Below are 57,671 nucleotides of genomic sequence, written 5' to 3'. Positions count from 1 at the left end.
CTTGCCGGTACCCGTGGCCATCACCAGCAGCGCCTTACGACGCGCCTTGGCAAACTGCTCGAAGATGCTGGCGATGGCGCGTTTCTGATAATAGCGCCCGGCGATCTCATCCTTTACCGCAAGAGCGCCCGGGGTGGCGCGCTGATCACGCCGCCGAATCAGGCTCGCCAATTCACTCTGCTTGTAAAAACCCGCAACGCTGCGCGGGGTATAGAAATCGTCATCCCAGAGCCAAGTCTGGTAGCCGTTGGTATAGAAAATCAGCGGGCGCTGGCCGTGCAGGTTCTCCAGACAGTCGGCGTAGAGCTTGGCCTGCTGACGGCCGTTTTTCGGGTCGGCCGTGGTTTTCTTCGCCTCCACGACGGCTAGCGGCTTGCCGTCGCTTCCCCACAGCACATAGTCGATGTAGCCAACGCCCTGGTTGTTGGGCATCCCGCTGACCTTGTACTCCCGGTCTTCGGGGTTCTCCAGCGGCCAGCCGGCACGGCGCAGCTCGACATCGATCAGATAATCCCGCGTCTCGGCTTCGGAGTAGTCATGCGTATCCGGCTGCTGCTCAGCCGCCTCTCGCGCCTCGGCGATCTGTTCGCGCAGCTGCTGAACTTCAACGTCCAGCGCGTCTCGCGCCTGCTGCTGCTTGAGCGCGGCCTTGTTCTGATCGGCCAGCTGTTTTTCCAGCGCCTCCAACTCCTGACGCGGGACAACGTCCTCAGAACTAACAGGCTGCGGGATTCGCGAATCCTGCCACGCGGCACCTTCGCGAGACGCCTCTGGCACGTAGGTACGCGTCAACCAGTAGCAGAGGTGATGCAGCTCTTTGACGACCTGCCGCGCGTCGCTCTCCTTCACCGGACGTGTCTCGTGAACGGCCTGGTTGCCCATCTTCTGAATCACTCGCGCCTTCTGAAACACTGGCTGCGGCAGCAGATTCTGAAAGCTCGGCTCGTGGAGAAGTGCGCCCAGATTGCGGTCATAAGGCATATGCAGCGCAGCGTCGTGCCGGTAGAGCCAGTGCACGGCCGCCTCCAGCGCGAAGCGGGCGTGAAAGCAGGATGCCCGCGGATCACCCACGATATGGCCCTCCGCCCGAATAGCGGACTCGGCGACGGTACTGAATTCGCGTGGCAGGAAGGCAAAGTTGGTCATGGGTTACAGCTCCCCGTTAAAGGCGCGGTGTTGGAGTGAGGCGAATAGCGCATCCAGCTCGGCAAGGTGGGCACGCATTTTGGTTTTTTGCTGCTCGACCGATTCGACGATGGTGGCGAAGCGGTGCTGAAGATCGAGTGGAGGAACACCAATTTCTATCGATGAAATTTTAGCTGGCGATGTGTGCTTAACTTTCGTACCAGTAGAGTCTTTCTGGATGCGATTTCGAACTGACACTGTATTCATCAACTCAATGATAAAATGCGAGTGAATGTCAGTTTTTTTAACCACTTTCCCTAGACGCTGGTTATGCAGAAATTTCCGAGACTCTGGTACGAGTATCGGGCTTCCAAGCAGTCCTGGTGCTTGTTCAGTCATCGCTATCAATATATCCCCTCTATCCAGTACATAATCTTGAGGTACGGGAGCGTTGTGGTACCTCTGCTTATGCCCTCGATCCCTAAAGCCACCCTGTTCGAAGAAGTTGCCTGGCGTAAGGAGTATATAATCTCCTTCGGGCACAAAATTTTCGCTTTTAAACGCAAAGCCATGTTTTAGATTAAAGGCTTCTCCGAGAGAAGCAACTTTCCACCCCATCGGATTTGTAACAGGGTCACCAAACATATCGATAAAGGTTGAATGTAGGAGAGCGTCCAGTTGGACAATCGCCTCACGGCGCTTGGCGCGCAACTCATCGGCCGCATCGAGAATGGCCGCGATGCGTTTTTGTTCAGCGAGGAGTGGAAGGGGGATTTGGAAATTCGCCAGTTCTTTAGGGCTTAACCTCGGAAGGTTGGCCCCCGATGAGCGAGAGGTAGCAAATTTCACCATCGAGTCTTGGCGTAAGAGATGGAGCAGATATCTACGGTCAACCTTGGATCCTGGCAGAATTGGAATAATATCTGTGCTACAAATTCCATAAAAATCTGGGGCGGTAATCTTAGCCAGATAAGGGCGCAACTTTCCATAGAGAATGTGCTCGGGAGTGAAGCGAAATTTAGAACTCTTTAGCTCTCCATTCTCGACGACTTGGACTTTGACAATATTGCCGCCTGACTCGATATTTTCGAGGCCGAGGTACAAAGTTCCAGCTTGTATCTTTTCGGAGCTGAGAGAGGCTCTATCAATGCGAGCCACATCGCTTAACTTGGAAGTATGCATGATCAGTTCAGCATCCCTTCCAGTGCCTTCCGCCCTTCGGTAATCTCATCCTCCAACGCCGCCAGGCGCTTTAGAATCTCTTGCGGCGCTTCATGCTCAACCGCTTCGTATTCGACTTCCTTGTAGCGATTGATGGAGAGGTCGTAGTCGTGGCTGGCGATCTCCTCCTTGGGCACGAGAAAGCTCTTTTCGGTGCGCTTGCGGCCCATCTCCTGCGCGGGGTTTTGCCAGCGGGCGATGATGTCGGGCAGGTCGCTCTTGTCAGGCTGAGGGGTGCGCCTGTCGTCCAGCGAGAAGCCATCGGCCTGCATGTCGTAAAACCAGACCCGGTCCGTGCCGCCGGAGTTGGTCTTGGTGAAGAGCAGAATCGCAGTGGAGACCCCGGCGTACGGTTTGAACACGCCGGAGGGCATCGAGATGATGGCATCGAGCTTCTGATCTTCGACCAAAATCTTACGCAGCGATTTGTGCGCCTTGCTGGAGCCGAACAGTACGCCATCCGGCACGATCACCGCGGCGCGGCCGCCGGTCTTCAGCAGACGCAGAAACAGCGTCAGAAACAGCAGTTCGGTCTTCTTGGTCTTGACGATCTGCAGTAGATCCTTCGCCGTCGATTCGTAATCCAGGCTGCCGGCGAAGGGCGGGTTGGCGAGTATCAGGGAGTATTTTTCGGCATCGCTCTCGTCCGCCTGAGCCAGCGAATCCTTGTAGCGAATATCCGGGTTCTCCACGCCGTGCAGCAGCATGTTCATACTGCCAATGCGCAGCATGGTGGAATCGAAGTCGTAGCCGTGGAAGGTCTCGTCGTTGAAGCGCCGACGGGCGGTATCGTCGCGGTAGATTTCTCCGCTGTGGTGCTCACGTAGATACTCGGAAGCGGCGTTCAAGAATCCCGCCGTGCCGCAGGCCGGGTCGCAGATCACATCGCTCGGCGTCGGCGCGGTCATCTCCACCATCAGCTTGATGATGTGCCGCGGCGTGCGGAACTGACCGTTCTGCCCGGCGCTGGCGATCTTGCCAAGCATGTATTCGTAGAGATCGCCCTTGGTATCGGCATCGTCCATATCGATGGCGTCGAGTTGGTCCACCACGTTGGCCAGCACCCTCGGATTCGGCATTAAAAAGAGCGCATCCCGCATATGGTGGGTGTAGGTCGAACCGCCCTCGCCATCCTCTTCGCCTTTCCGGCCGAGCGTCTTGATGAAGGGGAACACCTCATCGCGTACGGTCGCGAACATCGGCTCTGGCGCGCGCTCTCTGAAATGCGACCAGCGCAAGTGTTCCTCCCCCGCTTCGAAAATGGGTTCTTCGATCTCCGTCTTCGAACGCGATGCTTTGCGCTCCTTGAGCGTGTGCAGCTCATCCAACCGCTTGATAAAGAGCAGGTAGGTTAGCTGCTCGATAACAGTCAGTGGGTTGGATACACCGCCCGACCACATCGTGTCCCAAATGCGGTCGACCTTGGATTTCAGTTCACCGGTAATCATGATTTGCCTTACTGTTCTGTATTCGTAGTGTGCCTAAGAGGCTGATGCGCTGTCAGGTGGCCGGGGGTACTGAGCCCCACCGCAACCTCTAACCTTCATCCCGCAATAGGGCCATAAGCGCTGCATTGATAAAAAGCCGTTCTTTACCCGCCTGCCTCGCCTCCAGCACGCCGATTTCCACCAACTGCTTGAGATAAACAGACGCGGTCTGGCGCTTGGCGATGTCGCGCTCGACGAGGTTGCCGATGCGGCAATACGGCTGTTCGAAAATCAGCTGTACCAGCTCGTGGCTGTAGAGCTTGGGCAGCGCCTGCTGAATATGATCTCGCGTCTCGCCCATCAGGCGCCGAATCGCCGCGATTTTTGCCGTCGTCCAGCGTGCCGTCTGCTCGACTGCCTTCAACATGAACAGAATCCACGGTTCCCAATCGTCGCCGGCGGATACGGCCAGCAACAGGCGGTAGTAGTCGCTCTTGTGACGCACAATGTAGCGGCTCAGGTAGAGGCTGGGCAGCGTCAGCAGATTGCGTTCGATGAGAAATAGAATATTGAGGATACGCCCGGTGCGGCCGTTGCCATCCAGAAACGGGTGGATGGCCTCGAACTGATAGTGAGCAATAGCCATCCTGATCAACGGATCGAGATCGTCTTCGGCATGCAGAAACTGCTCCCAGTTCCCCAGCAGCTCACGAAGCAACGGCTCGCCGACGGGAGGCGTATAGATGACTTCGCCCGTGCGCTGATTGCTGAACGTCGTACCCGGCACCTTGCGGACACTCATCTCGATGCCCTTGAGCATTGTGCAAATGATTTCTGCCGTGCCGACGGTCAGTGGGCGGGATTGAATCTGGCGGACGCCATCATGGAGCGCCGTCCGATAGCGTAACGCTTCCCTGGTCGCAGGGTCGGCGAGTGTATCTTCTTCGGCAAACTGGAACAGCTTGTCGGTGGTGGTGACGATGTTCTCGATTTCGGAGCTGTCCTGCGCCTCGAGCATCGGCAGCAGATTGATCAAAAGCCCCTGATCCGGCAATAGCTCGCCAGCCTGTTTCAGTTCGGCTAGCGCCGCGCGCGCTTCGATACAGGCTTTGAGGGTAGCCCTAGTCTCGATATCGCCGGCTTCTGGCGGTAAGCGTGGAATGTCGTTGAACGGCGTGTCGGGCTGCCAGGGCATGGGGAAATCTCGAAATAGTTTCAAGTCCACTTGGGCCGATGCTATCGACTCACTCGACAGGTCATGTTCACGGTATTCAAAAAAATCGACATGACACATCGGTCATGTCGATGCTATCGACACGTCTGCGCGTCGTATAGAGAAAAAGCCGAAATTTCGACATGGATGTCGTCACAGATATAGAAAAGTCGATTTTCTATATCTATTGCCCGGCCCTAAGCACCTGATTCACGCCTTTCAATACGGCGTTCAGCTAGTCGTCGAGCAATTTATCCAACCAATGGGCGCCACCGATAAACGCCAGGGCGTCGTTGCTCGCCTGCCCGGGGAAGCAGCGTGGCCCTGCTTTACTGGACTTCTTTCTGCAAACTATCTGCATTTCTCTACTGTAGAGAGAATTAAAGCGCTGATTATAAATAACTTTATGAAGTCTCTTTCTGCATCGCTCTATTTTTCTCTTTGAAAGCTCTCTGCAAAACGCGACAAGCCGAGATTGAGCGCGCTCGTAGCAGGAGAGTTCCTGCGCATCACTCAAGGGGATGTCGGAAAAGCTCCCTACTCCCCGCACCACTCTCCCCACGATCTCCAACGCCCTGGGCCGATGCGAGACCAGCAGCGTGGTCTTGCCTTGCATCAGTTTCGCGAGTGCCTCAAGCACCCGCGCTTCATTATCGGCATCGAGGCCTTCGGAGGGTTCGTCGAGCAGGAGGACGCGGGCATCTCTAAGGAAGGCACGGGCGATAGCGACGCGTCGCGCCTGGCCGCCGGAGAGTCGGGTGCCGGCTTCAATACTCTTAAGCTCGCCATTGCCGGCCACAGGTTTCCCCAAGCAACAGAACTTCACGACGCCCAAACCTCGTTACTGAAGTCAAAACCACTACCTACCCCCGACCATTGGCGTAGAACCATCCCCGTTGTCGCCGTGATCGGCTACCCTTGCGTCCTTGGCTTTGCCGCCGATATAGCACCTTTCGATCTCCAAGGATGGCTCTCTTGTCGACTTCCGCGATGCCCCGCCGGGGCGTTCTCACCCTCGTCGCGCTGCTGCTGGTCGCGCTGAATCTTCGCCCGGCGCTGACCAGCGTATCGCCCGTGCTCGGCAGCATCAGCGAGGCATTGGCGCTGTCGCCCAGTCTGCAGGGCATTCTGACCACGCTGCCGGTGCTGTTTCTGGGCCTGGCCGCGCCGCTGGCTCCCAGGCTGGTACGGCGTATCGGGCCGGAACGCAGCGTGTTCGCCGCCCTGCTGGTGCTGGCGTTGGCGCTGCTCGCGCGCCCCTATGTCGTGACAACGGTCGGCACGGCGGGGCTGTTTGTGGGCACGGCGATTGCCGGTGGCTGTATCGGGGTCATCGGAGTGCTGCTGCCGGGCATCGTCAAACGGGACTTCCCGCGTCGGGTCAGCATCATGACCGGCCTTTATACCGTCGCGCTCAATCTCGGTGCCTCCACTGCCGCAGGCACCACCGAGCCGTTGCGTCAGCTCTTCGGCGGTGCCTGGCAAAACCCCTGGCAGGGCGCGCTGGCGTTCTGGCTGCTGCCGGCGGTGCTCGCCGCGCTGTTCTGGCTGCCGCAGCTCAAGGGCACCCAGCCCGCCCGTGTTGCTGCGCGTCGCGGTGCGCGCCTGCGTCATGATCGGCTGGCGTGGCAGGTGTCGCTGTTCATGGGGCTGCAGTCGTCGCTGGCTTACATCGTGTTCGGCTGGCTGCCGACGATCCTGCAGGATCGCGGCTTGGCGGCGGTCACCGCGGGGCTGGCGCTGTCGGTGTCGATCCTGATTCAGGTGATCACGGCGATTCTGGCGCCGTGGCTCGGCAGTCGCATGCGCGATCAGCGGGCGGTGCTGGTTGGTGTGATGGCACTCACGCTGATCGGCCTGCTGGGCTGTCTATATGCTCCGATCGGCAGTCTCTGGCTGTGGATCGTGATCCTGGGTCTGGGCCAGGGCGGCACCTTCAGCATGGCGTTGACGCTGCTGGCGCTGCGCGCGCCGGACGCCACGACCGCCGCCAGCCTTTCGGCGATGGCCCAGGGCATCGGCTATACCCTGGCGGCGATGGGGCCGCTGCTCGTCGGCGTGCTCCACGACTGGAGCGGCGGCTGGAACGTGGTGGGCATTCTGGTGACGGCGATCGCCCTCGGCGCGCTGATCATGGCATTGGGCGCCGGTCGCGATCGGCAGGTGGCTTCCGCTCAACGTGATATTTGAGCCAGCAACCCACGCAGAGAAAACCTGAAAGGCTAGCAAACGGGCAGGCACTGATACGAACGAAACGATCTGCAGCCGAAACGATCTACAAACGAGGCACCTGATGACCGATCCAGAGGGCATCTTCGCGGCCAGATCAGTCGTCCGGCATTTCCTCTGTTCGGCCGTTTCACGGCGCCTGACCGCGCAGCGACAAAACAGGCGCCGCCTCTGTGTTTCAAGCCAGCTGGCGTGTGCGCTCGGCGAAGTCGATTTCCTGATGAGTCCGGGCACTCTCGTAGACAGCAGCGATCAACAGGTTCAGTCGTTGTGCCTCCTTCACCGATACCGGCGGCTTATCTCCGTTGATCAATGCATCGATAAAGAGCTGGTTGTGGCGCACATAGCCGCCCTTCTCTTCCTGCGGCAGCAGGCGATACTCCTCACTCTGGATCTTCTCACCCAGGCCCGGTGAAAAACGTATGCTCTCGATCTCGCGGGTTTCCAGCGTCGCGTATCGTCCGAAGATTTCCACGCGCTCGAAAGGAAAGCTCCAGCCGGAGTGCGCGCTCGACATCATGGTGCAGACCATGCCGGACTCGAACACGAGCAGGATCGCGAAGTTGTCGATTTCGCTGGTGGAAATCGCCTGCCGCCCCTCGCAGCGCAGCGTACTGATCGGACCAAACAGGTATTCGAGAAGGTCCAACTGGTGGATGGTGGTTTCGTAGAGAAAGCCACCTGTCTTGTCGGGATCCGCCGTCCACGGTGGGTTGAGCAATTCGCCGCGATTGAGTCGAACGTGGGCGGAAAAAGGCTCCAGCTGTCCTTCGTCGATCAGCTTCTTGATGTACTGATGCGCGGGCGCGTACCGCCGACTCATGCCGAGATTGTAGACGGCACTCGAGGCCTGAGCGGCCTTCAGGATTTTCTCGCCATCCTCGACCGAGATAGCCATCGGCTTTTCGCAGAAGACGTCGATACCGTTTTTCAGGCAAGTCAGTACGGGCTGCAGGTGAGTATTGTTGGGTGTCGTCACATAGACGACGTCCACTCCCGCCTCGATCAGCGCCTCGACGCTGTCGACACAGGTGACGCCATCGCCGATCGAGGCGGCGAGTTTCGCGGCCGCAGCCTCGATCATGTCCGCCACGGCCACGATCTCGACCCGCTCGTCTCGTTGCAGGATCGCTGCGTGTACTGCGGCGATGGCTCCCGCGCCCAGAATGCCAACCTTTCTCTTGCTCATATCCACTCCTTTTGACCGCCAGGGGAAACCGCGAAAAACCGATGCTTGCTTTTCGCGTTGCTTGCGACATGCCTTGCACAACCGAACTACCTGGCGTCGAGCATCCACTCATGGTCGGGATCGTTGTGGAATTTCCAGACCCTTTTGGGGCCCGCCATCACATTGAGATAGTAGAGTTCGTAGCCGTGCGGCGCACCAACGGGGTGATAGCCCCTGGGCACCAGGACACAGTTGCCATGCTCGACAGCCATGGTCTCGTCCAGCGAACGATCATCGGTATACACCCGATGCAGCGCAAAGCCCTGGGCAGGATTGAGAAGGTGGTAATAGGTTTCCTCGAGCTGCGACTCGTGGGGAAGATTATCCTCGTCATGCTTGTGCGGCGGATAGCTCGACCAATTGCCCGCCGGCGTATAGACCTCGACGACCAGCAGACCATCGGCATCTTCTGTCTCCGGCAGAATATCGTGCACATGGCGTACATTGCTGCCCTCGCCGCGCGTCGTGCTGGCGATCTGATCGGGGCCGATCAAACGCGCTTTGTAGCTGCCCTTGCCAGGCGCACTGCACACGGCGACTTCGAGATCGGTCAACGCCTCGACACCGCAGGAGACGTCATTGGGCAGATAGACAGCATAAGGACGCTTTTTCTCGAAAACATCCATCCGGTCACCGATGTTCTCCCACTGCTCTTTCCCGCTGGCAATCGTGGCTCGCCCGGTCAACAGTACCACGCACTCTTCCCGGTCCCCTGTCTGCCAGGAGATCTTCTCTCCCTTCGCCAGCTTGTGGACACGAAAACCGACGTGTCCCCAGCCGGCCGACTCCGGCGTAACCTCGAGAATCCTGCCCTGGCTATCGGGCTCTTGAGGGCGAACAAGAAGTGAACTCATCGTGAAGCCTCCATGGATGCAGTCGTCGATGACGATATAAGCAGGGCGCTCAGCTAGCGCCCTGTCGGGGGTTTTCCTGCTGCGCACTGTCGCGCCGTTTGTCCTGACGCACGCCCAGTGCAATGGCTAGTGTCTGACTCAGGCACAACGAAGCCGTGAGGCCTCGAAAACTTCTGACTTCGGCTTCATGCACGATCAATGCGACATCAGCCGTGGGGGCCAACGGGCTCAGGCTCGAATCGGTGATAACGATATGTGGAATGCCGCGTTCGCAGGCTTCCGCCACCGCATCGCGCGTTTCCCGGGCATAGGGCGAAAAGCTGATGATCAGCATGGCGTCCTTTGGCCCCACGGCCTTCGTCTGCTCTTCATGCATGCCACCCAAACCATCCATCAAAAACGCCCGCTTGCCGATGTGGTGCAGTGCATAGGTGAAATAGCTGGCAACCACGAAGCTACGTCTGGCACCCAGGACGTGTACGACTTCGGCCCCGTCGAGCACATCCAGGGCGCGCTCGAGCTGGGCGGGATCGATGCGCCCAGGCAGCGCTTCGAGTACCTCGCGATTGGCTTCGGCAAACTCCCAGAGCAGTTGCGTGCTGTCAGGCGTCTCACCCGTTGCGGTGCGGCTCGCATGAATTCGCTCGGCATAGTTGGGCAGCTCGTCGACCAGACGTGAGCGGAAGAGCTTCTGCATTTCGGAAAAGCCCTTGAACCCGAAGCTGTTGGCAAACCGGATCAAGGTAGAGGGGGTAACTCCAGCCCGCTGTGCCAGTTGGGCGATAGTGGCAAAGGCCACTTCCTGGGGATGATCGAGCAGAAAGCGGGCGGTCTGCTGCAAACGCCGGCTCAGGCTTGCGTGCTGGGCAGTAATCCGCTCTTCAAGCTCGGCAAAACTCTGCGGTAACTGGCTCATGGTCCTCTCTCTCTTGTTTTGCATTGCCCGAATGCTCGCTGACAACGGATCCGCATGACGCGCAGCGTAGGGCATGCGAAATAAAAATTCCATTAACAATGCATATAGAACACGGAACTTTGATCGACTCCCGAAACGGGCACGCGGGCCTGCAGTCTTCTTGCGCTCCAAAAGCGGTTCAGGCGCTGGGGCACTACACCTTTGGTCTCATGTAATGGCTTGAAGTGGTGAAAAGCCCGTCGCTAAAACGCCAAATTTTACCCGTAAGCCAATGAAATTATTGTATTTACAAGACATGGTCGCGAATTGGAATGAAACAATAGATTACATTTTCTAGTTGTTGAACATATGGAATATAAATTCTAACCTCGATCCATTCTTCGATCATCCGGAAACAAGGCGGGTGATATCGCGTTCAACAGCCAAGGAAATCCGACATGTCCGGCCAGACACCACGTTTCGCCCTGAATCACATGATCTGCCCGTCTCTGAGCGTACGCGAACTGCTTGACGGGGCTGTCGATCTCGGCCTGGATGCCGTGGAGCTTCGCAACGATGTACAGGAAAACAGCCTACTGACACTGGAGCAGGCCCGCGAGGCCGGAGAACTGGCCCGAGAGCGCGGCATTCGCATCCTGACCATCAACGCACTCTATCCCTTCAACATCTGGAATGACGAGCGCGCCGAACAAGCAGAAAGTCTGGCCCGGTTGGCCCAGGCCTGTGGGGCCGAGGCGCTAGTGCTCTGTCCGCTGGTCGATGCCGACCATGGCCTGAACGCTCGTGACAGTCAGACCCACGTCATCAAGTCCCTCGAGGGTCTTGATCCGATTTTCGAGCGCCACGGCATTCGTGGATTCATCGAGCCGCTGGGCTTCCCGATCTCGAGCCTGCGCACCAAGCAGGCCGCCATCGAGGCGATCAAGAAAACGGGGCTCCAGCACCGCTTCAGCGTAGTTCACGACACCTTCCACCATCGCGGCGCGGACGAGCAGACCTACTTTCCCGAAGCGACCGGCCTCGTGCACATTTCCGGCGTTGAGGACAAGACGATCTCCTTTACCGACATGCTGGATGACCATCGCATTCTGATCGGTCCGAACGATCATCTGGGCAACGTCGAACAGATTCGTGACCTGCTCAATGAAGGGTACACCGGCTATTTCTCCGTCGAGCCGTTTTCCAGCCCGGTCTGGGATCTGGAAGATCCGCTCAAGGCAACCGGCGAGAGCATTGATTATATCCGTCAGGAACTGAAGCGCTGAAAACACCGCTGACCGTTACAGCCCTTATTCAAAAGAGTCCCTTGCCATGAAAATCGCACTCGATCCTTACATGCATCGCCATGTCCCCCTTGATGACCTGCCACGTCTGGCTGCAGACCTCGGTTACGAACACATCGAGCTGTCGCCACGTGCCGATTTCCTAGACTGGTTCGTTCATCCGCGCGTCTACCCGGAGCGTCTGGCGTCCTTCAAGAAGTCGCTCAAGGATCACGGCGTTCAACTGGCCTCGCTGCTGCCCATGTACCGCTGGGCCAGCCCGCATGAAGAAGAGCGACAGGCCGCAGTCAAGTACTGGAAGAAGGCCATCGAAGTCGCGATCGAGCTAGGCGTTGACACCATGAATTCCGAGTTCGGCCGTGGCCCGCATCCCGAGCGTGGAAGCTGTTCGAGCTGCTGCCAGGGTGGCATTACCACGGAATCCAGCGAAGCGGCCTGGTGGCGCTCCATGGAAGAACTGGTCCCGATCTTTGAGCGTGAAGGCATTCAGCTCAATGTCGAGCCTCACCCGGACGACTTTGTCGAAACACTGCATCCGGCCGTCGACATGATTCGCACCGTCAACTCCGACAACGTCAAGTTCCTCTACTGCGCACCGCATACCTTCCATTTCGGTGACGACATGGAACAGATGATTCGTGACTGCGCGCCGGTACTGGCTCACGTGCATATAGCCGACACCTTCAATCACAAGGCCTCTTCCGGCCTGCGTTACATCATCAATCCGCCGGGGTCCACCGCGCGCGTCCATCAGCATCTGAACATTGGTGAAGGGGAAGTTAACTGGGACCTGTTCTTCAAGACACTGGCGGATGTGGGCTTTGACGGCATCATGACGGCGTGCGTCTTTGCCTGGGAAGAAAAGGCCGAGGAATCCTCCCGCTTCATGCGTAACGAGATCCAGAGCTACGTCGACAAGCACTGGAAATAAACTGAACACGTTTTGGAGAGCAAGCACATGACATTACGTATTGGTGTGATCGGTACCGGCATGATCGGCGAAGAGCACTCTCATCGCATCACCAACACACTGACCGGCGCCGACATCGTGGCGGTTAGTGACGTCAACCTCGATCAGGCGCGAGCCATGGTCGATCGCCTTGGCCTCGAGGCAGAGGTCTACGAAACCGGCCAGAAGCTGATCGATGCCGACAACGTGGATGCCGTGCTGGTTACCTCCTGGGGCCAGACACACGAAGAGTACGTACTGGCCGCGATCAACGCCGGCAAGTACGTGTTCTGCGAGAAACCGCTGGCCACCACGGCCGAGGGCTGCCAGCGCATCATGGAAGCCGAGATCGCCGCCGGGCGACGACTCGTACAGGTCGGCTTCATGCGGCGCTATGACCGGGGCTACAACCTGCTCAAGGACACCATCGACGACGACCGTCTCGGGCAGGCACTGATGATTCACGCTGCGCACCGCAATCCCTCCGTGCCCGAACGCTACATCACCCCGATGGCCATTCACGACACGCTGATCCATGAGCTCGATACATTTCGCTGGCTGCTCGATGACGAATACGCCAGCGCTCAGGTGGTCTTCTCGAAAAAGACCCGCCATGCACACAGCGAAGTCAGCGATCCCCAGCTGGTGTTGCTGGAAATGGCGCGCGGTACGCGTATCGATGTCGAAGTCTTCGTCAACTGCCAATACGGCTATGAAATCCAGTGCACCGTGGTGGGCGAAGAAGGCGTCGCCCATCTTCCCGAACCGCAGAGCTTGACGCTTCGACAGGATGGCAAGCGTCACAATGAAATCCTCATGGACTGGAAAAAGCGTTTCAACGACGCTTTCGATACCGAGTTGCAGAGTTTCATACACGACGCCCAGGCCGGCACGCTCCAGGGGCCCTCATCCTGGGACGGTTTTGCGGCAGCGGTCGCTGGCGATGCCTGCGTCAAGGCGCAGGAAAGCGGCCAGATCGAACCGGTCGACATGCCAAAGCGCCCCGATTTCTACCGCTAAGCGCGGTTTTCAGGACCCTTGCCAGGCCCCGCTGTTCTTGCTCACCGCAGGGCGTGGGGCTTTTTCATGAGCCGATGCCATGAACCGATGCCATGAACCGACGCACCAGCCATCTGCTCGTGGTGGCGGTGGCTCCATAAGATGAAAAAAGGAATTTATTTTTCAACTATTGTTCAATAGGAACGTATATTCCAAAGGCTTTATGATCGGAACCCATGAATCGATGTCGCCCAACCCCCGTCTGGGCCGGATATCCCCTTCAGCGGCTGTCCGGTACTCAGTCACATGCAGGAAAACATCATGAATGACACCAAATCGCTGGATCTGATCTGTCTCGGAAGGGTCGCGGTGGATCTCTATGCCGAACAGGTCGGCAGCCGCCTGGAAGATGTTGCCAGCTTTGCCAAGTATCTGGGCGGCAGCTCCGGCAACATGGCCTATGGCACCGCTCGTCTCGGGCTTCGCTCGGCCATGCTCTCACGGGTCGGCAACGAGCAGTTCGGCAATTTCGTACGCGAAGAGCTGGCTGGTGCCGGCGTCGATGTCAGCGCCCTGCAGACCGACCCGGAACGCTACACAGGCCTGGCCATTCTCGCACTCAAGAATCGCGACAGTTTCCCCTTGCTGTTCTACCGCCGCGACTGCGCCGATATGGCGGTCGACGCCGACGCTATCGACCCGGATTTCATCGCCCGCGCCGGCGCACTGGTAATCACCGGCACGCATCTTTCGACCGATACCACTCAGCGTGCCTGCCGCAAGGCGCTGGACGCCGCCGCCAGCCATGGCATCAAGCGAGCGCTGGATATCGATTATCGTCCGGTGCTCTGGGGCCTGACAGAGCCGGGTGACGGTGAAACTCGTTTCGTGGCCGATGAAAAGGTCACTCGCCACCTGCAGCCATGGTTGAGCGATTTCGACCTGATCGTGGGTACCGAGGAAGAGTTCCATATTGCCGGCGGCGATACCGACACACTCGCGGCGCTTCGTGCCGTACGCGAGAAGACGGACGCCACCCTGGTCTGCAAGCTCGGGGCTCTGGGCTGTGTCGTGTTCGAACACGAGATTCCTGCACGTATCGAAGACGGCATTCTGGTCGAAGGCGTCAAGGTAGAGGTGCTTAACGTGCTGGGGGCCGGTGATGCTTTCATGAGCGGGCTGCTGCGCGGCTGGCTCAGGGAGGAAGACTGGGCCACCAGCGCCACCTACGCCAATGCCTGCGGCGCCCTGGTCGTCTCCCGTCACGGCTGTGCGCCGGCCATGCCGACCGAAGAAGAACTTTTCGATTATCTGAGCCGCCGAGAGACAGTCAAGCGACCCGATCGCGACAACCGGCTCAATCACCTGCACCGGGCCACCACCCGGGTACCCAAATCCTGGCCTGAAGTGTGTGGTCTGGCCTTCGATCATCGCCGCCAGCTGACCGACATGGCCCGCGACGTCGGTGCCGATCAGTCCCGCCTGCCGCATCTCAAGCAGCTGCTGGTCAAGGCCGCTGAACAGGGATCACAGCAGGTCGGACTTTCCCACCCCGCCATTCTGGTGGATGACGTCCTCGGTCAGGACGCGCTCAACGACGCCACCGGCCGGCACTGGTGGATCGGGCGCCCGGTCGAGCTACCCGGCTCACGTCCATTGCGCTTCCAGCATGGCGACGATCTGGGCTCTCGCCTGCGCCAGTGGCCGCGCGAGCACGTCATCAAGTGCCTGGTGTTCTATCACCCTGACGACGAGATGTCCCTGCGCCTGGATCAGGAAGCGCACTTGCTGCAGCTGTATCAGGCCGCCTGCCGCATGGAGCTTGAACTGCTGATTGAAATCATCCCGCCCGCGCGGGATGGCGACGACGATCGGGTGCTCGCACGCTCGCTGAAGCGTCTTTACAACCTGGGCATTCGTCCGGACTGGTGGAAGCTGCCGTCGATGAATGATGCCGCCTGGCAAGGCGTGAGCGATGTGATAGACGCACAGGACAGCCATTGCCGCGGCGTTGTGCTACTGGGCCTTGATGCCCCCATGGCTGACATGAAAAAGGGCTTCGCCGCGGCGGCCCGTCACAGCCAATGCAAGGGCTTCACCGTTGGCCGCACCCTGTTTGCCGCACCTAGTCGCGACTGGCTGGCAGGTGAAATCAGTGATCAGACGCTGATTGACCGGGTGGCCGGCAATTACGCCGAACTGATCGAAGAGTGGCAACGCCTTCGCGAAAGCCAGCCCCTTGCAGAGGAAATGCCGTCATGAAAACCGTTCGCCTGACCATGGCACAGGCCGTCATCCGCTATCTGACTGCTCAGAAGGTCGAGATCGACGGCGAACTCGAGCCCATGTTCGCTGGCTGCTGGGCCATCTTCGGTCATGGCAACGTGGCCGGCCTGGGCGAAGCGCTCTATCAGGTCAGAGATCAGCTGCCGACCTGGCGTGCACACAATGAGCAGGCCATGAGCCACGCCGCCATCGCCTACACCAAGACGTTGGATCGCCGTCGGATGATGGCCTGCACGGCCTCCGCCGGCCCCGGCTCCACCAACATGGTCACGGCCGCCGCGGTCGCTCACGTCAATCGTCTGCCGGTACTGTTTCTGCCCGGCGATACCTTTGCCACGCGCATGCCGGACCCGGTACTGCAACAGGTCGAGAACTTTCACGACCATACGCTGACCAGCAATGACTGCTTCCGGCCCGTCAGCCGCTTCTTCGATCGCATCACGCGTCCGGAGCAGTTGCTGACCTCTCTGCCGCAGGCGATGCGCGTGCTGACCGACCCGGTCGAGTGTGGGCCGGTCACTCTGGCCCTGCCGCAGGACGTGCAGACCATGGCCTTCGACTATCCCGAACACTTCTTTGACGAGCGGATTCATCATCCGCGTCGCCAGGCCGCAGACCGGGATGAACTGTCCCGGGCCATCGAGCTGATCAGCACCGCCAGAAAACCGCTGGTCGTGGCGGGTGGCGGCGTTCACTACGCTCAGGCCCGTGAGGCCCTGGACGCCCTGGTTTCACGCTACCAGCTCCCGGTGGGGGAAACCCAGGCCGGCAAGGGTGCCTTGCCCTGGGATCACGCACAGAACATGGGCTCCATCGGAGTCACCGGCGCGGAATCGACCAACACGTTGGCCGCCGAAGCCGACCTGATCATTGCCGTGGGTACACGTCTGGGAGATTTCGCCTCCGGCTCGCGTGCCATGATCAACCCGGAGGCTCGCATCCTGAGTATCAACGTGGCGTCCTTCGACGCCATCAAGCACAAGAGCCAGCCGCTGGTGGGGGATGCCCTGCTGACACTGCCGGAACTCGAGCGCTGTTTGAGCGACTGGCGTCCCGACAGCGCCTGGATTGATCGGGCCGACGAACTGCGTCGTCAGTGGCATCGCAGCGTCGATGTCGCGACCACCGATCGCGGCACCAATCTGCCGACCGATGCCGAGGTTGTCGGCGCGGTCAATCGAGCGGCCGGCGAGCAGGACATCGTGGTCTGCGCCGCCGGTGGCCTGCCCGGCGAGCTGCAAAAGCTCTGGCGCACCCGTTATGCCAAGGGCTACCACATGGAGTACGGCTACTCCTGCATGGGCTATGAGCTGGCTGGCGGCGTAGGCACCAAGATGGCCAAACCCGACTCCGAAGTGTTTGTCATGGTCGGTGATGGCTCCTATCTGATGCTCAACTCCGAGATCGCCACCTCGGTCATGCTGGGCCACAAGATCATCGCCGTGGTGCTGGATAACCGGGGCTACGGCTGCATCCATCGCCTGCAGCAGATGTGTGGCGAGCCGGGCTTCAACAATATGCTCGATGACTGTCTGACCGTCGAAGGCGGTGCACCCAAGACTGACTTTGCCGCCCATGCCGCCGCGCTAGGCGCCCGCTCGGAGAAGGTCGGGAACATCCAGGAACTCGAAGCCGCGCTGGAACGCGCCAAGGCATCGTCCATCAGCTATGTCGTCACACTGGACACGGATGGACTGGTGGATACGGAGGAAGGAGGTTCCTGGTGGGATGTGGCAGTGCCTGAAGTCTCGGTGCGCTCCGAAGTGGAGGAAGCCCGCAGACGTTACGACGAGCACAAGGCACGCCAGGGTAAGAATCTCTGACCCTTAACCCGTTCCGAGGCGACAGCGTCCTGCCGCCCTCGGGGTATCGATATTTCAGGAGCATTCCCATGTCAGTACGCCTTGGCATCAACCCGTTGACCTGGACCAACGACGATCTGCCCAGTCTGGGCGGTGACACACCGCTCGAGACCTGCCTGACCGAGGGCCGTGAAGCCGGCTTCAGCGGTTTCGAGTTGGGTCACAAGTTTCCGCGCACCGCCGACGCGCTTAACAGGGTTCTGAAGGATCACGACCTGTCCCTGGTTTCTGGCTGGTACTCCTCACAGCTGTTGGAACGCAGCGTCGAGGAGGAACTGGAAGCGGTCGAGTCCCACCTGCAGCTTCTGAAGCAGTGTGGTTCGAAGGTCATGGTGTTCTGTGAAGTCAGTCACTGTGTGCATGGCGACCAGGTACGCCCAGTCTCTCAGCGTCCGCATCTTCAGGAGGTTGACTGGCCGCGCCTGACAGAGGGCCTTGATCGTGTCGGCGCCTATTTGCGCGAGCACGGCGTACAACTGGTCTATCACCACCACCTGGGCACCGTGGTCGAGAGCCAGGCCGATGTCGAGCGGCTGATGGACAACACCAGCGATGCCGTGGGTCTGCTGCTCGACTTCGGCCACCTGGTCGTGGCCGAGGGGGACCCATTGGCTATCGCCCAGCGCTACAGCTCACGCATTCATCACATCCATTGCAAGGACGTGCGCTTTGACGTTCTCAGGGAGACCCGCAACCGGGACAAGAGCTTCCTCGATGGTGTGCTCGATGGACTGTTTGCCGTCACCGGCGATGGCGACATCGACTTCGTTCCAGCCCTGAGCCACTTGAGCGATCAGGGTTATGAAGGCTGGCTGGTGGTCGAAGCCGAGCAGGATCCTAGCGTGGCGCATCCGCTGACGCAGGCACGTCTGGGCTACCGAGGACTGAGAGCCATCGCCGAACAGGCCGGATTTCAGATCACCGAGTAACGCCCTCGGGCCGCCACGCATCTCTCGCCCGAACCGACATGACACTCATTTCGCGATAGACAGGTAAGCACATGAACACGATCCCGCATTACATCAACGCCACCCTGACAGAGGGCCGGAGCGGCCATTTTGCCGCCGTCTACAACCCGGCCACCGGCGAGCAGTCCGCCCAGGTCGCACTCGCCTCTGCCGAAGAGACCCGCCAGGCGATCGAAATTGCCGATGACGCCTTTCAACGCTGGTCGAAGGTCACACCGCTCAAGCGCTCGCGCATCCTGTTCAAATTCAAGGCGCTGGTCGAGGAGCATGCCGATGAACTGGCACGCCTGATTTCCAGCGAGCATGGCAAGGTGTTCTCCGACGCCAAGGGTGAGCTGACCCGAGGCCTGGAGGTGGTCGAATTCGCCTGCGGCATTCCGCACCTGCAGAAGGGCGAGCATTCATTGAATGTCGGCACCGGTGTCGACAGCTACTCCATGATGCAGCCGCTGGGCGTCTGCGCCGGTATTTCACCGTTCAACTTCCCAGCCATGGTACCGATGTGGATGTTTCCGATCGCCCTGGCCTGCGGTAACACCTTCATCATGAAACCCTCCGAGAAAGATCCATCCACTCCGATGCGTCTGGCGGAACTGCTGACCGAAGCCGGCCTTCCGGACGGCGTATTCAACGTGGTCAACGGTGACAAGGAATCCGTGGACGTGCTGCTCAGCGATGAGCGCATCCAAGCGGTCAGCTTTGTCGGCTCCACACCGATCGCCGAATACATCTACGCCACCGCCTCCAAACACGGCAAGCGCGTTCAAGCCCTGGGCGGCGCCAAGAACCACATGGTCATCATGCCAGATGCCGACCTGGATCAAGCCGTGGACGCCCTGATGGGCGCAGCCTACGGCAGCGCCGGGGAGCGCTGCATGGCCATCTCGGTAGCGGTGCCGATCGGCGAAGAGACGGCCGATCGTTTACGCGAGAAGCTGATCGAGAAGCTGAGCAGCCTGCGCGTCGGTCCAGGCCTGGTCGATGGTCCCGACAACGACATGGGCCCGTTGATCACGGCCGACCATCTCGCCAAGGTGCGGGACTACATCGGCATTGGGGAGCAGGAAGGAGCCGAGCTGGTCGTGGACGGCCGCAATATCAGTATCGATGGCGCAGCCGACGGCTACTTCATCGGCGGCACCCTGTTCGATCACGTCAAACCCGGCATGCGCATCCACGTCGAGGAAATTTTCGGCCCGGTGCTGGCGATCAGCCGTGCGGAAAGCTTCGACGACGCCGTGGCCATGATCAACGGTCACGAGTTCGGCAACGGCACGGCCATCTTCACCCGCGATGGTGATGCCGCGCGCCAGTACTGCGAACAGATCCAGGTCGGCATGGTGGGCGTCAACGTGCCGATTCCGGTACCGATGGCCTTCCACAGCTTCGGTGGCTGGAAACGTTCGCTGTTCGGACCGCTGCACATGCACGGCAACGATGGCGTTCGCTTCTACACCCGCATGAAGACGATAACCCAGCGCTGGCCGAGCGGTATTCGTGAAGAGACCAACAGTTTCACCATGCCGACGCACTAAGCTCCTGACGCCGGTGCCGCAAGCACCGGCATTTTTTCGACAAGGACAGGACCATGCCTCTGGTTACCATCACGGCTGCCGACCACCACTCTCGAGAGTGGTATCGTCAGGTGGCCGACATCGTCAATAAAGTGGTCATCGAGACACTCGACTTCCCTGAAGATGATCGCTATCAGATCCTCCAGGCCCTGCCGGCAGAACGCATCGAGCTTCAGGCGCGCAGCGGCGACGTACTCATCCTGCAGCTAACCATGCGCTCGGGCCGCCTCGATACAGCCAAACAGCATTTCTACCGAAGAGTGGCCGACACCCTGGAGCAGGAGGTCGGCCTCGATCCCTCCAATCTCATGATCGTAATCACCGAGAACCGGGATGCCGACTGGTCCTTCGGTGATGGCAAGGCGCAGTTTCTCGTCGCTCGACAGAAATTCGACTGACCCCCTCTTTTTCTCACCCCGAAACCGCAAGGAGCCAACTGCCGCGGCGAGACGGTCACCTCTTTTTTTGGAATAAAAATTCCAATAATACCAAAGTATTGAATTAAAAGTTTGAAAGTGTCTATTTCGGTATATAGATTCAAAAAACGCCTTCAAAACATCATCGCCCACCGGGTCTGACGGCAATGGCCCGGAGAGGAAAACACAATGAAATCGACTTCAAGCAAAAGGAAAGCCAGCGAACTCGGTAACGGTGAGTTCGAACGCCAGCGCATTCCCGCCGACAAGCAACTCAGCGGCACCTACTTTCTCGGCTCCTATGCCGGCGAGCACGTTGCTGGCACCGAGTTCGTCATCGGCGCCTCGCTGGTCGCCCTGGGCGTCAGCACCAGCGATCTGATCTGGGGCCTGCTGATCGGCAACCTGTTAGCAGTCCTGTCCTGGGCTTGGCTGTGCAGCCCGATCGCGACCCGCTCGCGCATGACCATCTACTGGTATCTGGAGCGGCTGGCCGGCAAGCATTTCTCGATCGCCTACAACCTGCTCAACGGCCTGATCTTCGCAGTGGTTTCCGGCGCCATGGTGACAGTATCGGCCTCCGCCTTCCGCGTGATGACCGATATTCCACCGCAGACCGCCTGGTATCCCCAAAGCATCAGCTTCATCGCACTGGCGATATTCGTCGGAGCCATCACCGTCTGGATGACGGTCAAGGGCTTCAAGCTAATCGCCAACTTCTCGTCGGTGTGCTCGCCCTGGATGGCTACGATGTTCCTGGCCAGCGGCATCGTCACCGTGCCCATACTGATGCACACTGGCCAGCTCGGTGGCATCACCTCGCTCAATGGCGTGCTGGATACTTTCGTCTGGACCGGCTCTACCCCCGACGGTGCCGCCGGAATCTCCGTATGGGTCATCGCCGCCTGGGCATGGGGCGCGAACCTGCCCATGCACCTCGGGATGAGCGACATGAGCATCCTGCGCTTCGCGCGCAAGTCCAGCTATGGCTACTTCTCCGCGGCTGGCATGTATATCGGCCATTTCATGGCCTGGATCTGCGCCGGCTTGATGGGCGCCACCGCTGCCCTGCTGGCGAAATCCTCGCTCATCGAAATGGACCCGGGCGGCGTCGCATTTCGTATCCTCGGCGCCATGGGGCTGATTGCCGTCGTGGTCGCGGGCTGGACCACTTCAATTCCCAGCCTCTATCGCGCAGGCCTCGCCTTTCAGGCGGTGTTTGACCGCTTCTCGCGCACGCAAGTCACCGTGGCCACCGGTGCGGTCACGACAGTGATCGCCTGTTTCCCGTTCGTCTTCACCCAGTGGCTGAACGTGCTGTCCTATTTCATCATGCTCATCGCCCCGGTCGGTGCGATCATCGCCGCAGAGCATTTTCTACTGCCCCGGCTGGGCATCCGCCCTTTCTGGCGCGAGCAGCAAGGATATGCCACCAACCTGCCCGCCTTTGGCGCCTGGGGGCTCGGTATCGCGTTGGGAATCGTGCTGTTGTCGCTCGATGCCATCCATCTGTTCGCCCTGTTCATTCCCGTCTGGTTCGTCAGCTTCCTTGGCTATCCGCTGATGTGTCGTCTTGCCGGTGCGGCCAGGCGCAACGACACCAGTGACCCCTATGAAGCTGCCTACGGCCCGGTACTCGAATACGGCTCCACGGAAACCGCCCACGCCGGATACCAACCCGTCAACCGTCGCAATCCCTGGTACGCTATCGCCGTGGTCTGCCTGGTCGCGATTCTTGGCCTGGCAGTCTGGGGTGGCATTAACAACGAGGGCGCGGCCCGCCTGGATACCTTCCAGGCACTGATCATCCTGCCCACACTGCTCTATTTCGTTGCGGCTACGGTCTGGATGAAAAGCCGCCGAAAACCTCGCTCTCCGACAGCGCACACCACCTCCCGCCGGGCCAGCGTAGCCAAATGAGGCCACGACATCGCCAGCCTATGTAGGCTGGCGATGTCGCCTTTCTGCATTGACACTTTCCTTGAGCGATGGTCTCGACCAGCTTCCGCGGGTCGAGACAGACCGATTGAAGCTGAAACGATATTGCCAGGGTGCGAAGTCGCTTCCAGGCAATTTTTCGACGGCCACCCCTCCCACGTTATTGAACGATGAGCGCCACTCAACCGTGCTCGAACCGCCAGAGGACAGAATCGGATACTCTAGGATGGAAACCCAACGAATCAGGAGCCCCGCATGCCTGCAAGAGCCATCACTCTCGAGCAACAGCAACGCTTGATCGAGATCGTGCGCGATGCCGCGAAGACCGAGATCCTGCCGCGCTTTCGTAATCTCTCCGAAGACGCGATCCGCTCGAAGAGCGCGCCGGACGATCTGGTGACCGACGCCGATCAGGGCGCGGAACGGATGATGACGGCGGCGATCCGCGAGTTAATGCCAGACGCGACGGTGATCGGCGAGGAAGCGGTCGCCGATGGCAGCGCCAACCTCGACGATATCGCCAGCGCCGAGCTGGCACTGATCATCGATCCGGTCGACGGTACCTGGAACTTCGCCCGCGGGCTCAATCAGTTCGGGGTGATTCTGGCGGCGACCAGTTTCGGCGAGACGATCTTCGGCCTGCTCTACGATCCGCTGTCGGATGATTGGATCGTTGCCCGTCACGGCGAAGGCGCCTGGTTCGGCCGCCCCGACGGCACCCAGCGCCAGCTGCAGGTGTCGGATACCGACAAGTTCAACGAGATGGTCGGCTCGACCTCGATCCGGCTGTTTGCCAAGCCGCAGCAGTATCAGCTGGCGGCGACCTTCCCCGACTTCCAGCGCATGATGGCCTTCGGCTGCGCCTGCCACGAATATCGCACCATGGCGTTCGGCTTCGTCGACTTCATGCTCACCGGCAAGCTGATGCCGTGGGATCACGCCGCGGGGCTGATGATCCATCAGGAAGCCGGTGGCTATTCGGCGCTGCTCGACGGCACGCCCTACCAGCCGACGATCCATCAGGGCACGGTGCTGGCCGCCAGCTCGCGGGCGCATTGGGAGCAGCTGCGCGAGAAGTTCAGCTTTCTGGGCTAAAAAGTGCCTGCGCTCGCCCATGCGGCGTTAAAAATTGGTTCAAAATGCTCATTTACACCCCGTAAACTCCGCGTTTTCGCCAATTTTTGCCTTGCCTGGCCTTCGCTCGTCGACTTTTTACGCAGGGCACTGGCCATCATCATTGACCACCAAGACGACGAAAACCGGCGCCGAGAAGGCGCCGGTTTTCTTTTCTGTAGCCGATCGGGACGAACCGCTCAGACAGACCGAATCAGGGAATGATCTTCTCGGCGCGCAGGCGATCGAACAGATCGAAGAACGCCGCTCGCGTTTCGCGGAAGTGATCGAAGCCGAAGTCGCGAGACTTGGTGGTGTCGTTGACGCACTCCTGATCGCGGCCGAGATCCGCATCGGTGTGCCACCAGGAGGCCAGCTTGGCGACATCCGGCTCGACCAGATCGTGCTTTTCGGCAATCTCGCGCCAGGTCGATTCGGCACCGGCCATCTGCGTTTCCAACGGCTGCATCGACTCCGGGTCGTCCGAGGCTTCGGGCCCCTGACTTTCTAGACCAAAGTACTCACCGATCTCGCGCCACATCCGGCGCCAGCGGAAGACATCGCCATTGACGGTGTTGAAGGCCTGATTGGCGGCGCCCGGCGTGGTGGCGGCCCACTCCATCTGGCGCGCCAGCACTAGCGCATCGGTCATGTCGGTGAGCGCATTCCACTGCGTCTGCGAACCCGGGAACACGAACGGCTGGCCGGTCGCCTGGCAGATCGAGGCGTAGACGGCGATCGTCGTGCCCATGTTCATGGCGTTGCCGCGGGCGTAGCCGATCACGGTGTGCGGGCGGTGCACGTTCCAGGCGAAACCGTGACGCTCGGCGGCTTCGAACAGCACGTCTTCCAGCGCGTAGTAGAAGTTGTCGCCCGGCACGCGCGGCTCGGATTCGCGGAACGGCGTCTCGATGCGCCCGCTGCCATAAGCCTCGAACGAGCCCAGATATTGCTTGGTGCCGGTGACCAGTGAAGCGTGATCGAACTTGTCGCTGTCGAGCGCTTCGAACAGATTGCGCATCATCTGGCTGTTGGCCTCGACGTTGGCCTTCTCGTTGTCGCGACGAATCCAGGTGCAGTAGAAGACGTGAGTGATCGGCAAGTCGGCGAGCGCCTGCTCGGTCGCCGGCTTGTCCAGCAGGTCGGCGGCGACGGGAATCACGCCGCTCTGTTCGGTGGCACGACGAGAAAGGCCGTAGACGGTCCAGCCGCTGGACACCAGATAAGACGCCAGATTGCCGCCGGTAATGCCGGTCGCGCCAACCACGAGTGCAGTCCCTTTACGCATGATCGATATCCTCCTTCCGAGTTCAGGAAGATCCGGTATCTCGCCGGATCGATGAACGCAGTCTGGTAGGCTCCGATCGTTGCTACAATCGAAAGCGTCGCAAATCTTTATTGCGCCAGACGCAACCTCAGACATTTCAAAGCCATGGGTTTCAACGTCGTGAATCTCAATTCGCTGGATCTCAACGCCCTGCGCGTGTTCGAACGGGTCGCGGCGACCGGCAGTTTCACCGCGGCCGCACATCACTTCCACCGTGCGGTCTCCTCGGTATCCCGCCAAATTCGCGGGCTGGAAGAGGCGGTCGGGCAACCGCTGCTGTATCGACATACCCGTGCGGTCACCCTGACCGAGGCGGGAGAGCGCTACTACGAGGAAGTGCGCGAGATTCTGGAGCGGCTCGATCTTGCCACCGAAGCGCTGACCTATCCCTACCCCGAGCCGAGCGGCGTGCTACGGATCAATGCGCCGGTCGCCTTCGGCCAGCGCCAGATCGTGCCGCTGCTGCATGCTTTCCAGCGCCAACATTCAGGTATCACCGCCGAACTGCAGCTGAGCGATCACGTCGTCGATCCGGTGCGCGAGGGTCACGACGTCGGCGATCTGGCCGACTCTTCGTTGGTCGCAAGGCGCCTGGCACCGATGAATTACGTGGTGGCCGCGGCACCGAGCTACCTGACCGCGAACGGCGAGCCGCGGACGCCCGAGGCGCTGAGCGATCACAACTGCCTGCTCTATCAGGGTGAGATGGGCCGCCAGCGCTGGTATTTCCAGGCGCCGGACCAGAGCGGTTCGATCCCGTTCGAGGTCGCCGGCAACCTCTACAGCAACGATGCCGAGAGCCTGCTACGCGCCGCGCTGCTGGGCCAGGGTCTGGTGCTGTTTCCAACTTGGCTGATCGGCGATGCGCTTTCGCGGGGCGATTTGGTCCCGCTGCTCGAAGCGTGGCGCGGCGAGGTCATGCCCGGCCGCCGCGACATTCACGTATTGACCACCGAACGCCGCCTGCGAACGCGCAAGGTGCGGGCGTTTCTAGACTATCTGCGGGAATCGCTGGAGCCACAGCCGGCCTGGGATCGGTGGCGATGACAGCGCCATTTTGAGCAATTTATTTCTCACTAATGACGAGAAAAGCATTTTATGAGCAAAAAATAGCTCACCCACAGTCGGACATGATAAATTTGAGCAATAATTTACCCAGTACAATCGATATGTCACTGACGATACAGCTGTTCCATCATGGCCAATGGCACGATGCCGCAGAACTTCAGATCGACGATCCGAAGGCGGGTCGACGCGGCACGATTGCGCTGGGCTACTCGACCGATTACGCCATCGACTGGATGGGCCGGGACGACGAGCACGCCTGCAGTCTGAACTTGCCGGTCGAGCTGATGCTCCTGTATCGCCGGACGAACTGGTTCGCCATGCTCGACGACATCATGCCGTCGGGGGCCAGCCGTCGTTACTGGGTCAATCGACTGGGGCTTCAGTCGCTGCCCCCGCACGAACAGGACCACGCATTGCTGGCCCAAGGCACGATAGCGCCCGTCGGCAACCTGCGCATCAAGCAGGCACTGCCCCAACTGCCGGCGGGTAGCCAGCTGAAACACCATCGATTCACGCTGGACGATGTCGTGGAACGCCATACCGACTTCCTGGAATATGCCCAGCAGGTGGGCGCTGCCGGCGGTGGTGCGACCGGCGCGGGCGGCGAAGCCCCCAAACTGCTGCTGCGTCGCAGCCCGCAGGATGAGATCTGGATCGATACCTGGCAGGACGATCCCCGCAATACCGATGCGCATTACCTGGTGAAATTCCCCCGTGGGCCACGCTCGGAGATGGATTGCGACATTCTGCGCGCGGAGTACCACTACTATCACGAGCTGCAGGCGCTGGGCGTCGATACCATCGCCATCCGCGGTATGGAACTCATCGAAGGGGGACGCTACCCCAGCCTTTGGCTGCCTCGATTCGATGTGGATTTCATCAAAGGAGAGCGCACGCTTTACGGTCTGGAGTCGCTCTATTCGCTGCTGGAGAAGCCTCCGGGCACTTTCCTCAATCATTTCGAAGCGATCGACACGCTGGTTGCCAAGTGTCAGCAGCAATATCGCGTCAGAGAAATGGGCGAGACCTTCGACGTTTCCCGTTTCGTCGTGGAGTGGGTCAAGCGGGATCTCCTCAACGTCGTTTTCGGCAACTCCGACAATCACGGCCGCAATACCGCGATGATCAAGCGGCCCGATGGCCTGTGGCTGGCGCCAGTCTATGATTTCGCGCCCATGAAGGCGGACCCCGAAGGCATCATGCGCACCACGCAATGGGGCGCGCCATACGAAGAAGGCGGCCGTTTCGACTGGCAAGGGATCGCTCAACGGCTCGATCCGCTGGTTCCCGCCGACGACCTGCTCGCCGAGCTTCGCCAGCTGGGAAGACGATTGAAAGGCCTGAAGGCTCGCCTGCGGCAGCGAGGCGTTCCGAATTCGATTCTCGATCTGCCCGCGCTAGGGTTCGATTATCTCGACGAAAAACTCGATGCCTGGGGGCTGATATGAGCCGTCTTTCTCCCCAGGAACGCGAAGCGCTGCTGTTCGATCTGCTCGACCAGCTGTTCGAGGAAAAAATCACCACGGGAGCGCTGCTGAAACGACTGCGCCGGGAGGTTCTGGAGATGAACCAGACCCGCTATGCCGCGTTGGCGTCGATCAGCCGCCGGACGCTCTCGGCCATCGAGAACGACAGCGGGACCCAATCGCTGGGTTCTCTCAATCGCGCCTTTCGCCCTTTCGGGCTCAGCGTGGGGTTGCTCCCGCGTGATCGGTCGACCCGCCAGCGTCTGTTGACGCGATCCTCATCGTGATCACCTTCATAGCAAAACCTAATTAGCGATTGAATCGTGCGCGATATAAATTGACCGCATGACGACACGCAACGATACCGACGACACGCTGGCCCTGGAATCGCAGCTCTGTTTCGCGCTCTATTCGACCCAGCTGGCGATGAACAAGCTCTACCGCGGCCTGCTGCGCGAGCTCGATCTGACCTATCCCCAGTACCTGACCATGCTGGTGCTGTGGCAGCGGGACCGGCAGACAGTATCGGAGATAGGCGAGCAGCTCTATCTGGATTCGGCCACGCTGACGCCGCTGTTGAAACGGCTGGAAGTGGCGGCGCTCATCACCCGGCAGCGCTCACGCCAGGATGAACGCCAGGTCGAGATCGCCTTGACCGAGAAGGGCCGTTCGCTGCGCGAGCAGGCCAAGGCGATCCCCCATGCCGCCGGCTGTGCGGGCCAGTGCACGCCCGAGGAAGCCGCCGAGCTGCGCGACGCGTTGCATGGGCTGCGTCAGCGACTTGACACTCAGTGAAGCGTTGGCGCGTTTAATAGAAGACTATTTTCAACCAGCTTTTTACCCCAATAGATCGCGCACGGTTCAATAGACCGCGATCTTTAACTCGCAAGGAGATCCACCATGTCACTCGATAAAGTCCTCTACCGCGCCGAAGCAACTGTCACTGGCGGCCGCGACGGCCGGGCCACCGCCGCCGACGGTGCCATCGATCTCAAACTGTCGACGCCCAAGGAGCTGGGGGGCGCCGGCGGCGACGGCACCAACCCCGAGCAGCTGTTCGCGGCCGGTTATTCCGCCTGCTTCATCGGCGCGCTGAAACTGGTCGCCTCGAAAGAGAAGGCCAAGCTACCCGACGATACCCGGATCCAGGGTGAAGTCGGCATCGGCCCCAAGGGCGAGGGTTTCGGCATCGAAGCGACGCTGACCGTGAAGCTCCCGGGCATGGATCGGGAACAAGCCGAAGCGCTGGTCGAGAAGGCCCATCAGGTCTGCCCGTACTCCAACGCCACCCGCGGCAACATCGACGTGACCCTGAACGTCGAAGTGTAAGCATCGCCCATCTTTGGCTGAAAATTGACGGCCCGGGTCATCGAAAGATGGCTCGGGCCGTTACATCTTTGGTCGCAACACGGGTCGAAATAAGACTTTCACCGGATATTTATCGATTTAATTTCAAAAAGTTATCGTGACATGCAAAAACGCGATGCGGGCATAGCGATAACGCAATAGCCTCGCTCCGCCGACGCTGTCTACCGTATCGACTCCAATAACTTAGGGGTTCGATCATGGTCGCGTTTCTCATAGCCATGGCGGTGACGGCGTTCGCCGGCACGCTGGTCATCAAGAAATACCAACCGCAGACCGTGCTGCTGCTCGCCGGGCTTGCGCTGTTCGTCGCCACCGCGCTGTTCTTCCCCGCCCAGTCGATCCTGTTCAAGGAGACCGAAACCAGCGGCTGGGCCGGCTTCGATATATTCGAGTTCATCCACCAGATCATGTCCTACCGCCTGGCCGGACTGGGGCTGATCATCATGGCCGCCGGCGGCTTCGCCAAGTACATGGACCATATCGGCGCCACCCAGGCGATGGTCAATATCGGCACCCGCCCGCTGGCGCGGATGCGCGCGCCCTACCTGGTGCTGGCGCTCGGCTATGCCGTGGGGCAGGTGTTGAACATCTTCATCCCCAGCGCAGCGGGGCTGGCCATGCTGCTGCTGGTCACGCTCTATCCGACTCTGGTACGCCTGGGCGTCAGCAAGGCGTCCGCCGCCGCGATGATCGGCATGACCTCGGTCCTCGATCTGGGGCCGGCCTCCGGCACCGCCAACCTGGCCGCGCATACCGCCAACATGGACGTAGCGATCTACTTCGCCCAGTACCAGATCCCGGCGTCGCTGTTCATCGTGCCGGTCATCTGCGTGCTGACCTACTTCAGCGCCAAGTATTTCGATCGCCGCAGCGGCCACGTGGTCGACCCCGACCCCACCGCCCATGCCGTCGCCGATGGCGAGTCGGAGGCCCAGCGCGTGCCCGGCTTCTATGCGCTGCTGCCGATCCTGCCGCTGACGCTGATTCTGATCTTCAGCAAGCTACTGATCCATCAGATCGAAATCGGCGTGGTGACGGCGATGATCATCGGCGCCGTGCTGGGCCTGTTCTGCGAGATGGTGCGCAAGCGCCGTGAGCTGCAGGCGGTATTCAAGGGCTTCATGACCTTCTTCCAGGGCATGGGCCAGATGTTCTCCTCGATCATCTCGCTGATCATCTGCGCCGAGTTCTTCGCCGCCGGCCTCACTGCGATCGGGGCCATCGACTTCATGATCGGCGCGGCTCAGGGCGCGGGATTCGGCCTGTTCGGGATGACCCTGGTCACCTGTCTGCTGGTCGCGGTGACCGCCATCCTGACCGGTTCCGGCAACGCGGCGTTCTTCTCCTTCGCCGGGCTGGCACCCAACGTCGCCGCCGCCACGGCCGCCGGCCCGGTCGCCCTGCTGCTGCCGCTGCAGTTCACCGCCGGGATCGCGCGCTCGCTGTCGCCGGTTTCCGGGGTGATCATCGCCGTCAGCGAGGCCGCCGGCTGCTCGCCCATCGATATCGTCAAGCGCACCGCGATCCCGCTGATCGGCGGGCTGATCGTGCTGTTCGTCTATACCGCGCTGTTCGTGGGCGTGAAATGAGCCGCGATCTTCCGCGAACCGATGGTCTGAACCTGCAACGTCGAACGACTCTGCACACCTTTGGCGAGAACCGACCATGAATATTGATCAGCTTCCCGATTCGACCGACCACCTCTTTTCTCGCGATGCCACCTGGCAGGCGTGGCTGGAGGTCGAACGTGCGCTGGCGCTGACCCTGGCCGAACGCGGCATGATTCCCGCTGCCGCCGCGGCGGAAATCGAGCGCTGCGCGACGCTCGATCAGCTCGATCGCGAGGCGCTGGCCACGGACATCGAACGCACGATGTCGCCGGTAATGTCACTGGTGCGGGCGCTGGCCGAACGCTGCGACGGCGACGCCGGCGGCTACGTCCACCTCGGCGCCACCACGCAGAACATCATTCTCACCGGCAAGATGCTGCAGCTGAAGCGTTCGCATCGCTGGCTCAAGGCTCAGCTCGCCGCGCAGCTACAGTGTCTGGCGGATCTCGCCGAACGCGGCGCCGAATGGCCGTGCGTCTCGCGCACCAATCGTCGCCACGCCCTGCCGATCACCTTCGGCTACAAGGTCGCCGGCTGGATCGAGGAGCTGGAGCGTAACGTCGAGCGGCTTGAAGCGGTCGAAGCGCGCACCTTCGTGCTGACTTTCGGCGGCGCCAGCGGCGCCATGCACAGCTACGCCGACGAAGGCCAGCCGCTGGCGGAAGCGCTGGCCGCACGGCTCGGTCTCGGCGTCTCCCGGGTTCACTCCCGCGCCGCCGTCGACGGTCTGGTCGAGTACATCACCACGCTGGGGCTCTACGCCGCCGGCTGCGAACGCCTGGGCCAGGAGCTCTACACGCTGATGGCCAACGAGTTCGAGGAGGTCAGCGAAAACCAGGGGGATGAAGTGGTTGGCAGCAGTACCATGCCGCACAAGTTCAATCCCAAGTATGCCGTCAATCTGCTGGCCGAGGCCGGCGAGCTGCGCAGCCTGGTGGCGCCGGCGCTGGAAACCGCGCGTCCCTCCCACGAGGGCGATGCGTCGTGCAATTTCCGCCTCTACAAGCTGCTCGATCAGGCCGGCACGCTCGCCTATCGGGTCGCTGCCACCCAACACACGCTGCTGAACCGGCTGGTTCCCCGCCCCGAGCGGATGCGCGAGATCCTGATGGCTAACGCCGCGCCGCTGATGTCCGAGCACATCATGCTCGAACTGAGCGAAGAGATCGGCCGCCAACGTGCCCACGATCTCGTCCATGAGGCCATCGTCGCCAGTCGCGATGGCGATCTCTCCTTTGCCGAGGCGCTGTTCGGGAACGATACCGTGCGCCGCCACTACGGCGACCGGGCCGCGCTCGACCAGGCCCTCGCCCCCGAGCACTACACCGGACAGAGCCGCCAGATTGCCCTGGCGATGGCGGCCTCCGCCCGCGAACTCGCCGGGCGCCTGAACCGGGATTTCAAGGACACGGGTACGCTCGCCGAAGAAAACCGATAAGAAAAATGCACGGTAAAAAACGCTCCGATCCGGCTCACGGCAGCAGCGTGACGCCGTCATGGAAGGCACGGTCTTGCCGGCCGCGCGTTTCGAGCGTCTCGCGCAATGCGTCAATGAAGCGGCGCGCGATGGGACGCTGACCCGCCGGCGGCAGGATGCAGGCGTAGGTCAGATCGGTGGCGGGGGTGATCGGCCGCATCACCGTGCCGCCGCCCTCACCGCCAGAACCCCTCGTGGCACCACAGCAGGCCAGATCGAGCAGCCCCAGCCCGAAGCCGGCCTCGACGAAGCGCGGCACCAGTTGCGTCGAGCCGACCTCCAGCGCGATGCGGGGCTTGCGCCCGATCCCGTCGAACAGCCGCTCCAGGCGCTGGCGCCAGATCTGTTGCGGCTTGAGGGTGACGAAAGGCGAGTCCGCCAGCGCCTCGACCGGTACCCGGTCGAGCGCCGCCAACGGATGATTCGCCGGCATCAGCACCTGAGTCGTCGCCTGCAGCAAAGGCTCCACTGCCAGCTCGACGATGGCGTTCTCCACCGGCAGCGAGAGCAGGCCGATGTTGTAGCGTCGCGACCCTACCTGGCGCTCGACGTCGAAGCGACTGCCGATATCGATCTTGCAACTGAGCTCGCGACAGCCCTCGCGCAACCGGGCGATCGCCGCCGGCAGCAGCGTGGCACCGATCGGTGCGGAAGTGATGATGCGCAGGCTTTCGACCGTCTGCTGGCGGATCTCGCCGGCGATGGTGGGAATCTCCTCGACGCCATTGAGAATGTGCTCGGCCTCGCGGTAGAAGCGTTCGCCTTCCAGGGTCAGCAGCAATTTCTGGTGGGTACGCTCGAACAGCGTCAGCTTGAGCTCCGCTTCGAGCGTGGCGATCAGCCGGCTGGCGGCGGGCTGGCTCAGATTGGCCGCCTGCGCGGCCGCCGATAGCGAGCCGTGCAATACGGTCAGGCGGAAGAGTCTGAGAGCCTTGAGATTCATGCGGGTCAACGTCGCCAATGGAGCGAAGCGACGAGCCTACCAGAAGCCGGGAAAGAGACACTGCCGCTTTGGTGTAAGGCGCCGAAAGCATGCTTACCCACAAGGCGGCAGCGCGGAGATCAGTGCCCCAGAATGATAGAAGTGATCACACCGGTGGCGACGGCCGCCAGTACGTAGTCGCCGTCGATTTCCAGCCAGCGATGGCCACGCGGCGGCTCGGGCAGATCACGGTCGTGCCAGTTCTGGACCCAATGGCTATCGTCGCGATAACGATCAGGAACGTGTCCGCCTTCATGCCAGTCGCGTTGATTTGCTTGGCCCTGATGGCCCGCCTGCCCAGGATTGCCCTGACCATTGCCATGCGAGTTTCCATGGTCTTGGCCATTGCCGGGGTTACCCTGGATCGGATTGCCGCGGCCTGAATTGCCATTGCCGGGATTAGCCTGGGCAACGGCTGCCAGACCCATGGTGGCAATCAAGAGACCTGTCATCACTGCACGGTATTTCATGGATAATTTCCTGGACGATTTCATGGAGAGTTCCTTGCGCCGCGCCGGTTGAAGGACATGCGTGAAGAGATCGACAAGTTGGCGCCAGCATGACGTAAAAAGCAGGAAACAATGCTCATCAATTATGAATATGATCGCGGCGCCGAAATCAGCGTCCCAGCACGATGGCCGTGATCACCCCGGTGGCGACGGCTGCCAGCACATAGTCGCCGTCGATCCGCATCCAGCGGTGGCCGTGGGGCGGTTGCGGCAGGTGACGCGAATGCCAGTCACGCACCCAGTAGCGATCGTCGCGGTAATAGCGGCTGGCAATATGACCTCCTTCACGCCAATCATGATGGTGATCGCGGTAGCGGCCGTGATCGTGCCGGCCGTGATCGTGATGATCGTCTCGACCATGGGGGCCGCCGTGATCATGACCATGGGGCCCGTGGTCGCGGCCGCGATCATGACCGGGGCCGGGCCCATTACCAGGACCGTGTCCGTTACCCTGTCCGGGATTGGCCTGGGCGAGGCCGCCGGTGCTCAGTGCGGCAATCATGACGCCAATCGTCAATGCACGATGTTTCATGGAAACCTCCTTACGTCGCCGTCTTCACTAAACGAACAGCGAGTGAGTCCGGGGAATGCACCCAGCTTGACTCGGCAATAAGAAAACAGCGTTCACGAATTGTGCAACTCGCGCCTGTCCCATGCCGATGGGCGGTGCCCGCCGGAAAAGTCGGCGCATGGACCGCAGCGGTTCCCACTTAGCGTGCTAAGATCGCAAGCACCTCTTCCTTCGCCCGGACTCGCCGCCCGTGTCAGCCATCCCCGCTCAAACCGCAGCACCCACGCCCTGGCCCACCATCGTGCTGCTGGCGATGACCGCGTTCTGCGCCGCCGCCACCCAGCGAATTCTCGACCCGATGCTGCCGCGCCTGGCCGAGGTCTACACCACCACGCTGAGCGCCGCGTCCTGGGCGATCACCGCCTTCGCCATCGTCTACGGTTGTCTGCAGCTGGTGCTGGGACCGAGCGGGGACCGCTACGGCAAGCTGCGAGTGATCTCGCTGTTTTCCCTGCTCGCCGCCGTGGCCAGCCTGCTGTGCGCGCTATCGGGCAGCCTGGCGACCTTGATCGCGGCGCGCATGCTGACCGGCGTGGGTTGTGCCGCGGTGATCCCGCTGGCGATGGCCTGGATCGGCGATAACGTCCCCTACGAGCAACGTCAGGCGGTGCTGGCGCGGTTTCTGATCGGGCAGATCGGCGGGCTGGCCTGCGGTCAAACCTTCGGCGGGCTGGCCGCGGAGCAGGATTGGTGGCAGTGGCCGTTTCTGGTCTATACCCTGCTGTTCGCCGCCGCCAGCGGCTTGCTGTGGTACCGCGCCGGCCGTCACGAACGGCCCCAGAAGCGGGAACGGGAATCGCTCGGCGTGAGCCTGCGTCACGTAATGCAGAAGCCGTGGCCGCAGGTGGTTTTGATTACCGTGTTCTTCGAGGGTGCGGCGGTCTTCTGCGGGTTCGCGTTCGTGGCGAGCCATCTGCACATCGCCGGCGGGCTGCCGTTGACAGAAGCCGGGCTGATCCTGGCGGTGTTCGCGCTGGGAGGGTTGAGCTTCGCGCTGCTGGCCCGACGGCTGGTGCCAAAGCTGGGCGAGAGCGGACTGTGCCAAGCGGGCTGCGTGCTGATCGCGATCGCGCTGGCCGCCATCTGCCTGAGGCCAACCCCCGGCGTCGCTATCGTCGGCTGCTATCTGTTCGGGCTGGGGTTCTACATGCTGCACAACACGCTGCAGACCACCGCCACCCAGATGGCGCCGGAGCGGCGTGGCGCGGCGGTGTCACTGTTCGCCACCGCCTTCTTCACCGGGCAGTCGCTGGGTACCGCCATCGGCGGCGGGATCATTGCGCTGTCCGGTACCGCACCGACGCTGGCGTTCGCTGCCGTCGGGGTGCTGCCGGTCGGCTTCGGCTTCGCCTGGCAGATCCGCCGTCGCGACCGCGCGCTGACCGACTATGCTGCCCCTGCCGACCCGACGATCAGGTGACTGCCGTGACCGCTACCCTTGTTCACCCTCAACAGGTTCTCGACTTCTGGTTCGAGGAACTGACCCCCAAGGACTGGTTCCGCAAGGACACCGACCTCGACCGCACCATCGCCGAGCGCTTCGGCGACACCCTGGCCGCCGCCGCGCGTTGCGAATGCTGGCCGTGGCGCGAGACGCCTTCCGGCCGACTGGCGGAGATCCTGGTGCTCGACCAGTTCTCGCGCAACGTTCATCGCGATACCCCGCAAGCTTTCGCCCAGGACCCGCTGGCGCTCGCTCTGGCGCAGGAAGCGATCGCCGCCGGCGATGACGCCCGGCTGCCCACGCAGCAGCGTATCTTCGTTTACATGCCGTTCATGCATAGCGAATCGCTCGTCATTCACGCCCAGGCGGCGATGCTGTTCGATCAACCCGGCATGGAAGAGCAGGTCCGTTTCGAGCGACGCCACCGCGAGATCATCGAGCGCTTCGGGCGCTACCCGCATCGCAACGCGATTCTGAGGCGAGCGTCGACACCAGACGAGACCGAGTTTCTGAGCCAGCCGGGATCGGCCTTTTAACCGGCCTTGAGCAGGCGAACTTTCTTTTCGGTCTTCAAACGCGCGATCATGCGGCGCTGACATTCATCAGGAGCCAATCCATGACGCCGACCATCGACCTGTTGCGCAGTCATCGTTCGATTCGTGCCTTCACCGACCGGCCGATCAGCGATGACCAGCGCGAGGCGATCATTGCCGCCGCGCAATCCGCCTCGACCTCCAGCTTCCTGCAGTGCTCTTCGATCGTGCGCGTTACCGATACCGCCCTGCGCGACAAGCTCGTCGAACTGACCGGTGGTCAGCAATGGGTCGCGCAGGCGGCCGAGTTCTGGGTGTTCTGCGCCGACTTCAACCGACACCAGCAGATCTGTCCCGACGCCCAGCTGGGTCGCGCCGAGCAACTGCTACTGGGCTGTGTGGATACGGCGTTGATGGCACAGAACGCCATGATCTCGGCGGAGTCACTGGGCATGGGCGGGGTGTTCATCGGCGGGCTGCGTAACAATATCGCCAGCGTGACCGAGCTTCTGGAACTGCCGAAGTTCGTGCTGCCGCTGTTCGGCTTCTGCGTCGGCTGGCCGGATGCCGAGCCCGATCTCAAACCGCGCATGCCGCAGGCGATGCTGGTCCACGAAAACCGCTACCAGCCGGTCGATCCCGCCGTGCTGGCCGATTACGATGGTCAGATCACGCGCTACTATCAGCAGCGCGACAGCCAGCAGCGGGCCGAAACCTGGAGCGCTATGATCCAGCGCCTGATCATCAAGGAAACCCGGCCGTTCATTCTCGAATATCTGCACAAGCAGGGCTGGGCCACGCGTTAAAACCTATACCTGGCATTAAGTCACGATGAAGCCCACGCAGGCAGCGGTCGCCAGGCCCATCACGCCGTTGAAGATCCGCCAGGCCCGCGGTGTCTTCAACAGCCTGCCGATCGCCATGCCGAAGCCGGCCCAGCAGGAAATGCAGAAAAACCCGACGAACTCCATGAACAGCGACAGCACGGTCGCGTTCAGCAGCAGCGATCCTTCGTGCGGCATGAAGCCGGCGATCAGCGCAATGCCCATCACCCACGCCTTGGGATTGACGAACTGGAACACCGCCGCCTGCCAGGCGGTCAGCGGGCGCGCCCCTTCTTTAGCGGTCAGGTCCGGCGGCGGCGCGGTGGCGATCTTCCACGCCAGATAGAGCAGATAGACGGCGCCGACGATCCTGAGCGTCTGCTGCAGCACCGGAAAACGCTCGAACAGCACGCCCAGCCCCAGCGCCACGGCCATGAACAGCACGAAACAGCCCGCCATGATGCCGAAGATATGCGGCAACGTGCGGCGATAGCCGTAGAGGGCGCCGGAGGCGGTCAGCATCATGTTATTGGGTCCGGGCGTGCCGGTCATCGAGATCGAAAACAGCGCTACCGAGAACCACCAGCCAAGCGACATCATTGGCCACCCCCGGCATTTCCGCCCGGATTGGGCATATCCGACGCCGCCCAGGTGAGCGTGAAGCGGCGATTGCGCGCGCCACGATTCTTGATGCTGGCGACCTGCACGGCGCCGATCTCCGCGGTCGAGGCGACGTGGGTGCCGCCGCAGGGCTGATAGTCGATGTCGCCGATACGCACCATGCGAATCTCGCCGGCGCCGCGCAGCGGTGCCACCGACATCGTCTTCACCAGCTCGGGATGCGCGTCGAGCTCGGCTTCGCTGATCCACTCGCTGGTTACCGGATAGTCGTCGGCAATCAGCCGGTTGAGGCGTTCGCTGAGCTCGTCCTTGTCGAAGCTGGCCTCGCCCAGATCAAAATCCAGCCGGCCGCGATCAGCGCCGATACTGCCACCGGTGACGCCATGGGGCACGATCACGGAAAGCAGATGCAACGCGGTGTGCATGCGCATGTGGGCGTGGCGTCGTTGCCAGTCGATCTGCTGGGTGACGCTCTGACCCGGCTCCAGTCCATGAGTCGGATCGAGCAGGTGATGCACCTCGCCATTGTCGCCCTTGCGCGTATCGAGAACCTTCAACGTACGGCCGTCGGCGGTGATGAAGACGCCCTGATCACCCGGCTGGCCGCCGCCATGGGGATAGAACAGCGTGGCGTCGGTTACCACGACACCGTCATCCCCAATTGTCCCTGTCGTTGACCCTGTCGTTGACAACACGGTCGCCAGGCTTTCCCGAGCGTAGGGCAGTTCGCGGAACGTCAGTGCGGTAGACATCGGACACCTCTTCAGAGAATCAATCTGTACCCGGGAATCGTTTTTCATAAATCGTATGGGTACAATTTGTTGACTTTGTAGCTTTAAAGCCGAACAATTCGAGCATAAACGCCTTATTTCCTTGGTCAACTCGATTATTGTCACCATGACAATCTGGATCCCTTTACTCCCCGGACATGGCCCCCGCTATCGCGAGCTGGCCGACGCCATTGCCGCCGCCGCTGCCAGTGGCGAGCTGGCGACAGGTGCCAAGCTGCCTCCTCAGCGGCGGCTGGCGGATGCGCTTGGTGTCACCGTCGGTACGGTCACTCGCGCCTACGCGCTCGCCGAACAGCGCGGCGTGGTCAGTGCACGCGTCGGCAGCGGTACCTACGTGCGCGACGCCGGTGCGCCCCACCAGGCGTTCGACCACGTCCGTCGCGTCGCGCCGGACAGCGGCATCGTCGATCTCAGCCTGTCGCTGCCGCCTCCCCACCCACAGCGCGAGGCATCGCTGGCCCGCGCGATGCACTCCATCCAGCAGGATCCGGCGTTACTGCGCGCGGCGATCGATTATCAACCAGAGGCGGGCCAGAGCTGGCAGCGGACAGTCATTTCGGATTGGCTGGCGACACTGGGCCGCGCGGTGCCCGCCGAGGAGTTGTTGATCAATCAGGGCGGCATGCATGGCATCTTTCTGAGCCTGAGTGCCCTGCTGTCGCCCGGCGAACGCCTCGCCGCCGAACGCCTGACCTATCCCGGGCTGATCAGCGGTCTACAACAGCTCTCGCTCAAGAGCGTGGCGGTCGCGCACGACGAGGAAGGCATCGATATCGACGCGCTGGCTCGCGCCTTCGAACAGCAGCCGTTCCGCGCACTCTACGTCATGCCCGACTGCCACAATCCGACCACCGCGCGTCTTAGCGAGGCACGCCGGCGGGCGCTGGTGGCGCTGGCGCGGGAGCGTCAGTTCTGGCTGATCGAGGACGACATTCATCCTCAGCTCGATGCCGAGCCGGTGACACCGCTCTACCGGCTGGCGCCCGAATGCACGGTGACACTGTTCTCGGTCGCCAAGGTGCTTGGCGGGGGGCTGCGTGTCGGCGCCATGCGCGCGCCGCAAGCGTTGCACGGGCGGCTGATCGCCGCGCTGCGGGCCCAGAACTGGATGCCACCGCCGCTGATGGCCTCGCTCGTCTGTCGCTGGATCGAGAGCGGTGACGCCGCGACGCTGTTGCACTGGCAGCGCGAAGAGCTCGACTGGCGCTTCGATCGCGCCATGCAGATACTGGGAGAGTTTTCCCCCCGCGGCCGCCGCGGCGGATTCTATCTGTGGCTGGCGCTGCCGGGCGAGCTGCGCACCAGCCATGTGGTGGCTCAACTCCAGGCGCAGCAGGTCAACGTCAGCACGGCCGAAAGCTTCTGCCTGGGTAGTGTCAGCGCCCCCCAGGCGATTCGTGTCTGTATCAGTGCCGCCGACAGTCGCGAAGCGCTGGAGCGCGCGCTGCAGATCATCGCCACCACGCTGGGCGATCCGGATCCGATGCTGTGGCAGACCGTGTAGATCAGTAGCCTAAGCTCGTATCGACTCGATTCTCGAGCGGCCGGTCGTCAAGATAACGCTCGACGTTGGCGAAGAAGAAGCGCAGGCAGCGCGGCACGTAATCGGCGTCGTAGAGTCCGCTGTGCGGCGTGACGATCAGGTTGCGCGTGGTCCAGTAGGGCGAATCCGCCGGCAGCGGCTCCTCCGGGAACACGTCGAGTACCGCGCCGCGCAGTTGACCCGCTTCCAGCCGTTTCGCCAGCGCGGCCACATCCAGCACCGGGCCGCGACCGATATTGATCACCCCCGCGCGCGCCGGCATGGCCGCCAGTTCCGCCTCGCCGACGATATCGCGAGTATCGGTGGTCAACGGCAGCGTGATCAGCAGAAAATCGGCGTCCGCCAGCGCTTCCTTCAGCCGGCTTTGCGGCAGACTGACATCGGCGAGGGCGTGATCCCGGCCCGAACGGCTGACGCCGATCACTTTCAGATTCAGCCGCTTGGCCGCCTCGGCCGCGGCGCTGCCCAGCGCCCCCATGCCCAGGATCACTACCGTCTTGCCGTCGATGGGTTCGAGCGCGCTCTGCGCCCAGTGCTTCTCGCGCTGTTGGGTAATGAAATCCGGCAGCCGGTTGTTGAGCATCAACAGCGCGGTCATCGAGAACTCCCGGGCCCGCACCTCATGATTGCCCTTGGCATTGGTCACCAGTACCTCGGCGGGCAGGCGGTCCAGGGGAATTCGATCGACCCCGGCACTGGTGATATGGATCCAGCGCAGTTTCGGTGCCCGTGCCGCCACGTCGGCGATATCCAGCTTGCCCACCAGAATCAGCACCTCGGCATCGGCCAGCGCCGCATTCAGCTCAGTCTCGTCATGACTGAAACTCAGCGCGATACGCGATCCCAGACCCTCGAACTCCGCCAGAATGCCGAGGACGCGCTCGTCGGCGAAGTCCTTCGATTGCCGAAAATCAGGGTCGGTGTAGATATGGATATCGAGAGCGGTGGACATGGGCATTCCTTATGCGGTTCACGTCTGTTCGGGCATTGTATGACAATCGGGCGGATCGCCGGATCATCACCAAGGGTTACCGCAAAATCCCGTAGCCGGCAAATCGTCACTCGCCGAATCGATTAGAATCGCATCACTGCGTTCACACCCGACTTGTTGCCAAGGACCCGCCATGCCTGCTCTGATCCGCCGCCCCTTTGTCTTCCTTCGCCACGGCCAGAGCACCCGCAATCTCGAACGTCGCATCGGCGGTCAGCATGACGTGGCATTGACGCCGCAGGGCGAAGACGAAGCGAAGCGCGCAGGCGAGCTGCTGGGGGACATCGACTGGTCGCTGGCGGTGTCGAGCCCGCTGCAACGCGCCTACCGCACCGCCGAACTGGCGCTGGGCCGCGCGCCGGACCGGATCGTCGATGGGCTGATGGAACGCCACTGGGGCGAGCTCGAAGGCCAGCCGATTCCCGCGACGATCCCTTACATGAGCACGCCGCCAGGTGGCGAATCCTGGGACGCGTTCGTCGAGCGCATCGCCGCCACGCTCAACGCGCTGCTCGAGGAAGCCGAAACGCCGCTGATCGTCGGCCATTCGGGGCTGGTCCGTGCCGTGCGTGGCCTGACCCACGGCAGCCCGGCCGGACCGCGGTCGGCCAATGCGATCCCGCTGTGGATTGCACCGGAAGGCACAGAAAACTGGATCATTCGCCCCTTCGAGCCGGCTGACGGGTTATCGGCTTGGCGCTGAATGACCATTAGCATTGACCCCTGTCCCGATACAAATGATAATGATTCGCTTTAATCAACTAGAAGAAAAGCGATCATGGGGTTATCACTGGGCCGCCGAAACGCGTGGGACACACTCGGGCTCTGGCTCAGGGTTTGGCTCCGGCTCTGGCTCGGAATCTGGCTCGGTACCGGCTGGCTGACGAGCACGGCGCAGGCGACAGAGTATCCGGTGACAGTGACCGATCTCGCCGGGCGCGAGGTGACCCTTGCCGCCGCACCCGAGCGCCTGTTTCTCGATAATCCGCGACACCTCTTTGCCCTGGCGGCACTGTTGCCCGATCCCGTATCACGCATGAGCGGCTGGCGCGGTTCGCTGGAGAGCTTCGACCCCGTGGCGCAGGCGCGCTTCGCAGCGGCCTTTCCCGAGCTGTCCGATCTGCCGACGCTGGGCAACAACGGCAATGCCATGCCCAGCGCCGAAGCGCTGATCACCCTCGATCCGGGTCTGATCGTCGCCGATGTCTCGCGCCATGCCGAGCTGCGCCAGACACCGCTGCTGGATCAACTGGCGGCGCTGCAGATTCCGATCCTGTTCATCGATTTCCGCGAGCATCCTCTCGGCGACACGCTGCCCTCGCTCGAGCTGCTGGGTCAGGCGCTGGATGCAGAACCGCGCGCCTTCGCCCTGATCACGCGACTGCAGTCGGCGACCGCCGCTGTCGACGACTGTCTCGATGCCGTCACCCGGCGGCCCAGCGTGCTGATCGATATCGCCCCGGGGCTCAAGGTCGACTGCTGTCGCAGCAACTTCGATTCGGGTCTTGCTGACCTGGTGGACCATGCCCGGGGCGACAACATTGCCGCCGGCATGAGCCCGGGCACCGAAAACGTGCTCAGCCCCGAGACCATCCTCGCGCGCGATCCCGACGTGATCATCGCCACCGCCGCCCAGTGGGCCAAGAGCGGCTCGATTCGCGCCGGCTTCGGCGTCGCGGAAAGCGATACCCAAGGCGACATGGCCGATGTCGTGGCCCGCCGCCCGGGTTGGCCGGCGCTGTCGGCGGTCAACGACGGCGGCTTCCACGCACTCTGGCATGGTTATCACCAGGGGCCGTTCTCGGTGGTCGCGCTGCAGGCCATCGCCGGCTGGCTGCATCCGCAGCAGTGCGGCGCCCTCGATCCAGCGGCGACACGACGCGAGCTCTATCGAGACTTCATGCCGATTACCGTCGATGGCACGTTCGAGGCTACCTATCGCGCTGGCCTTTCATCACCACACTCATCACCACACTCATCACCACATTGAACGCTCGCCTTCGTCGCGGGCCACGGCCAAAACGTCAGTCAGAAAAACGATAATTCGAACCAGGGAACCCACGCCATGCCCCCACGCCGCCTCTCCAGCGCCGCCACCTTGGCGGTGCTGCTGATAGCCGCCCGCGCTAGTTTCGCGGATGACGCTCTCACGCCGCTGGTGGTGACTGCCGCCGCCGTCGCACCACAAGCAGAAGGCTATCAAGCGACGCGCTCAAACCTGGTCAATGGCCGCCCAACCGACTTCCTGAGCCAGGCGCGCACGGTCGACCAGGTCAGCTCGCAGATGCTCGAGGATAGCGGCGCCGATTCGTTGACCGATGCCATGGCCTACGTCAACGGCGTGACTCTGGGCAACACCATGGGCGGCACCGAAGCCGGCTTCATCAAGCGCGGCTTCGGCAGCAACAGCGACGGCTCGATTCTGCGCGACGGCATCCGCCAGCCACGCAATACCTTCTCGACCTTCACCACCGAGCGGGTCGAAGTGCTTAAGGGCCCGAGTTCGTTTCGCTACGGCATCCAGGAGCCTGGCGGGGTCATCAATATCGTCGGCAAGAAGCCGCAATATGAATGGCAGCGCACCATCAGTGGCGAGGGCACTTCCTTCGGCGGCGGCAATGCCAGCGTCGACGTCACCGGGCCGCTGGGCGACAGCGGTGCGGCGTTTCGCTTCATCGTCGGGCAGCAGGACGAGGACTACTGGCGCGACTTCGGCAGCAATCGTCAGACCGTGGTGGCGCCGTCGCTGAGCTGGGAAGACGACGATACCCGACTGTGGTTCGCCTACGAGTACCGCGACTACGACCTGACCCTGGATCGGGGCACCGCCTTCGTAGATGGCAAGGCAGTCGACGTGCCACGCAAGCGGCGATTCGACGAAGACTGGTCCCGCGTAACGGGCCACGATCAGTCGTTCACGGCGCGCTGGGAGCAGGATCTGAACCCGGACTGGACCAGTCGCCTGACCTACGGCTGGAACCGGCGCCAGTACGACGATGGCCAGCCGCGGGTATTGAGCGTTGCCGAGGATGGCACCGCCATCCGGCGCGCCGATGCCAATCACGGCTTCGACCGGCGCGTGATCTATACCGCCGCCGAGCTGCTCGGCGACGTAAACCTTGCCGGCATTCGCCACGAAATGACCGTCGGCATCGATCATGAGCGACGCCGCGACTATCTGGCCGACCGCTATCGCGGCGCTACCGACACGATCTCGATCTACGCCCCCGACTACGGCGATCTAAACCTGGATGGCGCCACCTATCTCGACAGCACCAGCCATCGGCTCGACGAGATCGACACCACCGGCGCCTATGTCGACGACAATCTGCATCTGGGCGAACGCTGGATTCTCGGCCTGGGCGGGCGTTATCAGCATAGCGAGCAGTATGGCGGCCAGGGCCGGCCGTTCGTGGTCGAAACCGACACCCAGGATGACGTCTTCCTGCCCCACGCCAGCCTGCTCTACAAGCTGACGCCACAGACCTCGCTCTACGCCAGTTACAGCGAATCGTTCGTTCCCAACCAACCCGATGCCGACACCGGACAGCGCTTCGATCCGGAAGAGGGTCATGGCTGGGAAGCCGGGATCAAGCAACGTTTCCTCGGCGATCGGCTGCAGGCTTCACTGGCCTATTTCGATATCACCAAGGAGAACGTCGTCGTCAGCGACAACGGCGTGTCGCGGGCGGTGGGCAAGAGCGGTTCGAAAGGGGTCGAGCTTTCCGCCCAGGGCGAATTGACCGAGCGGCTATCGGTCCTCGCCAACTATGCCTACACCGATGCCGAAGTGCGCGACGATGGCTCGGAGAATACAGGCGGCGGCACCGAAGGCAACGCGCTGCCCAACGTGGCGCGTCACACCGCGTCGCTGCTGCTATCGCAGGCGCTAGCGGTAAACCCCGATTACGGTCGTTGGCGAGTCGGCGGCGGCGTGCGCTACGTCGGCAGCCGCGAGGGCGACAGCAACAACAGCTTCAGCCTCGACGACTACACCGTAGCGGACGCCTTCGTCGCCTGGGACAACCGCTGGCTGGGCGACAACACCCATCTCCAGCTCAACGTTCACAACCTGTTCGACACCACCTACTACCCCTCCAGCGGCGGCGATACCCGGGTGGTGGTCGGCGAACCGCTGGAAGTCACGCTGCAGGCCGGCGTGTCGTTTTAATCGGTGGGATCGCGGCAGTTACACGGAGTGGGGAGATCCGCTGGGCGATCCCGACACAGGCTGGAAACCTTTCACTTGCCGTGCTGATCCGACGTTGTCTTGCCTTTGGTCGGGGCGCGTCTGAAGCGCGCCTGATTGCACGGATTAGAGAAGCTCACTGGAATCCGTGTCCGATGCTCGACTCAGGGGCTTTCGATTCATTCCGGCGCCAGCCATGAGCCTGGCATTCGCCTCATGCTGGTGCGGTTTCGTCTTCCACGGCGCTGATATCGATCCGGTAATGCGCATGCGTGGAAAGGTTGACCAGCGCATCAAGACTGAACTTGCTGACTCGACCCTTCAGCAAATCATTGACGCGAGGCTGAGTCAGCCCCAGGCGGCGGCCAGCTTCAGCCTGACTTACGTTCCAGCTTTTTACCCGCTCGCCAAGAATCATCATCAGCTTGGACCGCAGCCGCATGTTTGCCGCTTCCTCCGGGGTATCTTCGACAGCATCCCAGATGCTTGCGAAACGCTCGTTAGCCATCTCTCTATCCTCACTCTCATACTGCCATATGCCGGTTGGAGAAAGGCACATCGGAAGACGTGGTCTCTACTGTCGGCTTTTCGAGGGCTCGGGCGGCAGCTCTTTGAATCGCTGCTTGCCTAGCGCCAGATCCTTGGGAGCCGTCTTCTCGGTTTTCTTCTGGAAGCAGTGAAGGATGTAGATAGCCTCCTGTCGCTTCGCGATATAGAACGTTCTATAGGCTCCGGTTTCGTCCTTTACCCTGATTTCATAAACCCCGTTACCTACGGTTTTCATGGGTCTGGAGTCTTCGGGCTCCAAGCCAGCTTGGACCAGTCCAATCTGGTAACCCATATCTTGCTTCACTGCCTGAGGAAAAGCTCGTAGCCGATCCAGCGAGTCTCCGCAGAATTCAATCGGCTTTTCTTCTCTTGCCATGATGAACCCTTAACCAGCGCCATCAAATTATATCTAATTTGATATAACCGCAAGAATAATGTCGGATCTTATCTCGCGCCTCGAACTAAGCGCGCCGGTGCATCCCGCCTCGCCGTAGCACTCGAGATTGACCCATCCTGCGCTTAATCCCGCTTCACCGACCAGGTCAGAGATTCGCCAGCCTGGTAGGGGACGAAGGTGTTGTCGCCTTCGCCCACCGATTCGGCGACCGGGGTCGGCTGGCGCGTCAGGGTGACGAAACTTTCGTTGAGCGGCAGGCCGTAAAAGCGCGGGCCGTTCTCGGAACAGAACGCTTCGAAGTGTTCGAGCGCGCCTTCCTGCTCGAAGACGTCGGCGTAAACCGAAAGCGCGGCTTCGGCATTGAACACGCCGGCACAGCCACACGCGGTTTCCTTGGCGGCGGTGACGTGGGGAGCGGAGTCGGTACCCAGGAAGAACCGCGGATGGCCGCTGGCGACGGCCTGGCGCAGCGCCTGCTGATGCTCCTGACGCTTGAGGATCGGCAGACAATAGAGATGCGGGCGAATGCCGCCGACCAGCATGTCGTTGCGGTTCTGGGCCAGATGCTGCGGCGTCAGCGTGGCGCCAAGGGTCTCGTCACCGTCGAGCACGAACTGGGCGGCATCCCGGGTGGTGATGTGCTCGAAAACCACCTTGAGTGCCGGGAACTGACGGCGGATATCGATCATCACCTCGTCGATGAAATACTTCTCGCGATCGAAGATATCGATCTCGCCGCGCGTCACCTCGCCGTGAATCAGTAGCGGCATGCCGATGCGCTGCATCACTTCCAGCAGCGGATAGACGTCCTGAATCCGCTTGACGCCGTGCTGGGAGTTGGTGGTGGCATTGGCCGGGTAGAGCTTGGCGGCGGTGAACAGCCCCTCGGCGTGGCCACGCTCCAGCGTCTCCCGGGAGACGCTCTCGTTGAGGTAGCAGGTCATCAGCGGGGTGAAGTCGTGATCGGCGGGAGTCGCCGCCAGGATGCGCTCGCGATACGCGTCGGCCGCCTCGATCGTGGTCAGCGGGGGCACCAGATTGGGCATGACGATGGCCCGGGCAAACGTCCGGCTGGTGTAGGGAAGCACCGTCTTCAACACCTCGCCGTCACGCAGATGCAGGTGCCAGTCGTCGGGGCGGCGAATGCGAAGCGTGTCGGGCGAAGCGGTCATCGGTAACTCCTGGCTGTCGGGGGAACGAATCGGCGCTCATGATACCAGAGACCGTCTGACTGCAACGCGACTCGCGACATGCCTAGGCGGCCTCTTGTCGCTTGTTACGGCGCAGCAGCAAGACCAGCGCCAGGCAGCAGAGCAGCGCCACCAGCAGAGCGAACAGCAGCCCGGTCAGCTGCAGGCTGATCACCGAGGCGACCAGACCAATCCCGATGACAGGCAGGGAGATCGCGACATAGGCCACCACGAAGAAGGTGGAGACCACCGCCGCCTTGTTCTCGCTGGCACTCGCGGCCGCCACCGCGCCCAGTCCGGCACGGAAGGCGATGCCCTGACCGATGCCGGCGACGATCGCGCCGATGATGAAACCGGCCAGCTGCGCCGCGCCGATGCCCCAGGCGACGAACAGGACGCCGGCGAGCAGTATCCCGCAGCCCACTGGCAAGCGCCGCGATTCGGGTAGACGCCCCTGAAGCATCTGCCCGACCGTGGAGGCGATGAACAGCAGCCCCGCCACGAACCCGATCAACGCGTGATTGGTATGACCCAGCACCTTGCCCAGAAACGCCGGGGTCACGGCGGTGAAGAAACCGCACACCATGAAACCGGCAAAGGCGGCAATCGCTGCTGGCACGAAGACCCCGCGCACCTCGGCGGGCACCTTGAGTTTCTGCACCCGCAGACGAATCCGCTCGGGCCGGCTCACGGTCTCCGGCGCACGCCAGATGCAGATCACCGCGACCAGCGCGAGCACCAGATGCACGATATAGGGCAGCGCCAACGGCATGGGAAAGAGCACTGCCAGCACCCCGGCGAGCATCGGCCCCAGGCCCAGACCGCCCATGTTGGCGGCGGTGGCCACCAGCGTACCGGCGCGCTTCCACTCGGCAGGCACCAGCTCCATCACCGCCACGGTCGCCGTACCGGTGAAGATGCCCGCCGAGATACCCGACAACACCCGCCCCGTGAGAATCATGCCGAGGCCATCCGCGTGCCAGAACACCAGATCGCTGACGATCGATGCCGCCAGGCCGGCGAACAGCAATGGCCGTCGCCCGAGCTGATCGGACCAGCGTCCGGTAATCAGCAGCGCCGCGATCACCCCGGCCGCATAGACCGCGAAAATGACCGTGATCATCAGTTGCGAGAAGCCCAGCTGCTGCTGGTAGATCGGATAGAGCGGCGTCGGCAGCGTGGTGCCGATCATCGTTGCCGCGAACGCCAGGGCGACGCCCAGAAAGGGGCCGACTCGGCGGGTCTCGGTTGCGGTCGAGGAGTTCATGAATACCTTTGCTAATCAGAATGGCCCTTGCGGGAAAGCCCTTGGCGAAGCGGAAAGTCCGAAGCGGAAAGTCCGAAGCAGAAAGTCCCTTGGCGAAAAGAGCCGAACGTGACGAATGAGAAAACGCATTGTAGCCGATAGAGACGGCGTCGAAGTCTCGCTGCCCTGCTGGTCGGAGGCCCAGCCGCCGCGAGCTTCACCTGCCCATGAGATGACGTTTACGTGGCATACTATGGGGCTTCACGCACTTCCGGACGGCCGTTCTGTCATGTCGCACGCTCTCTCGACGCCCTCTACCCATGCCGACGCACTCGGCACCAGCGCACTGGGCACGCTGTATATCATTTCCGCGCCCTCCGGTGCCGGCAAGACCAGCCTGGTTCGCGCCCTGCTCGAACGTAACGCGGGTATCGGCGTGTCCGTGTCTCATACCACGCGCGCCATGCGTCCGGGCGAGCAGGATGGCGTCAACTACCACTTCGTCACCCAGCCCGAGTTCGAGGCGATGGTCGAACGGGGTGAATTCTTCGAGCATGCCTGGGTCTTCGATCGCCATTACGGCACCTCTAGAGTCGAAGTCGAAAAGCGTCTTGCCGTGGGCGAGGACGTGATTCTGGAGATCGACTGGCAGGGCGCCCAGCAGGTCCTCGAGCAGTCGCCGGACGCCGAATCGATCTTCATCCTGCCGCCATCGCGGGATGCGCTCCGTGAGCGGCTTTCCGGACGCGGCACCGACGATGACGCGGTCATCGAACGGCGCATGCGCGATGCGGTCAGCGAAATGTCGCATTACACCGAGTATGAGCACGTCGTCATCAACGACACTTTCGAACACGCGCTGACCGAGCTCGAATGCATCGTCCATGCGCGCCGTTCGCGCCGCGACAAGATGCAGGTACGCCACGCCACCCTGCTCGCCGACCTGTTGAACGACGCCGACTGATTACGGATGGGCCGCGTCGCCCTCTTTAGAGCACCCTCATGGCGCAACCTCGCGTGCACCGACGAGCGAGCGGCCAACGCGCTTGTCGTGCCCGACCGGGCTCTCTTGTCAGGCGCTGCGCAACTCCAGTAGACTGCTCGGTCCCGCAGACCCCGCAGCATGGGGCGCGTTCCCTCATTTTCTGGTAACAGGGCTACCCTCATGGCACGAGTGACCGTCGAAGATTGTCTGGACCACATCGAGAACCGTTTCAAGCTGGTAATGATCTCGTCCCAGCGCGCCCGTCAGCTCGCGCGCGGCTCCCGCGATGCGCTGCTGCCGTGGGAAAACGACAAGCCGACCGTGATGGCTCTGCGTGAAATCGCCACCGGCCAGATCGGCGACAGCATTCTCGACGAACCGGTCGAAGCCGCGCCGCCGCGCCCGCGTCCCGAGCCGACCCAGGAATACGACATCTGAGTCGCGCTTCCGGCATGATCTCCGGTCGTCTGTGGCGTCCCATGACGTCCACGGACCGGTTGCGGTCCGGGATGTTGATCAATCGGTGTCCATAACGGGTAGTTAAACGAGCAGTCAAAATAGGCGCGCGCATGTTCACCATCGATGACCTGGCCGATCGTCTCGGCGGCTATCTCCCCGACGACGAGATTCAGCAGGTCAAGCGCGCCTTCTACTACGCCGAGCAGGCCCACGACGGCCAGCAGCGCCGCTCCGGCGAGCCCTACGTCACCCATCCGCTCGCCGTCGCCAATATCCTCGCCAACATGCACATGGACCATCAGAGCCTGATGGCCGCCATGCTGCACGATGTCATCGAGGATACTAGCGTCTCCCGGGAAGCCCTCGAAGCGCAGTTCGGCGAGGCGGTGGCGGAACTGGTCGATGGCGTTTCGAAGCTGACCCAGATCACCTTCGAGGACAAGGCGGTCGCCCAGGCCGAGAACTTCCAGAAGATGGTCATGGCGATGTCCCGGGATATCCGGGTCATCATCGTCAAACTCGCCGACCGTCTGCACAACATGCGCACGCTCGGTGCCCTGCGCCCCGACAAGAAACGCCGCATCGCCCGCGAGACGCTGGAGATCTACGCGCGTATCGCCGGGCGCCTGGGTATCAACACCATTCGGGTCGAGCTCGAGGATCTGTCGTTTCAGGCGATTCATCCGATGCGCTCCGAGCGTATCAAGCGCGCGGTCGCCAGCGCCCGCGGCAATCGCCGTTCGACCATGCGTCAGATCCAGACCAGTCTGCAGCGCCGGCTCGACGAGGACGACCTCACCGGCAGCGTGGTCGGGCGTCAGAAGCACCTGCTGTCGATCTATCGCAAGATGCACGATCAGCGCAAACCGTTCGCCGAGATCATGGACGTGTTCGGCTTCCGCATCATCACCGACAGCGTCGACAACTGCTATCGAGTGCTGGGTGCGGTACACAATCTCTACAAGCCGGTGCCGGGGCGCTTCAAGGACTACATCGCGATCCCCAAGGCCAACGGCTACCAGAGCCTGCACACCACGCTGTTCGGCCCCAGCGGCATGCCGATCGAGGTGCAGATCCGCACCCGCGAAATGGAAGCGATGGCCAATAACGGTATCGCTGCGCACTGGCTCTACAAGGCCGGCCAGACCGAGCGGCCGATCGCGGCCGGCAGCCACGCCCGTGCCCGCGAATGGGTCCGCGGCCTGCTCGAGATGCAGCGCCACGCCGGTGATTCGCTGGAGTTCATCGAGCACGTCAAAAACGATCTTTTCCCGGACGATGTCTACGTTTTTACGCCGAAAGGCGACATCATGGAGCTTCCTCAGGGAGCGACGGCGGTCGATTTCGCCTATACCGTGCACACCGATATCGGCAACAGCTGCATCGCCTGTCGCATCGATCGGCATCTGGCGCCACTGTCGACCCCGCTGGAGAGCGGACAGACCCTAGAGATCATCACCGCCCCCGGCGCGCGGCCCAATCTGGCCTGGCTCAATTTCGTCATTACCGCCAAGGCACGCTCGGCGATTCGTCACGCCTTGAAGAGCCAGCAGCGCAGCGAGGCGGTCCAGCTCGGCCGCCGCCTGCTCAACCGCGCGCTCACCAGCTTCGAGACCAGCCTCGAGAAGCTGCCACCAGGACGTCTTGCCGCCCTGCTGGAAGAACTGGACCTCAAGACCGAGGACGACCTGCTCGAGACCATCGGTCTCGGCACTCGACTGGCTCACGCCACAGCACGGCGCTTGGTCGCGGATGATTCGGCCACCGACACCAGCAGCGGCGAACGCAACCTGGAACGGCTATTGGAAGAGGCGCCGCACAACGGCCCGATCGTCATCAATGGTTCCGAGAGCATGGCGATCAGCTTCGCGCGCTGCTGCCATCCGCTCCCCGGTGACCCGGTGATCGGCCATCTGTCGATCGGCAAGGGGATCGTCGTCCACCGCCACGAGTGTGGTAACCTCGATGAGTTGCGCGACGACCCTGACAAGCTGGTGACGTTGACCTGGTCGAAGCAGATCGATCAGGATTTCCCGGTTCCGCTGCGGATAGAGGTCGAGACCCGGCGCGGCCTGATCGCCGAGCTGGCCAGCCTGATCACCGATGCCGAGGCCAATATCGAACGCATCGGCATCGAGGAGCGCGATGCCAGGCTCTCGATCGTCAATCTGACCATTCTGGTCAAGGGTCGTATCCATCTGGCGCGGATCATCAAGCGCCTGCGTAACCTGAATCATATCGGCCGCATCGTTCGCGCCCGAAACTAATCGATAAAAGCTGCCCCGCCGCGTCATGCGCGGCGGGGCAGCGTTTTTTCAAGAACGCCATGCCATCAGCAAAGCATTTATGAAAAGGCTCTAAATAAAGAAACTGGAGGGTACGCCATGAGCAACAAAGCCGTCATCAACACCGATAACGCCCCGGCCGCCATCGGTCCTTATTCCCAGGCCATCAAGTCGGGCAATACCGTTTACCTTTCGGGCCAGATTCCGCTCGATCCGAAGACCATGGAACTGGTTTCCCAGGAGTTCGAGGCCCAGGCGCGTCAGGTGTTCACCAATATGGCCGCCGTGTGCCAGGAAGCCGCAGGCTCGCTGCAAGATATCGTCAAGCTCAACCTCTACCTGACCGAGCTCGACAACTTCGCCGTGGTCAACAAGGTGATGGAAGAGTTCTTCCAGCCGCCATTTCCAGCCCGCGCCGCCGTCGGCGTCAAGCAGTTGCCCAAGGGTAGCCAGGTGGAAGCCGAAGCAGTCATGGTCATCGGCGACTGAGCCCGGACGATTCAGACACCGCAGGCCATGTCGCAAGGGCGCTCAGACGCGAGCGGGCTCCGGTAGCTCGCCGCGCAGCTTGCTCACGTCCGTGCGCGGCGGCACGCCGAACATTCGGCTGTATTCGCGACTGAAATGGGATGGACTTCCGTACCCCACGCGGAAGCTGGCGGTGGCCGCTTCCATCCCTTCGGATAGCATCAATCTGCGCGCTTCATGCAGCCGAAGTTTCTTCTGAAACTGCACCGGCGACATCCGCGTGACCTGCTTGAAGCTGTGGAACAGCGATGACTCGCTCATGTTGACCATGTCCGCCAGCTCGCGAACGCGCAGCGGCTCGGTGAAGCGATCCTTGAGCACCGCGATCACTTTGGAAATGCGATGCGTCTGGGTATCGGCCACCGCGAACTTGCGCATGTGCAGACCGATCTTGCCGACCAGCGCACGATAGAAGATCTCGCGTCGCACCAGCGGCGCGAGAACGCGAATGTCCTGGGGTGAGTCGAGCAGATTCACCAACCGCAACACTGCCTCCACCAATCCCTTTTCCGCCTGCACCCGGCTGAGACCACAAGCATTGTCGGGGCATTCCTGCGGTTCGACTCCGACCGAACCTTCTTCCAGCTCCAGCACCAGATCGGTGATTTCCTGGGCTTCGACGGCAATCTTCAAACCCAGATAGGGTTTCTCCGGTGACGCTTCGGTGACCTTGCCCAGCACCGGCAGATGCACTGCCGACACCATGCAGCTCAACGGCCCGTAATGGATCTCGCGATCTCCCAGCCATACCGTCTTGCTCCCCTGCGCGATCAGGCAGAGAGAAGGGTCGTAGACCGTCGAGCCGATGCAGTTATTGACGGAAGAATTGGCGCGTATCAGCTCGAGTCCGGGCACCGCCGTGGTGGTCAGCCCCTCTTCCGGTGCCCATTTCTGAATCTGGCGAGACAGAGTATTCGCCAATTGGCCAATCTCATCATCCAGTGTTTCGAAAACAGGTTGAATGATACTCACGTCTCACCTCCTCGTTGGGCGACTGATTATTGTTTTTCGATAAAGCGCGAGTATAGGCCAGTTAACCGGCATTTTGATGACAAAAATCGATCCCTGCAGGATCGGGCAAACTCTCTGAAGAAACAGGCAAGCGGCTATCGATCTGCCGGCAGAGCGAACGTCGCTCTTACTGCCAATCAACGATTTCTACAGGATTGGGCAATCAACGACGAGTAACCCGATAACGCCTGTGCGTGGCGAAATCCTACAGTGGTCGTCCATACCCGGTGCCCATGCTCCCCTCCCGACGGTGAAACCTTTCTCGGGCTTTGCTCGCGAAATCCTTCTGGCGGATCGCGACCGGGAACAGTCAACGCGGAGTCAAAAAATGAACAAGCTCGACAAGAAACGCGTCTCGAAGCCGAGCCTGTGCCGTGGTCTGGGCGTGGTGCTATTCATAGCGCTGATGGCTGGCTGTGATGCCCGTGGCGAGGCGGAAACCGCCATTGCGCCGCCGCCTCCGGAAGTCGACGTGGCCACGGTCCTGGTGGAACCGGTCACGCTGCGCGAAACCTTCACCGGTCGCGTGGCGTCCCCGCAGACCGTACAGGTCCGGCCACGGGTGAGCGGCTATATCGACGAGGTCGCCTTCGAGGAAGGCGAGCTGGTCGAGGCGGGCGATCTGCTATTCCGTATCGACCCCCGCCCCTACGAGGCTCGCGTCCAGGCCGCCAAGGCATCGTTGGCTCAGGCACAGAGTCAGCGCCAGCTTACCGAAGTCGAGGCCGACCGATCCCGCCAGTTGATCCAGAAAAACATGATCTCCCGAGAACAGCACGATCAGCGCCAGGCGGCGGCACTCAACGCTCGGGCGCAGCAAGCGGAAGCCGAGGCCACGCTGAGCAGTGCCGAACTGGATCTGCAATATACGCGTATTACCGCGCCAGTGGCCGGGCGCACCGGTCGCGCCATGATCACCAAGGGCAACCTCGCCAGTGCCGATCAGTCGGTACTGACCACGCTGGTGTCGATGGATCCCTTGTACGTCTACTTCGACAGTAACGAAGCCGAGGCGCTGAGCGCGCAGACGCTCCTGGCCCAGGGCAAGGCCGCCGCCACGCTGCGCATCGGCCTGACCGGAGAGACGGGCTTCCCTCATCAGGGAAAGCTGGATTTCGTGGACAACCAGATCAACGCGGATACCGGCACGCTGCGCTACCGCGCCGTTCTACCCAACCCGAATGGCGCCTTCAGGCCCGGCCAGTTTGCGCGCGTGGAGATGCCCGTGGCTCAGCTCGACGAGGCGATGCTGGTGAATCGCAAGGCGGTGCTCGCCAATCAGGACCGTCGCTTCGTCTACGTGGTCGGCGACGACGACACCGTGATGCCCCGTCAGGTGCAGCTCGGCCGCGAGGTGGGTGATCTGGTGGTGGTCCGCGAAGGCCTCCGGGCCGGCGAGCGGGTAATCGTCAACGGCACCCAGAAGGTGTTCGCCCCCGGCATGCCCGTCGCGCCCAACCCGATCGCCATGCGCGGGGCGGCCGTCGGCAACGACGTCGCCGTCAACCTGCCCTAGCGCTTCCCGGCGTTTCACTCTCGAACGCGCCTCTCCCAAGCGCCTCTCCCTCGGAACGACAAGACGCGGCGGGCATCGTCCCCGCCGCCCAGGAGCCAGTCGTCATGAATTTCTCCCGTTTCTTCGTGGACCGGCCGATTTTCGCCGCGGTGCTGTCCATCATTATTTTCGCCGTGGGGGCGATCTCGATACCCAACCTGCCGATCAGTGAGTACCCGGAGGTGGCGCCGCCCTCGGTGCTGGTGCGCACCGTCTATCCCGGCGCTAACCCCAAGGAAATCGCGGAAACCGTGGCGACGCCGCTGGAGGAGGCGATCACCGGCGTCGAGGACATGATGTACTACAAGTCCGTGGCCGGTTCCGATGGCGTGCTGCAGATGACCATCACCTTCCAGCCCGGGACCGATCCCGAACAGGCCACCGTGCGTGTCCAGAACCGGGTCAGCCAGGCGCTAGCGCGGTTGCCGGAAGCAGTGAGGCGGCAGGGCGTGACCACCCAGAAGCAGTCCCCCACCTTCCTGATGGTGGTGCACCTGGTCTCGCCGGATGACAGCTACGATACCCTCTACCTGCGCAACTACGCGCGCCTGCACGTGCGCGACCAGCTGGCGAAGATTTCCGGCGTCGGCGAGGCGCAGCTGTTCGGCGGCGGCGATTACGCCATGCGCGCCTGGCTGGACCCCGACCGCATCGCCTCCCATGGCTTGACCGCCGGCGACGTGGTCGAGGCCATGCGCGAACAGAACGTCCAGGTCTCCGCCGGGCAGATCGGCGCCGAGCCGATGCCGGACAGCGATTTTCTCACCCTGATCAACGCCAAGGGCCGCCTGGCCACCGAGCAGGAGTTCGGCAACATCGTGCTCAAGGTCGGCAAGGATGGCGAAGTCCTGCGACTCCGTGATGTCGCTCGGCTCGAGATGGGCGCGGGCGACTACACCCTGCGCTCCCGGCTGGACGGCAAGGAGGCGGTGGCGATCGGCATCTTTCAGTCGCCCGGCGCCAACGCCCTGGAAATCCGCGAGCGGGTAGTCCGGACCATGGACGCACTGGCCACCCAGTTTCCGCCGGGGGTGGAGTATCGCACCGTCTACGACACCACCCTGTTCGTCAGCGACTCGATCCGCTCGGTGATCCAGACCCTGCTGGAGGCGATACTGCTGGTGGTGCTGGTGGTGACGCTGTTTCTGCAGACCTGGCGTGCGTCGCTCATTCCGCTGCTGGCGGTCCCGGTCTCGGTGGTGGGGACCTTCGCGGTGCTGTTGCTGCTGGGGTATTCGATCAACACCCTGACGCTGTTCGGGCTGGTGCTGGCGATCGGCATCGTCGTCGACGACGCCATCGTGGTGGTGGAGAACGTGGAGCGCAACATCGGCCAGGGGCTGGCGCCACGCGCCGCCGCCCACCAGGCGATGCGCGAGGTGTCAGGGCCGATCGTCGCCATCGGCCTGGTGTTGTGCGCGGTGTTCGTGCCGATGGCATTCCTCTCCGGCGTCACCGGCCAGTTCTACCGCCAGTTTGCGGTCACCATCGCCATCTCCACGGTGATCTCGACGATCAACTCGCTGACGCTGTCACCGGCACTGGCCGCGATGCTGCTCAAGCCCCACGACGCGCCCAAGGACCGCCTGACCCGAGTGATCGATTTCCTGTTCGGCTGGCTGTTCCGACCGTTCAACCGTTTCTTCAACGCCAGTTCCAGGCGCTATCAGGGCGTGGTGTCGAGCAGCCTGCGCCGTCGCGGCGCGGTGTTCGTGATCTACCTGGTCCTACTGGGATCCACCGGTTATCTGTTCCAACTGGTGCCGCCGGGATTCATTCCGGTGCAGGACAAAATGTACCTGATCGCCGGAGTGAAGTTGCCGAAGGGCGCCTCGCTGGATCGCACCGATGACCTGCTGCGCCAGGTGGTGGATATCGCCATGAAGACCGACGGCGTCGAGCACGCGATCTCGTTCCCCGGTCTCAACGCGCTGCAGTTCACCAACACCGCCAACACTGAACTGACCCCATAAAGTTGGACGGTTCAATTAGTCGGCTCTCAAGGCCTGGGTCCTGTACTGCACAGGGCTCAGGCCTTTTAGTGTCAGTTTGATGCGTTCGTGATTGTAGTAGTGGATATAGTGATCGATCCCTCGCTGCAGCTGCTCGAGCGTCTCGAACCGATTCAGGTGGAAGTACTCGGCCTTGAGGGTGCCGAAGAAACTCTCCATCGCCGCGTTGTCCAGACAGTTGCCTTTCCGCGACATGCTCTGGACCAGGGATCTCTCCGCCAGCAAACGCCGGTAAGCGGGATGTTGATAATGCCATCCTTGATCGGAGTGCAGCTGCGGCTTGTCCGCTGGATTCAGTCGAGCCAACGCCTTATGCAGCATGCCACTCACCAGTGATAGGGCCGGCCGCTTGCCTGTCTGGTAGGCCACGATCTCACCATTGTAGAGGTCCATGACCGGCGACAGATACAGTTTCTGGCCGTTGACGCTGAACTCCGTGATATCGGTGACCCACTTCTGATTAGGCCATTGTGCCTGGAACTGGCGGTCGAGCAGATTGGGCGCGATTCGCCCTACGGTTCCTCGATAGGAGCGGTATC

The 57,671-nt window shown here is 61.8% G+C and carries 51 protein-coding genes and 1 pseudogene (1 of these 52 running past the window's edge); 31 read left to right on the top strand and 21 right to left on the bottom strand.

Features of this window, described 5'->3' with window-relative positions; translation table 11 throughout:
* From ACUN9V_RS14510 to ACUN9V_RS14490, 5 genes are all read right to left on the bottom strand, one after another.
* Positions 1-1,146, bottom strand: the 5' end (the start) of a protein-coding gene (locus ACUN9V_RS14510) for a DEAD/DEAH box helicase family protein (protein ID WP_445511921.1). Its footprint begins 2,256 nt before the window's first position; only the first 1,146 of its 3,402 coding nucleotides appear in the window; it begins with the start codon at positions 1,144-1,146; its stop codon lies beyond the left edge, outside the window.
* A gap of 3 nt (positions 1,147-1,149) precedes the next feature.
* Complete coding sequence (locus ACUN9V_RS14505; protein ID WP_445511920.1) at positions 1,150-2,307, bottom strand: restriction endonuclease subunit S; 1,158 nt, start codon at positions 2,305-2,307, stop codon at positions 1,150-1,152.
* A gap of 2 nt (positions 2,308-2,309) precedes the next feature.
* Complete coding sequence (locus ACUN9V_RS14500) at positions 2,310-3,794, bottom strand: type I restriction-modification system subunit M (protein ID WP_445511919.1); 1,485 nt, start codon at positions 3,792-3,794, stop codon at positions 2,310-2,312.
* A gap of 88 nt (positions 3,795-3,882) precedes the next feature.
* A complete protein-coding gene (fic, locus tag ACUN9V_RS14495) occupies positions 3,883-5,067 on the bottom strand; it encodes a protein adenylyltransferase Fic (RefSeq protein WP_445511918.1) in 1,185 nt (394 codons plus the stop codon).
* A 154-nt stretch (positions 5,068-5,221) separates the two neighbouring features.
* Positions 5,222-5,785 (bottom strand): ATP-binding cassette domain-containing protein, encoded by a 564-nt coding sequence (locus tag ACUN9V_RS14490; RefSeq protein ID WP_445511917.1) that lies wholly within the window; start codon positions 5,783-5,785, stop codon positions 5,222-5,224.
* Between the two features lie 167 nt (positions 5,786-5,952).
* Here ACUN9V_RS14490 and ACUN9V_RS14485 point away from each other — a divergent pair, with 167 nt between their 5' ends.
* A complete protein-coding gene (locus tag ACUN9V_RS14485; RefSeq protein ID WP_445511916.1) occupies positions 5,953-7,176 on the top strand; it encodes a CynX/NimT family MFS transporter in 1,224 nt (407 codons plus the stop codon).
* Between the two features lie 217 nt (positions 7,177-7,393).
* Here the strand turns inward: ACUN9V_RS14485 and ACUN9V_RS14480 are convergent, their stop codons facing one another.
* From ACUN9V_RS14480 to ACUN9V_RS14470, 3 genes are all read right to left on the bottom strand, one after another.
* Positions 7,394-8,404, bottom strand: coding sequence for a Gfo/Idh/MocA family protein (locus ACUN9V_RS14480; protein ID WP_445511915.1), 1,011 nt, complete (start codon positions 8,402-8,404; stop codon positions 7,394-7,396).
* Positions 8,405-8,490: 86 nt separating this feature from the next.
* Positions 8,491-9,297 carry a 5-deoxy-glucuronate isomerase gene (iolB, locus tag ACUN9V_RS14475; RefSeq protein WP_445511914.1) on the bottom strand — a complete coding sequence of 269 codons (807 nt, stop codon included), beginning with the start codon at positions 9,295-9,297 and terminating at the stop codon, positions 8,491-8,493.
* Positions 9,298-9,346: 49 nt separating this feature from the next.
* Positions 9,347-10,213, bottom strand: a complete 867-nt coding sequence (locus ACUN9V_RS14470; protein ID WP_445511913.1) for a MurR/RpiR family transcriptional regulator — start codon at positions 10,211-10,213, stop codon at positions 9,347-9,349.
* 437 nt (positions 10,214-10,650) lie between these two features.
* Between ACUN9V_RS14470 and ACUN9V_RS14465 the strand changes: the two genes are divergently transcribed.
* From ACUN9V_RS14465 to ACUN9V_RS14420, 10 genes are all read left to right on the top strand, one after another.
* Entirely contained in the window at positions 10,651-11,478 is an 828-nt protein-coding gene (locus tag ACUN9V_RS14465; protein ID WP_445511912.1) for a TIM barrel protein, read from the top strand.
* 46 nt (positions 11,479-11,524) lie between these two features.
* The gene (locus ACUN9V_RS14460) at positions 11,525-12,427 is read left to right on the top strand and encodes a sugar phosphate isomerase/epimerase family protein (RefSeq protein ID WP_445511911.1); all 903 of its coding nucleotides are present in this window, start codon (positions 11,525-11,527) and stop codon (positions 12,425-12,427) included.
* Positions 12,428-12,454: 27 nt separating this feature from the next.
* The gene (locus ACUN9V_RS14455; protein WP_445511910.1) at positions 12,455-13,465 is read left to right on the top strand and encodes a Gfo/Idh/MocA family protein; all 1,011 of its coding nucleotides are present in this window, start codon (positions 12,455-12,457) and stop codon (positions 13,463-13,465) included.
* Positions 13,466-13,765: 300 nt separating this feature from the next.
* On the top strand, positions 13,766-15,706 hold the full coding sequence (locus tag ACUN9V_RS14450; protein WP_445511909.1) for a bifunctional 5-dehydro-2-deoxygluconokinase/5-dehydro-2-deoxyphosphogluconate aldolase: 1,941 nt from the start codon (positions 13,766-13,768) through the stop codon (positions 15,704-15,706).
* Positions 15,703-17,553 (top strand): 3D-(3,5/4)-trihydroxycyclohexane-1,2-dione acylhydrolase (decyclizing), encoded by a 1,851-nt coding sequence (gene iolD, locus ACUN9V_RS14445; RefSeq protein ID WP_445511908.1) that lies wholly within the window; start codon positions 15,703-15,705, stop codon positions 17,551-17,553. Before ACUN9V_RS14450 ends, iolD begins: the two co-directional genes overlap by 4 nt.
* Positions 17,554-17,621: 68 nt before the next feature.
* Positions 17,622-18,521 (top strand): myo-inosose-2 dehydratase, encoded by a 900-nt coding sequence (gene iolE, locus ACUN9V_RS14440; protein ID WP_445511907.1) that lies wholly within the window; start codon positions 17,622-17,624, stop codon positions 18,519-18,521.
* A gap of 71 nt (positions 18,522-18,592) precedes the next feature.
* Entirely contained in the window at positions 18,593-20,095 is a 1,503-nt protein-coding gene (locus ACUN9V_RS14435; protein WP_445511906.1) for a CoA-acylating methylmalonate-semialdehyde dehydrogenase, read from the top strand.
* A gap of 53 nt (positions 20,096-20,148) precedes the next feature.
* Complete coding sequence (locus ACUN9V_RS14430; protein WP_445511905.1) at positions 20,149-20,532, top strand: tautomerase family protein; 384 nt, start codon at positions 20,149-20,151, stop codon at positions 20,530-20,532.
* Between the two features lie 207 nt (positions 20,533-20,739).
* On the top strand, positions 20,740-22,470 hold the full coding sequence (locus ACUN9V_RS14425; RefSeq protein WP_445511904.1) for a purine-cytosine permease family protein: 1,731 nt from the start codon (positions 20,740-20,742) through the stop codon (positions 22,468-22,470).
* Between the two features lie 273 nt (positions 22,471-22,743).
* Entirely contained in the window at positions 22,744-23,583 is an 840-nt protein-coding gene (locus ACUN9V_RS14420; RefSeq protein ID WP_445511903.1) for an inositol monophosphatase family protein, read from the top strand.
* 232 nt (positions 23,584-23,815) lie between these two features.
* On the opposite strand, the gene ACUN9V_RS14415 is transcribed toward ACUN9V_RS14420, so the two are convergent.
* Complete coding sequence (locus ACUN9V_RS14415) at positions 23,816-24,889, bottom strand: SDR family oxidoreductase (protein WP_445511902.1); 1,074 nt, start codon at positions 24,887-24,889, stop codon at positions 23,816-23,818.
* Positions 24,890-25,063: 174 nt separating this feature from the next.
* On the opposite strand from ACUN9V_RS14415, the gene ACUN9V_RS14410 reads away from it, so the two are divergent.
* From ACUN9V_RS14410 to ACUN9V_RS14380, 7 genes are all read left to right on the top strand, one after another.
* Positions 25,064-25,975, top strand: coding sequence for a LysR substrate-binding domain-containing protein (locus ACUN9V_RS14410; protein WP_445511978.1), 912 nt, complete (start codon positions 25,064-25,066; stop codon positions 25,973-25,975).
* A 122-nt stretch (positions 25,976-26,097) separates the two neighbouring features.
* Positions 26,098-27,444 (top strand): type II toxin-antitoxin system HipA family toxin, encoded by a 1,347-nt coding sequence (locus ACUN9V_RS14405; RefSeq protein ID WP_445511901.1) that lies wholly within the window; start codon positions 26,098-26,100, stop codon positions 27,442-27,444.
* Entirely contained in the window at positions 27,441-27,749 is a 309-nt protein-coding gene (locus ACUN9V_RS14400; RefSeq protein WP_445511900.1) for a transcriptional regulator, read from the top strand. Before ACUN9V_RS14405 ends, ACUN9V_RS14400 begins: the two co-directional genes overlap by 4 nt.
* 58 nt (positions 27,750-27,807) lie before the next feature.
* Positions 27,808-28,257 (top strand): MarR family winged helix-turn-helix transcriptional regulator, encoded by a 450-nt coding sequence (locus tag ACUN9V_RS14395; protein WP_445511899.1) that lies wholly within the window; start codon positions 27,808-27,810, stop codon positions 28,255-28,257.
* 105 nt (positions 28,258-28,362) lie between these two features.
* On the top strand, positions 28,363-28,791 hold the full coding sequence (locus ACUN9V_RS14390) for an organic hydroperoxide resistance protein (RefSeq protein ID WP_110642279.1): 429 nt from the start codon (positions 28,363-28,365) through the stop codon (positions 28,789-28,791).
* Positions 28,792-29,027: 236 nt separating this feature from the next.
* Positions 29,028-30,419 (top strand): C4-dicarboxylate transporter DcuC, encoded by a 1,392-nt coding sequence (gene dcuC, locus ACUN9V_RS14385; protein WP_445511898.1) that lies wholly within the window; start codon positions 29,028-29,030, stop codon positions 30,417-30,419.
* 76 nt (positions 30,420-30,495) lie between these two features.
* Positions 30,496-31,878 (top strand): lyase family protein, encoded by a 1,383-nt coding sequence (locus ACUN9V_RS14380; RefSeq protein ID WP_445511897.1) that lies wholly within the window; start codon positions 30,496-30,498, stop codon positions 31,876-31,878.
* 34 nt (positions 31,879-31,912) lie between these two features.
* Here ACUN9V_RS14380 and ACUN9V_RS14375 read toward each other — a convergent pair whose 3' ends face one another.
* The 3 genes from ACUN9V_RS14375 to ACUN9V_RS14365 form a co-directional block, all read right to left on the bottom strand.
* Positions 31,913-32,860 (bottom strand): LysR family transcriptional regulator, encoded by a 948-nt coding sequence (locus tag ACUN9V_RS14375; protein WP_445511896.1) that lies wholly within the window; start codon positions 32,858-32,860, stop codon positions 31,913-31,915.
* A 119-nt stretch (positions 32,861-32,979) separates the two neighbouring features.
* Entirely contained in the window at positions 32,980-33,393 is a 414-nt protein-coding gene (locus ACUN9V_RS14370; protein ID WP_445511895.1) for an RcnB family protein, read from the bottom strand.
* Between the two features lie 124 nt (positions 33,394-33,517).
* The gene (locus tag ACUN9V_RS14365) at positions 33,518-33,940 is read right to left on the bottom strand and encodes an RcnB family protein (protein ID WP_445511894.1); all 423 of its coding nucleotides are present in this window, start codon (positions 33,938-33,940) and stop codon (positions 33,518-33,520) included.
* Positions 33,941-34,169: 229 nt separating this feature from the next.
* On the opposite strand from ACUN9V_RS14365, the gene ACUN9V_RS14360 reads away from it, so the two are divergent.
* The 3 genes from ACUN9V_RS14360 to nfsA all read left to right on the top strand — a co-directional run bounded on the left by ACUN9V_RS14360 (position 34,170) and on the right by nfsA (position 36,762).
* Positions 34,170-35,399, top strand: a complete 1,230-nt coding sequence (locus ACUN9V_RS14360) for an MFS transporter (RefSeq protein WP_445511893.1) — start codon at positions 34,170-34,172, stop codon at positions 35,397-35,399.
* Positions 35,400-35,404: 5 nt separating this feature from the next.
* Positions 35,405-35,959 (top strand): DUF924 family protein, encoded by a 555-nt coding sequence (locus ACUN9V_RS14355; protein WP_445511892.1) that lies wholly within the window; start codon positions 35,405-35,407, stop codon positions 35,957-35,959.
* Between the two features lie 80 nt (positions 35,960-36,039).
* Complete coding sequence (nfsA, locus tag ACUN9V_RS14350; RefSeq protein WP_445511891.1) at positions 36,040-36,762, top strand: oxygen-insensitive NADPH nitroreductase; 723 nt, start codon at positions 36,040-36,042, stop codon at positions 36,760-36,762.
* Between the two features lie 15 nt (positions 36,763-36,777).
* Here the strand turns inward: nfsA and ACUN9V_RS14345 are convergent, their stop codons facing one another.
* A complete protein-coding gene (locus tag ACUN9V_RS14345; protein WP_110654426.1) occupies positions 36,778-37,380 on the bottom strand; it encodes a LysE family translocator in 603 nt (200 codons plus the stop codon).
* Positions 37,377-38,201, bottom strand: a complete 825-nt coding sequence (locus ACUN9V_RS14340) for an alanyl-tRNA editing protein (protein ID WP_445511890.1) — start codon at positions 38,199-38,201, stop codon at positions 37,377-37,379. The genes ACUN9V_RS14345 and ACUN9V_RS14340 overlap by 4 nt, the downstream gene beginning before the upstream one ends.
* A 97-nt stretch (positions 38,202-38,298) precedes the next feature.
* On the opposite strand from ACUN9V_RS14340, the gene ACUN9V_RS14335 reads away from it, so the two are divergent.
* Positions 38,299-39,696: an aminotransferase-like domain-containing protein gene (locus ACUN9V_RS14335; protein ID WP_445511889.1), complete on the top strand. Its 1,398-nt coding sequence runs from the start codon at positions 38,299-38,301 to the stop codon at positions 39,694-39,696.
* Position 39,697: 1 nt separating this feature from the next.
* On the opposite strand, the gene ACUN9V_RS14330 is transcribed toward ACUN9V_RS14335, so the two are convergent.
* Entirely contained in the window at positions 39,698-40,687 is a 990-nt protein-coding gene (locus ACUN9V_RS14330) for a D-2-hydroxyacid dehydrogenase (RefSeq protein ID WP_445511888.1), read from the bottom strand.
* A 172-nt stretch (positions 40,688-40,859) separates the two neighbouring features.
* Between ACUN9V_RS14330 and ACUN9V_RS14325 the strand changes: the two genes are divergently transcribed.
* From ACUN9V_RS14325 to ACUN9V_RS14315, 3 genes are all read left to right on the top strand, one after another.
* A complete protein-coding gene (locus ACUN9V_RS14325) occupies positions 40,860-41,429 on the top strand; it encodes a histidine phosphatase family protein (protein ID WP_445511887.1) in 570 nt (189 codons plus the stop codon).
* 75 nt (positions 41,430-41,504) lie between these two features.
* Positions 41,505-42,716: an ABC transporter substrate-binding protein gene (locus ACUN9V_RS14320; RefSeq protein ID WP_445511886.1), complete on the top strand. Its 1,212-nt coding sequence runs from the start codon at positions 41,505-41,507 to the stop codon at positions 42,714-42,716.
* Positions 42,717-42,791: 75 nt separating this feature from the next.
* The gene (locus ACUN9V_RS14315) at positions 42,792-44,897 is read left to right on the top strand and encodes a TonB-dependent siderophore receptor (protein ID WP_445511885.1); all 2,106 of its coding nucleotides are present in this window, start codon (positions 42,792-42,794) and stop codon (positions 44,895-44,897) included.
* Positions 44,898-45,129: 232 nt separating this feature from the next.
* On the opposite strand, the gene ACUN9V_RS14310 is transcribed toward ACUN9V_RS14315, so the two are convergent.
* From ACUN9V_RS14310 to ACUN9V_RS14295, 4 genes are all read right to left on the bottom strand, one after another.
* Complete coding sequence (locus ACUN9V_RS14310) at positions 45,130-45,423, bottom strand: helix-turn-helix domain-containing protein (RefSeq protein WP_075561570.1); 294 nt, start codon at positions 45,421-45,423, stop codon at positions 45,130-45,132.
* Positions 45,424-45,489: 66 nt separating this feature from the next.
* Positions 45,490-45,840: a type II toxin-antitoxin system RelE/ParE family toxin gene (locus tag ACUN9V_RS14305; RefSeq protein WP_445511884.1), complete on the bottom strand. Its 351-nt coding sequence runs from the start codon at positions 45,838-45,840 to the stop codon at positions 45,490-45,492.
* A gap of 143 nt (positions 45,841-45,983) precedes the next feature.
* Positions 45,984-47,033, bottom strand: a complete 1,050-nt coding sequence (gene pyrC, locus ACUN9V_RS14300) for a dihydroorotase (protein WP_445511883.1) — start codon at positions 47,031-47,033, stop codon at positions 45,984-45,986.
* An 82-nt stretch (positions 47,034-47,115) separates the two neighbouring features.
* The gene (locus ACUN9V_RS14295; protein ID WP_445511882.1) at positions 47,116-48,318 is read right to left on the bottom strand and encodes an MFS transporter; all 1,203 of its coding nucleotides are present in this window, start codon (positions 48,316-48,318) and stop codon (positions 47,116-47,118) included.
* A 268-nt stretch (positions 48,319-48,586) separates the two neighbouring features.
* Here ACUN9V_RS14295 and gmk point away from each other — a divergent pair, with 268 nt between their 5' ends.
* From gmk to ACUN9V_RS14275, 4 genes are all read left to right on the top strand, one after another.
* The gene (gene gmk / locus ACUN9V_RS14290) at positions 48,587-49,261 is read left to right on the top strand and encodes a guanylate kinase (protein ID WP_445511881.1); all 675 of its coding nucleotides are present in this window, start codon (positions 48,587-48,589) and stop codon (positions 49,259-49,261) included.
* Positions 49,262-49,462: 201 nt separating this feature from the next.
* Positions 49,463-49,720 (top strand): DNA-directed RNA polymerase subunit omega, encoded by a 258-nt coding sequence (gene rpoZ / locus ACUN9V_RS14285; RefSeq protein WP_075561565.1) that lies wholly within the window; start codon positions 49,463-49,465, stop codon positions 49,718-49,720.
* Between the two features lie 131 nt (positions 49,721-49,851).
* On the top strand, positions 49,852-52,008 hold the full coding sequence (locus ACUN9V_RS14280) for a RelA/SpoT family protein (RefSeq protein WP_445511880.1): 2,157 nt from the start codon (positions 49,852-49,854) through the stop codon (positions 52,006-52,008).
* Positions 52,009-52,125: 117 nt separating this feature from the next.
* Positions 52,126-52,515 (top strand): RidA family protein, encoded by a 390-nt coding sequence (locus ACUN9V_RS14275; protein WP_445511879.1) that lies wholly within the window; start codon positions 52,126-52,128, stop codon positions 52,513-52,515.
* Positions 52,516-52,557: 42 nt separating this feature from the next.
* Here ACUN9V_RS14275 and ACUN9V_RS14270 read toward each other — a convergent pair whose 3' ends face one another.
* Positions 52,558-53,526 (bottom strand): AraC family transcriptional regulator, encoded by a 969-nt coding sequence (locus tag ACUN9V_RS14270; protein ID WP_445511878.1) that lies wholly within the window; start codon positions 53,524-53,526, stop codon positions 52,558-52,560.
* 367 nt (positions 53,527-53,893) lie between these two features.
* Here ACUN9V_RS14270 and ACUN9V_RS14265 point away from each other — a divergent pair, with 367 nt between their 5' ends.
* Both ACUN9V_RS14265 and ACUN9V_RS14260 read left to right on the top strand, forming a co-directional pair.
* Positions 53,894-55,081 carry an efflux RND transporter periplasmic adaptor subunit gene (locus ACUN9V_RS14265; protein WP_445511877.1) on the top strand — a complete coding sequence of 396 codons (1,188 nt, stop codon included), beginning with the start codon at positions 53,894-53,896 and terminating at the stop codon, positions 55,079-55,081.
* A 104-nt stretch (positions 55,082-55,185) separates the two neighbouring features.
* Positions 55,186-57,078 (top strand): annotated as a pseudogene (locus tag ACUN9V_RS14260) (efflux RND transporter permease subunit); the annotation flags it as partial.
* A 30-nt stretch (positions 57,079-57,108) separates the two neighbouring features.
* Here ACUN9V_RS14260 and ACUN9V_RS14255 read toward each other — a convergent pair.
* Positions 57,109-57,671 (bottom strand): IS3 family transposase (locus tag ACUN9V_RS14255; RefSeq protein ID WP_445511876.1); only part of this gene is annotated, 563 nt, incomplete at its 5' end.

It is taken from the genome of Salinicola sp. V024 (assembly GCF_052645315.1).
This window is presented reverse-complemented; position numbering and strand designations above follow the sequence as displayed.

Coding starts and splice junctions, on each gene's coding strand:
- ACUN9V_RS14505 (WP_445511920.1), bottom strand. CDS start 2,307: ATGCATACTTCCAAGTTAAGCGATGTGGCTCGCATTGATAGAGCCTCT.
- ACUN9V_RS14500 (WP_445511919.1), bottom strand. CDS start 3,794: ATGATTACCGGTGAACTGAAATCCAAGGTCGACCGCATTTGGGACACG.
- fic (WP_445511918.1), bottom strand. CDS start 5,067: ATGTGTCATGTCGATTTTTTTGAATACCGTGAACATGACCTGTCGAGT.
- ACUN9V_RS14485 (WP_445511916.1), top strand. CDS start 5,953: ATGGCTCTCTTGTCGACTTCCGCGATGCCCCGCCGGGGCGTTCTCACC.
- ACUN9V_RS14480 (WP_445511915.1), bottom strand. CDS start 8,404: ATGAGCAAGAGAAAGGTTGGCATTCTGGGCGCGGGAGCCATCGCCGCA.
- iolB (WP_445511914.1), bottom strand. CDS start 9,297: ATGAGTTCACTTCTTGTTCGCCCTCAAGAGCCCGATAGCCAGGGCAGG.
- ACUN9V_RS14470 (WP_445511913.1), bottom strand. CDS start 10,213: ATGAGCCAGTTACCGCAGAGTTTTGCCGAGCTTGAAGAGCGGATTACT.
- ACUN9V_RS14465 (WP_445511912.1), top strand. CDS start 10,651: ATGTCCGGCCAGACACCACGTTTCGCCCTGAATCACATGATCTGCCCG.
- ACUN9V_RS14460 (WP_445511911.1), top strand. CDS start 11,525: ATGAAAATCGCACTCGATCCTTACATGCATCGCCATGTCCCCCTTGAT.
- ACUN9V_RS14455 (WP_445511910.1), top strand. CDS start 12,455: ATGACATTACGTATTGGTGTGATCGGTACCGGCATGATCGGCGAAGAG.
- ACUN9V_RS14450 (WP_445511909.1), top strand. CDS start 13,766: ATGAATGACACCAAATCGCTGGATCTGATCTGTCTCGGAAGGGTCGCG.
- iolD (WP_445511908.1), top strand. CDS start 15,703: ATGAAAACCGTTCGCCTGACCATGGCACAGGCCGTCATCCGCTATCTG.
- iolE (WP_445511907.1), top strand. CDS start 17,622: ATGTCAGTACGCCTTGGCATCAACCCGTTGACCTGGACCAACGACGAT.
- ACUN9V_RS14435 (WP_445511906.1), top strand. CDS start 18,593: ATGAACACGATCCCGCATTACATCAACGCCACCCTGACAGAGGGCCGG.
- ACUN9V_RS14430 (WP_445511905.1), top strand. CDS start 20,149: ATGCCTCTGGTTACCATCACGGCTGCCGACCACCACTCTCGAGAGTGG.
- ACUN9V_RS14425 (WP_445511904.1), top strand. CDS start 20,740: ATGAAATCGACTTCAAGCAAAAGGAAAGCCAGCGAACTCGGTAACGGT.
- ACUN9V_RS14420 (WP_445511903.1), top strand. CDS start 22,744: ATGCCTGCAAGAGCCATCACTCTCGAGCAACAGCAACGCTTGATCGAG.
- ACUN9V_RS14415 (WP_445511902.1), bottom strand. CDS start 24,889: ATGCGTAAAGGGACTGCACTCGTGGTTGGCGCGACCGGCATTACCGGC.
- ACUN9V_RS14405 (WP_445511901.1), top strand. CDS start 26,098: ATGTCACTGACGATACAGCTGTTCCATCATGGCCAATGGCACGATGCC.
- ACUN9V_RS14400 (WP_445511900.1), top strand. CDS start 27,441: ATGAGCCGTCTTTCTCCCCAGGAACGCGAAGCGCTGCTGTTCGATCTG.
- ACUN9V_RS14395 (WP_445511899.1), top strand. CDS start 27,808: ATGACGACACGCAACGATACCGACGACACGCTGGCCCTGGAATCGCAG.
- ACUN9V_RS14390 (WP_110642279.1), top strand. CDS start 28,363: ATGTCACTCGATAAAGTCCTCTACCGCGCCGAAGCAACTGTCACTGGC.
- dcuC (WP_445511898.1), top strand. CDS start 29,028: ATGGTCGCGTTTCTCATAGCCATGGCGGTGACGGCGTTCGCCGGCACG.
- ACUN9V_RS14380 (WP_445511897.1), top strand. CDS start 30,496: ATGAATATTGATCAGCTTCCCGATTCGACCGACCACCTCTTTTCTCGC.
- ACUN9V_RS14375 (WP_445511896.1), bottom strand. CDS start 32,860: ATGAATCTCAAGGCTCTCAGACTCTTCCGCCTGACCGTATTGCACGGC.
- ACUN9V_RS14370 (WP_445511895.1), bottom strand. CDS start 33,393: ATGAAATCGTCCAGGAAATTATCCATGAAATACCGTGCAGTGATGACA.
- ACUN9V_RS14365 (WP_445511894.1), bottom strand. CDS start 33,940: ATGAAACATCGTGCATTGACGATTGGCGTCATGATTGCCGCACTGAGC.
- nfsA (WP_445511891.1), top strand. CDS start 36,040: ATGACGCCGACCATCGACCTGTTGCGCAGTCATCGTTCGATTCGTGCC.
- ACUN9V_RS14345 (WP_110654426.1), bottom strand. CDS start 37,380: ATGATGTCGCTTGGCTGGTGGTTCTCGGTAGCGCTGTTTTCGATCTCG.
- ACUN9V_RS14340 (WP_445511890.1), bottom strand. CDS start 38,201: ATGAAAAACGATTCCCGGGTACAGATTGATTCTCTGAAGAGGTGTCCG.
- ACUN9V_RS14335 (WP_445511889.1), top strand. CDS start 38,299: ATGACAATCTGGATCCCTTTACTCCCCGGACATGGCCCCCGCTATCGC.
- ACUN9V_RS14330 (WP_445511888.1), bottom strand. CDS start 40,687: ATGTCCACCGCTCTCGATATCCATATCTACACCGACCCTGATTTTCGG.
- ACUN9V_RS14325 (WP_445511887.1), top strand. CDS start 40,860: ATGCCTGCTCTGATCCGCCGCCCCTTTGTCTTCCTTCGCCACGGCCAG.
- ACUN9V_RS14320 (WP_445511886.1), top strand. CDS start 41,505: ATGGGGTTATCACTGGGCCGCCGAAACGCGTGGGACACACTCGGGCTC.
- ACUN9V_RS14315 (WP_445511885.1), top strand. CDS start 42,792: ATGCCCCCACGCCGCCTCTCCAGCGCCGCCACCTTGGCGGTGCTGCTG.
- ACUN9V_RS14310 (WP_075561570.1), bottom strand. CDS start 45,423: ATGGCTAACGAGCGTTTCGCAAGCATCTGGGATGCTGTCGAAGATACC.
- ACUN9V_RS14305 (WP_445511884.1), bottom strand. CDS start 45,840: ATGGCAAGAGAAGAAAAGCCGATTGAATTCTGCGGAGACTCGCTGGAT.
- pyrC (WP_445511883.1), bottom strand. CDS start 47,033: ATGACCGCTTCGCCCGACACGCTTCGCATTCGCCGCCCCGACGACTGG.
- ACUN9V_RS14295 (WP_445511882.1), bottom strand. CDS start 48,318: ATGAACTCCTCGACCGCAACCGAGACCCGCCGAGTCGGCCCCTTTCTG.
- gmk (WP_445511881.1), top strand. CDS start 48,587: ATGTCGCACGCTCTCTCGACGCCCTCTACCCATGCCGACGCACTCGGC.
- rpoZ (WP_075561565.1), top strand. CDS start 49,463: ATGGCACGAGTGACCGTCGAAGATTGTCTGGACCACATCGAGAACCGT.
- ACUN9V_RS14280 (WP_445511880.1), top strand. CDS start 49,852: ATGTTCACCATCGATGACCTGGCCGATCGTCTCGGCGGCTATCTCCCC.
- ACUN9V_RS14275 (WP_445511879.1), top strand. CDS start 52,126: ATGAGCAACAAAGCCGTCATCAACACCGATAACGCCCCGGCCGCCATC.
- ACUN9V_RS14265 (WP_445511877.1), top strand. CDS start 53,894: ATGAACAAGCTCGACAAGAAACGCGTCTCGAAGCCGAGCCTGTGCCGT.